Consider the following 49641-nt stretch of genomic DNA (forward strand, 5'->3'; position numbering starts at 1 on the left):
GTAGCGGCGCACGGCATCGGTGATGTCGGTACCGGGAACGGCGTAGATCTTGCCCACTTCGAGGCCGGAGATGCTCTCCAGCAGGTCGTGGTCGAAGCCGGGGAGTTCGTCCACAGTCAAGCCGCCAAGGATGTATTTCGAAGGCACGACGCTATAGGTGATGTCGGGCTGACGCTGCACGTTACTGACCTGTGCCTGAGCGGCAGAGATGCCGGCAAAGGGCAGGGCGGCAAAGAGCCATAGTTTTGCGAGTGATATATTCATTTTCTTCAAGATAGCGTAGTTGGGGGATGGGGTTATTCCTGCGTGAGTTGTTCGGAGGTCTTACCGAAACGGCGTTCGCGTCCTTGGTAGTCGACGATGGCGCGGTAGAAATCCTCGCTGCGGAAGTCGGGCCAGAAGGTGTCGCAGAAGTAGAGCTCAGTGTAAGCCGACTGCCAGAGCAGGTAGTTGCTGAGTCGCTGCTCGCCACCGGTGCGGATGAGCAGGTCGGGGTCGGGCATGAAGGAGGTGGAGAGCTCTTGGCTGATAACGTCCTCGGTGATGTCCTCGGGGCGCAGGTCGCCACCTTTCACGCGGCGGGCGATGCGGCGCATCGTTTCCGTTTGCTCCCAGCGGGAGGAATAGCTGAGGGCGAGCACCATGGTCATGCCTGAGTTGCTGGCCGTGCGCTGCTCGAGTCCCACGAGTGCGCGGAGCACTTCCTGGGGCAGGCGTGTGATGTCACCGATCACGCGCAGACGAACGTTGTTCTTCATAAAGAGTTCGTCCTCGAGGCTCGTGAGCAAGAGGCCCATGAGCGCGGCCACCTCGTCGGAGGGGCGGTTCCAGTTTTCGGTGGAAAAGGTGTAGAGCGTCAGGAAACGCACACCGAGGTTGGAGGCGGTCGTTGTGATTTCGCGCACGGCTTCCACGCCTTCTTGGTGGCCCATGCTGCGTTGCTGTCCGCGTGCCTTTGCCCAGCGTCCGTTGCCGTCCATGATGATGGCTACGTGGGCGGGGATGCGTTCCGTATTGATTTGCTCTTTCAGTGTCATTCTGATGTTGGGGTTTTACGGCCGCAGGCTCAGTCCTTATTGCAGGTGGGACATTTGGGCGAGAGGTCGTAGGTGAGGGTGACGAGGGTTAGGTTGTAGTGGTCTTTGTTGCGAAATTCGCCCGACTTGATGCCGCGCGGATTGGCCAGACCTTCCAACTTATCGTTGGGGGTGAAATGAAATGTCCAGTCGAGCCCGAGATTCACGCGGGGTGCTATTTTCCATTTCACGCCGAACCCTATGGGTATATTAACCGTGGCCACTTTGCCAGCGTCGGAATAGGTCATTCCCAATCCGCCTTGCAAGTAGGGCACGATGCGCTTGAAGCCCTGATAACCCTCCAGCCAGCCGTAGGGCAGGAAATGGAGTTCGAAGAGGGCGTTGAGATCGTAGAGGTTTCCCTTGGCCTCGTAGTGGAGGCGTGCCGTGCCCGCGCTGGCGGGATTGGCGGGGTAGAAATCCAGGATTTTATCGGTAGTGCCGCTCACCTTCATGTAGCCGCCACTCACTTTCACGGCCATGCGCGGATTCAGTGGGAAGCGGGCCAACAGCGCAGCTGCTGGCGTGGGCCTACCGTAGAGCTTGGAATTGACATCGTTCAGTCCGAAACCGAAGCCGCCGCCAACGCCTAGTTCGAGGCGATAGAAAGCGTCGTCGTCATCGCCCGAAGCGGCATGGAGCGCTGGGACTGCTCCGAGGAGGAACAGCAGCATGGCCAGGCTGCGAACAAGGGACAGAGGGCCTTGTGCATAGGGGCGAGGGAGAGCGGTGGTGACTGTCATCGTATGGGGACGAACGTTGTTAATTATATATATGCCTATGAGCCGCGGCGACTTATTTGAAGAGCGTGTCTTCGTTTTTCCAACCCAGGCGGTTGATGCGGCCGCGCCACACTTCGCCGCTGCCAGCACATATTATATATATGAAGTTCTTAGCGTCCACCGTGGCGGTCACGCTCGTTGCCCCACTGATGGCAGGGGCTTTGAGTTCTTTCTGCAACCAGGTGTAGCCGTTGTCGCGACTCAGATAGAGGCCGCCAAAACTGCCGTCGCTCTTCTCGCCACTGAGCAGCAGTGCGCCATCGTAGCGGGCGAGGGTGTAGTTCTGAAGCGTGGGGAGATGGCCGCGGCGAGTGGCATCGAGCGGGAAGTTGATCCACCCAAAGGTGTCCGTTCCCGAGAGGTCGAGGTCGCGCTGCCACAACACGGGCTCATTGCCACGCAGTCCCAGCACAACGGCTTTTTCGTAGTTCTTACTCACGGTGGAGGCAAACACGATGCCGGCGTTCTCGTCCAGAGGCAGCGGAGCCGAGGAGTCGAGGGCATCGGCGGTCCAGGTCTTTCCGCCATCGGTGCTGCTCACTAAGCTTGCGCCCGAGAGGGCCAAGAGGTGTTTCGTGCCACTGCCCACCAACTGCGTGAAGGAGTTGGGCACGCCGGTTGCGTTCGCCGAGGTCCAGTTGATACCGTCCTCGCTCGTCATGAGCTGGTTGCTGGCCAAGGCAAAGAAACGGTTACCGTGGCGCACCACGGAATGAACATCGAGCGTTACGGGTGTGATGGCGTGGCGCGTCCACTGCTGTGGACTTTCCACGCTGGCAGTGAGCACAACGGGCGCAGTGCCTTCAAGACCGAAGGCATAGAGCGTGGACTCTACGGTGAGGGCGTGGAGCCGGCTCACAGAGCTGAGGGCAGAGAGGCCGCTGGCCGTGCGCTGCCATGTGACGGAGTCGCTCCACTCTTTGTGAATGCGAATGTCCATCTGGTATTTTCTTGTCGAAACGCGGTCGGTGGCATACACGGTGATGATGCGTGGCGTGGAGAAATCGATGGAGTCCTTCTTCGTCACCACAGTGTCTTTCCCCGTAATCTTCGATTGTATCGACACTGTCCCACTGGCTTTAAGTTCCGAAATCAGAATCTTGGTAGGGTCAGTGCCCACGGGCAGCGAGTCCACGTTGAAGATACGCTGGTTCACCTGGTCGATGGTCAAAGGATAGAGCGAACCAGTCACCTTGATGGTATAAATCGAGTCGCGCCCACTGCGGGAGAGCGTATGCATCTTGCGATTGAGCGTTCCGAGCGTCACGGACTTAATCAGACACGCGCCCGACGTCAGGTCCTCCACTTCGCTTTTCGTATTACAACCGACATTGCCCAACAACATCAGTAGTGCGCTAAAAATCAGCGCTATGCGGGATTTCTTCATATTTCTTACAAGTATTCCTTGGCCTGCGCTCTCATGCATATCTCGCGCGCGTTTGCCACAGGCGTATTTTTATACAACGTGCAAAAATAGCCTTAAATTTCGCAACTACGAAACAGAACCCTCATTTTTAATCTTTTTTGAGAGCAGAGCCTCTCAAGAGGACCGCTCAAGAGAACCTCCGACCAGTCCGACCAGTCCGACCAGTCCGAGCCCCAAAAAACCTCAAGAGTTCTCCGACCTGTCAGACCCGTCCGACCCGTCCGAGCCCCAATGAAAGCCCCCTCAGCTCCCCTCTCCTCGCTGCTGTCGCGCTTGCAGGCGGGCCCGCGTCATTTGTTCGCGGATACCGCCATTGCGCAGGAACTCCTCCTGCTGATGCGCTATAAGGCGGCGGAGCATGTAAGTAGTTTGATGAATCAGTGTGACAGCAAGATTCGCCATTTCTTCGTCCGACATACGCGGCAGGAGATGCTGATAATCCACAAAAAGCCGCTCACTACTGGCATAATGCTTCATCGCCTCATAGCGCGGATGGCCAGCATCCCAAAGCTCCTTGTTGCGCACACGCAAATAGTCCTCATAGTCGATGAGCAACTCCTCCAAACTGGCCTTCGCCACATTTGTCAGTTTGATTTCCGTCTCAGCAGAAGTTGTAGCCGCCTCACTCCCCTCCGCAATATTCTGCTTCCCCGACCGTGCCGCCTGCACCATTTGGTCGATAGTGCGATCAGATGTCTGAAGAAAATGTTTTGTAAAGAAAAAAGTAATATCATAAATCACAGTTGCCACCCTATAAACACGCAACCGCCGATACCCACCCTTCTGCCGAAGAAATGTCTGTGTCATAGTACTAAAATCTTAATTATTTATCAAAAAATCATTATTAAAAATCCTCCGACTGGTCCGACCAGCCAGAGCAGCCAGATTCCTCCGACCTGTCCGACTTGTCCGAGACCTCAAAAACCTCAAGAAGCCCTCCGACCAGTCCGACCAGTCCGACCTGTCCGACTCGTCCGAGCCCTCTCAAGAATTCTCAGCATTCTCTGCTGCAAAGATAAAGATTTCTCCCAAACAATAAAAATACGGTATTTTTAATTGACAAATTTTCCACCTTTCGCGTCCCCTTATTCCCCCAGCTGACACAATAAGGCCGTCGGCTAACACAATAAGGAAGCCAGCCGACACAATAAGGCAGCGGACGAGAAAGGCCCTATCCATCGGACACAGAAAAGCTATACACCACAAGGAAACGCCCACAATAAGCAACTCCCTAAGAATGCGCCCCATAATAATAAATCGTGACAGAGAGTGACACATGCACAAAAAAGTTTTTAACATTTAGAATATCGTTTACACACCGCATAAAAAGCGAGAAAATAGTTGCTTAAAAATTTGCATTTCCGAGAGCCTTTCTATACCTTTGCCGAAGCAAAACAAACCTCCCACAGAGGACCGAACACTAACCCCAAAATCCACCCCTCCGGACGCGCGATGCGCCCTCACAACCATCTCTAAAACCATCCAAGAATCATGACCTCCGAAGTTATCATCACCCGACCCGTTTGGGAAGAATATCGCCGCATCAAACCGCGATTGCGCAACCAAGCCTTGGCCGCACTCATCGACTACCTCATGACGGGGGAGAAACCAGCCTTCTCGCGCAACATCAACACGCCATTCAATCAGCTATTGGTGACCTACAAAGAAAGCACAGAAATCTTGCATTCATCTCGCACTCATCTTGCACTCATCTCGCACTCATCGCAAGAAAAAGAAAAACAGAAGAAAGCATCTTCCCCCTGCACCCCTATCTTGAAAGAAGAAGAAAAAGAAGAAGAAAGGCTAATTCTTCCTACGTCAGAATTAGCTGCGCGAGACACGGCCGAAACAGCCATCGAAGTTGTCAAAGAACCAATCAGACCAGTCGGACCAGTCGGACCAGTCCGAGACCCAAACAAGAGGCAGCCGAGCACTCCCCGCCTTGGAAAAGCCGGAGGAAGCTTCCATCCTCCCACCCTCGACGAAGTTTGCCGCCACGTGGCAGCGAAGGGCTACAGCTTCGACCCCGTCGCCTTTTTCAGCCACTACGAATCGAACGGCTGGCTCGTGGGACGCACAAAAATGAAAAATTGGCATTCGGCCTGTATCACCTGGGAACGCAACCAAAAAACTTATGGAAACTACCGACAATCTACCTCTGCAACGCGCCGCGACGCCGACCTCCAAGCTGGCCGCGAAACTGCCCTCGACGCCATCCGCCAAATTGCCAACAGTCCTTACTGAACTCCAACGGCGCTACCCCTCTCTCGCGACATTCAGCCAAGCCATGAACCCCGATGTGCAACGCTTCTACGGTCGCCTCCCGCTCTCGGATTGCATCCAACGCAGCGCACCCACGCTCCGCCAGCTCGACCAACTCTACGGGCCTAACTCGGGCCGCGTGTGGATAGTGCCCCAGCTCACGCGCATCGCCGAATTCTGCGGACAAACAGCGCGGTGGAGCACGCTCCAGATGCAAGAACTCACGGCCATCATCCTCCAGCAATTCGGTCAACTCACAGTGTGCGAGCTCAGCTGGTTTTTCCAGCACTTCAAAGGTGGCCGCTACGAACGCTTCTATGGCACGCCCGACCCCATGGTGCTCACGCGCAGCCTCCGCTCGTTCCTCTCCGAGCGCAACATGACCTGGCAGCGCATCGAACAAGACCGCGCCAACGAAGCGCGCCGCCATCCCGAGGGCCTCGTGGGCATCGCTGCCCTCAAGAGCTACCTCGCCCGCTGCCGACAAGCTGGAAAAGTTTCTAAACTAACATAAAAAGCCTCGGACCAGTCCGACCAGTCCGACCAGTCCGAGACCCACTCCCTCTCAGAGGACCTCCGACCCGTCCGACCAGTCCGACCAGTCTGAGCCCACCAAAAAAAGAAAACAACCATGCAAGACAATCTCTCAAAACTCTCCGCCATCGGTATGCTGATGGCAGGTGTCGGCCTCACCATCGCGGGCTTCATCGTCCCGCCACTGGGTGAAATCTCCGACAGCGTACTGTGGTTTACAGCCCAGACGCTCATCTACGCCGGTAGTATCTTCGGCGTGAAGGTCTACATCGACCACCAACTCAAAACTCGTCACTAACCCTAAAAACCAACAACAACCATGAGAACAATCAACAACATCTTCGTGCACTGCACCGCCACGCAACCTTCCGCCACCATCGAGGCGCTCCGCAACGGCTTCCGCGCTCGCGGTTGGCACGCCCCCGGCTATCACTATGTGATCGAGGCCGACGGCACGCTGCGCCGCCTCTGGGCGGAAGAGCACGTGGCCAACGGCGTGCGGGGCTACAACCAACACGCCATCCATGTGGCCTACATCGGCGGCATCGACCCCGAAGGTCGCCCGAAGGACACGCGCACCTGCGCCCAACGCACCACGCTCGAAGCTCTCCTCCGCCTCCTCCACTGGCACTACCCCACCGCCCGCATCCGCGGCCACCGCGAGGTGAACCCCAACAAGGCCTGCCCCAGCTATGATGTTCAGAGCGAAAGGCAGAGGCTGGAGGAGGATTAGATAAAGCGAAAGCCTCTCAAGAGGATCTCGGACTTGTCAGACCAGTCGGACCAGTCCGACTAGTCCGAGACCCAATCCCCCTCAAGAGGACCTCCGACCCGTCCGACCAGTCCGACCAGTCTGAGCCCACCAATCCCTGAAATTTTCTTTCCTTTTCCCTTGCACAATTCACTCTAAATTCCTATCTTTGTAATGTCTTAAAAGAGAAGCTTCAGCAAGACACTAACCAAATCATTATCACTAACCTGCACCACAAAACCCACGTTGAGTGGACGGTGCCTAAAACCATCAAAACCATGTTAAAGTACAAAGTAATCCCAAGAAAGAATCCTATTGACAAAAGTGTGAAGTACTACGCTCAAGAAGTTCAGCAAACTCAGATGAGTTTCGCAGCTCTCTGCGACAAGATTTCACACTCCAGTACCGCCACTGCTGCCGATGCTTCGGCCGTCATCAAAGAGGCCTGTGTCCACGCCCTCGAAGCCTTGCTCGACGGTAAGAGTGTGAGTCTCGGCGATTTGGGTAGTCTCCACACCACCATCAAGTCGAAAGGTGCTGCCACTGCCAAGGATTTTGAGCCCAAACTCCTGCGCAACATCATGATTCGCTGGGTGCGCCCCACGCGATTCCGCGCTGCCTTCGACCTCGAAAAAGGCAAGGTGAGAGTGCAGAAGGTGTAAGTAAAAAAAGAGAGAGAAGCCCCCTCCATCTCCCCCATGAGGGGGAGTGCTCGGCTACCACTTGTGTGTTTGATGATCCGTCTGATTTTCAACGGTCATCCAGCTCTGAGCACTCCCCCTTTATGGGGGAGATGGAGGGGGCTTTAGGGACTTTTCTTTATTTCTTCAGCTTTCTTTTTCTTCAGGCACTTCGTTACCTTCCTCTTCTTTCTTCTTCTTTCTACTTGGAATCTGACCGTAGATAGCAAGACCTATGACAAGAAGAATGACGGGCTTCAGACCAATCTGAGTGCCCAGAGGCAGAGAGGGCTTATCGGAAATCTCAAACTTACATTCCTTAGCAATCTCTTTGGCTTCTTCCACCGTGAGGTCAACATATTTCTCCTCTTTGTCGTCAACAAGAGCATAAGTGTACTCACCATAGTTCCATACTGGACACCAGAAAAGGCTGAAACTCTGATAGTGAACACCGAGATTGAAATGTTCGTCAGCGTCGTTGGCAAAACTGTCGGGCAACTCGTGGAGCTTCTTGAGAGCATCGCCATTACCATAGATAATGACACCACGGGCAGAAGCCGTCGTTGAACAAACAAATGCCACTACGAGCATCGCAAGCATTACGAAAAATCTTTTCATCGTTTTAATTGTTTTAATGAATTGTTTAGAGATATGCAAATGTAAGTGAATTTCCCTTTTTCAACCAAGAAAAGAATAAAGAAATTCCAAAATTTAACAATAGAGCCGCTCCAATTATATACAAAAAGACAATCCTTTCCCTCCCGCTGGAGAGGCCATAAAGGAGCGAATCAAAGCGGATCTACATCAAAATAGAGCTGCACTCCCTTTAGTTCGGGACGCGCTAAAAGGACATCGCGAGCAGAAAGGAGGGTGCGGCGGATGCTGGCCGCGGAGAACGCGGGGCGCACCTTGAGCATCATCTTCCGAATATAGAGCGCCTGGATGCGCGCCACGGCGGGGCGGTCCGGACCGAGGAGGTCGGACTGGAAATAAGGGCGGATGCTCTGCGCAAACTTTTGTGCGGCGTCTTCGCAAATGCGCTCATCGCGGTGGCGCACAAAAATGTTGATGATGCGGCAGAAAGGCGGATAGAGGAACTCGCGCCGCTCAACGAGCTGACTGGCGTACATGGCGCGGTAGTCGTTCGTCACAATTTGCTGCACTACGGGCAACTGCGGTTGGCGGGTCTGAAACACCACGAGGCCGCGACGACCTTTGCGCCCTGCGCGACCCGCCACCTGGCTGAGCATCTGAAACGAGCGCTCAAAGGCGCGGAAGTCGGGCACATTGAGACTCTGGTCGGCATTGAGGATGCCTACCACGTGGACTCGCTCGAAATCGAGACCTTTCGTGACCATCTGCGTACCGATGAGGATGTCCGTTTCGCCCCGCCCAAAGGTCTCGAGGATGCGCTCATAACTGGAACGACTGCGCGTGGTGTCGAGGTCCATGCGCGCCGTGCGAGCTTCGGGGAAAAAGGCGCGCACGGCGGCTTCTATCTTCTCCGTGCCATAACCTAAGTCGCGCAATTCGGTGCTACCACAGTTGGGACACTGCTGGGGCAGCGGATAGGGCGTTCCGCAGTAGTGGCAAACGAGGCGGCCCTGCTGCTGATGGTAGGTGAGCGGTACGTCGCAATGCTCACAATGGGGTGTCCAGCCGCAGGTGTGGCATTCCAAAACGGGACTATAGCCGCGGCGGTTCTGAAAGAGGATGACCTGTTCGTGATGAGCCAGCGCCTCGCGAATCTCTTCGGTCAGGCGCGGCGAGAACGGACTTTTCATGAGTTTTTTACGGCGTAATTCTTTGACATCTTCCACCACGATTTCGGGCAGTTGCCGATCGCCATAGCGCGTGGTGAGTTCCACGAGGCGATACTTCCCAGAAAGCGCATTGTGGTAGGTCTCCACGGCTGGCGTGGCCGTTCCGAGAAGCACGCGCGCACCAGTGGAACGCGCCAGCACAAGGGCGGCATCGCGAGCGTTATAACGCGGTGCAGGATCTTGCTGTTTGTAGCTCGTTTCGTGTTCTTCATCAACGATGATTAACCCCAAGTTGCGGAAGGGCAGGAACAAACTGGAACGCACGCCGAGGATGAGCGAAAAAGGCCGCTCCGAGAGTTGCCGCTGCCAGAGTTCCACGCGCTCGGCATCGGGAAATTTAGAATGATACACACCGAGTTTGTCGCCAAAAACCCGACTCAAACGCGTCATAATCTGCGTGGTCAAGGCGATTTCGGGCAGGAGATACAGAACCTGCTCTCCCCGCCGTAGGGCGTCTTCTATGAGGCGGATGTAGATTTCCGTTTTGCCGCTGGAGGTAACGCCTTGAAGCAGGACGGGAGTAGAGGCGGATTGCGTGATTTCCTCATAGGCCTGCTGCTGCGCTGGGTTGAGTTCTTTTGTCAAAAGTTCGGGCAGTGCCTTCTGCGTTTTGAGTCGGCCCACTTCATAGTCGTAGACCTCCAAAATGCCTTTGCCAACGAGGGCAGAAAGGGCAAATTCGGAAGCGCCAGGGAGGCGCAGGAGATCGCGCCGCGCCACTTCCTCGAGCAAGCCCATATTGGAAAGAGCAAAAGCCGTGGAAGCCTTGGAAAGCTCGAGATATTTGAGGAGAAGTTCGCTCTGTTTGGGCGTGCGCTTGAGGTTTTCAAAAACTTCATTGAGGCAATTCTCATCCTGAAAGTCGGCGGCAAGGCGCACGTGTTTCTCCGTTTTGGGCCGATACTGCCGCGCCATTTTTTCTTCTATCACGACGGCGTCACGCTCCAGCAAACGGCGCACAAGCGGTAGGACATTGTCAATATTTAGTTCACGCTGCAAACTCGCCAAACTATCTCCTTTTTCAGCCGAAAGAGCGTCAAGAACACGACTCTCGCGCTCCGTGAGAACATCGAAATCGGAGAAATCAGGATTCTTCCGCACCGCGCTCTCGCTCTCGAGTTTAAGGCCCGAAGGCAGGGCTGCTTTCATCACCTCGCCCAGCGTGCACATATAATACTGCGCCATCCACTCCCAAAACTGCAACTGCGCAGGCAGCAGCAGAGGATGGTCGTCCACCACTTCGGCCACATCCTTCAAAGCGGACGCGTCGACGGTGGCAGGCAGCGTGGCGTGGAGGCGGAAAACGATGCCGGTGTAGTACTTGCGGCGACCGAGCGGCACCACAACGCGAGTGCCCACCACAACCCGCCTGGCCAGCTCCTGCGGCAGGCGGTAAGTGTAGGGCTGGCTCACGGCCAGGGGCAATATGATATCGGCAAACTGGTTCATCTTCCGTGCAAAGGTAATAATTAAATGTGCTAAGTAGGAAATGTGCTCCTGCAGCAATAAAAATACAGGGCGTATTTTGACAAAATCCGAGAAAATACTTATCTTCGCCCAATAATAGTGAAATATAACAAATAAATAAGGTAAAAAAGATATGTTCGACGTAAAACAATGCCTCGCAGAATGTGAGGAAAAAATGGAAATGAGCGTGATGCACCTCGAAGAGACGCTGGCTCAAATCCGCGCCGGAAAGGCCAATGTTCACATCTTAGACGGCATACGCGTAAACTCCTACGGTAGCCAAGTGCCGCTCAACAACGTATCGGCCATCTCCACTCCCGACTCGCGAACCATCGCCATCAAGCCTTGGGACAAGAGCATGTTCCATGTTATCGAGAAAGCCATTATCGACTCCGAGGTGGGCATTATGCCGGAGAACAACGGTGAGGTGATCCGCCTGGCCATCCCCGCGCTGACCGAGGAACGCCGCCGCGCGCTGACGAAGCAGTGCAACAAAGAGGCCGAAGAATCTAAGATGGCCATCCGCAACATTCGCCGAGACGGTATCGACAAGCTCAAAAAGGCCGAAAAAGAGGGCTTGAGCGAAGACCTCCGCAAGGACGCTGAGAACGACCTGCAAAAGATTCACGACAAGATGGTGAAGCAGATCGAGCAGCTCCTCGAAGTCAAGAACAAAGAAATCATGACTGTCTAAGCAAGCTCTCTTGGTGGGCTCAGACGGGTCCGACCAGTCCGACCAGTCTGAGAACCAATCCCCTCTCAAAGGACCTCCGACCAGTCAGACCAGTCCGACCAGTCCGAGCCTCCCCAAACTATGCCAAACCCTACCACACATACTCACGGGCAGGTAGTACGCAGCACTGGAAGCTGGTACACCGTGCGCACCGACGACGGGCGCGAAGTGGAATGCAAAGTCAAGGGCAACTTCCGCCTGCGAGGCATCCGCTCCACTAACCCCGTGGCCGTAGGCGATGGCGTTAGCATCATCGAGGACGGAAGCGGAACGGCGTTCATCTGCGAAATAGACGAACGCCGAAACTATATCGTTCGCAAAGCCTCCAACCTCTCCAAGCAGAGCCACATCCTGGCGGCCAATCTCGACATGGCGCTCCTCGTCGTGACCATTGCGCGCCCCGAAACATCCACCACCTTTATCGACCGCTTTCTGGCCAGTGCAGAGGCCTACCGCGTTCCCGTTGCCATCTGCTTCAACAAAATCGACGACCTCACCAGCGAAGAGCGCGAAATGCTCGACTACCTCACGCTCATCTATCGCGACATAGGCTACGATGTGCTCCATGTGTCGGCCATCACCCATGAGGGACTCGACGCCCTGCCCCCGCTGCTCAACAACCGCCTAACGCTCCTGGCCGGCAACTCCGGCGTGGGGAAATCTACCCTCCTCAACGCGCTCATTCCCGAGGCTCACGCGCGCACCGCCTCTATCAGCGATGCCCACGGAACGGGCATGCACACCACCACCTTCTCCGAGCGATACAACCTGCCCCAGGGAGGCGCACTCATCGACATCCCCGGCATCAAAGGCTTTGGCACGTTCGAGTTTGAAAGGGAGGAAGTGTCCCATTTCTTCCGCGACCTCTTCAGCCTCTCCGCCGAATGCCGCTTCGGCAACTGCACCCACACCAACGAACCCGGCTGCGCGGTGCTCCAAGCCCTCGAAGACCACCGCCTCGCCCCTTCGCGCTATCAGAGCTACCTCTCGATGCTCGACGATAAAGATGAATCGAAGTATCGCGAGGCGTATTAAAAAAAACACACGAACACTTCCCTCTCGTTCTCTCCTAAAAACATTCCGACGCACCGGACTCACCAGAACAGTCCGACTTGTCCAAAAAACAATAGCATTATGTCACCACTCCTCCTCATCGGCACCATCGTCCTCGTGGCCCTCTTGCTCTTCGCCATCGAGGCTTTCGTCACGCCTGGCTTTGGCGTGCCTGGCATCACGGCCTCTGCCCTCATCCTCGTGGCCGATGCCATCACTTTCTACCATTATGGCGCATTCATCGCCACCTGTGCTCTCTTCGCCTCCGTAGCCTTCGTGCTCTTCTTATTCTGGCTCGTGAGTCGCTCGCCCATCATCAAGCGTGCCGAACTCCACACCAACATCGACTCTACCAATGCCACCGCGGCACAGCTCTCCGTGCGCCCTGGCGACGAAGGGCGCGCTCTCACTCGCCTCGCCCTCATCGGCAACGCCGAGATAGACGGCAAAAACGTTGAAGTGAAGAGCGCAGGAGGTTTCATCGATGAAGGCACCCCCATCCGCGTCATCAGCGTGCAGGACGCCCTCATCCTCGTAAGCCCGAAGTAGCACTTCTGCATCAGACTCCTATATAAATATGCGTGCCTCCATTCCTTATATAGAACAGAAATTCAAAGAATACAACCAACTCATCTTCGGCAACCACCTCCCCGACATCCCCATCCGCCTCTCCCGCGCAACGACTTTCGTGGGGAAGTACCAACACCGCACGCGCCGCACACCGCTGGGGCGCATTGAGCCTTACGACTTCTACTTGCGTTTTAGCGTGCTTTTCGACCTCACGCCCGAAGAACTCGACGATGTGATTATCCACGAAATGATTCACTACCACATCGCCTACCACCGACTCCACGACACAGCGCCTCACGGACTCATCTTCTGCAAGATGATGAACGACATCAACCAAACCTTTGGTCGCAACATCAGTATCTCACACAAACTCTCTCCCGAAAAAGTTTCCGCTGTGAAGCAGTTGCGCCAAACGGTACATGTCATCGCAGCTCTCCGCCTCGCAACAGGCGGCGCGGGCGTCAAAGTGCTCCCTCGCAGCCGCCCACGCATCGAGGCCTACTGCAAGCGAATGCTCACACACCCCGAAGTGGAAGCCATCAGCCTTTATATCTCCGACGATCCGTTTTTTAACAAATACCCCACTTCCTCCACTCTCTCGGCCTACGAGATTGAGAAAAAAGAACTCGAAGCTCACCTCCAAAAAGCTTCTCCCTTGGAACTGCAGTTTTCAGAGGCCTGAGGGCCTTCTTTTGGTGGGCTCAGACTGGTCGGACTGGTCGGACTAGTCCGAGGCCCTCTCGAGGAAGCTGGTCCTCAGACGGGTCAGACTGGTCGGACCAGTCCGAGAACTCCGAGGAAGCTGGAGAGGCTTTTCCTCTTGCTTTTTCCTCCGCTTTCCATTAACTTTGACACCGTTATGATAGAACTCCACGGAATCAGGAAATCCTTCGGCCCACTCGAGGTGCTCAAGGGCATCGACCTCAACATCGAGAAAGGCGAAGTTGTCAGCATTGTAGGACCCAGCGGCGCGGGCAAAACCACGCTACTCCAAATCATCGGCACGCTCTACAAGCCCGATGCCGGCAGCCTCCTTATCAACGGTACCGACGTGCTGGCGCTCAACAGTCGCAAATTGGCCGACTTCCGCAACCGGCACATCGGATTCGTCTTTCAGTTCCACCAACTCCTCCCCGAGTTTACGGCGCTCGAAAACATCATGATTCCGGGAATGATTGCCCGCCGCTCCCATGGCGAACTCCGCCAGCGCGCCCTCGAGCTCCTCCAGTTTATGGGACTTCAGGACCGTGCGGAGCACAAGCCCAACGAGCTGAGCGGTGGCGAGCAGCAGCGCGTGGCCGTGGCGCGGGCGTTGATGAATCAGCCCGACGTGATTCTCGCAGACGAGCCTTCGGGTTCGCTCGACTCCCACAACAAAGCCGAACTGCACCAGCTCTTCTTCGAACTCCGCGACAAGCTGGGCCAAACGTTCGTTATCGTGACACACGACGAGGAACTGGCCCAACTCACCGACCGCACTATCCACATCATCGACGGCAATATCAGCCTGCCGCCCTCCAACCTCCCCGAAAATGAAGCAACCACAATCTGAGCGCCCCACAGTCCCCGCCACTGAGCGCACCTCCACCCTCCAACTGGGCAACTACAACACGCTGCGCATCACGCGCTTCACCGACCACGGCGCCTACCTCGACAGCGGCGAAGTGGGCGAAATTCTCATGCCCAAAGCCTATGTCTTGCCCGAGATGAAGCCCGGCGATGAAGTCCGCGTATTCGTGTATCTCGACCAGGAGGAACGCCTCGTGGGCACCACGGAAACACCACTGGCTCGCGTGGGCGAATTTGCCTATCTGCGCGTGGCGTGGGTCAATGAGTACGGCGCATTCCTCGATTGGGGACTCATGAAGGACCTCTTCGTACCTTTCCGTGAGCAGAAACGCCGCATGGAAAAGGACCGCTCCTACATCGTCTACATCTACATCGATGAAGAAACGAGCCGCATCGTGGCCTCCGCAAAAGTGGATCGCTTCATCCAACCCACCCCCTACGGCCGCTACCACCGCGGTGAGGAGGTCGACATCCTCATCCAGCAGAAAACGCCGCTCGGCTTCAAGGTCATCGTGGACAACGCCTGGCCGGGCCTCATCTACGATAATCAGATCTACGAAGACCACCGCACCGGCGAACGTCTCCGCGCCAGCATCGTCACTTTCCGACCCGACGGAAAACTTGACCTTTCCCTGCAACGAATTGGCAAAGGTCGCTTCCGCGATTTTGCAGAGATTCTGGAGGAACGCATCAAGGAGGCCGGAGGTGAAATTCCCTTCACAGATCGTTCTGATTCAGAAGACATTATGCGCGAATTTGGTGTGTCCAAAAAAACCTTCAAGCGCGCCGTGGGCACTCTCTACCGCTCCCGCCGTATCGAATTGCTACCCGAAAGCATCCGCCTAATCGATAAGTGATATATCTTGCTAAGAAAATTCCATTTTCAGAAAAAACGACCAAAAAAAGCCTGTCCGCAAACAGAAAAATAAGAGATAGAAAAAAAATTCGCTTTTTTTTCTATTTTTTGTTTGTATAAATCAAAAAGGCTTCGTAATTTTGCAATGCAATCAAGGGGAAAAGCTCACTTGCAGAGCAAAGCTCCTTTGTTAAAAATAAAAGAATAGTTTTTTCATCTCTATATAAGTTCTGTGAAGCTGCGGTACGTTGTGAAATGCACCGCAGCTGTTTTTTCCTTTATCTAAAATCTCCGACCAGTCGGACAGCGCGGACCAGTCGAACCAGTCCGATAACTAGCTCTCTGTATCATGCAACCACGCATAGATGCTTTTTCTTAACTCGGCAAAAGAATAATCCTGTGCAACATATTGCTGCACAGGATTTTGTATTATCGGAGATTGGCACAAAGCCCTTCTCCCGAGTCTGCTCTTTTCAGAGCAACGCCGTATATCTGTTTTAAGGCGTCAGGACGCTTAAAGGTTAGTACTATTAGTCAGTAACTACAGTCATTTTACCTTGATAAAGGAGACTGATGTCGTACATAACACCTTTCGTTGTGCCTTCAACTCTGCCTTCTAACTTGATGTAGATGTTATCCGCAGATTTCTTTGTGATAAAAAGAGAGCCTTTTTCGAAAACGGGGTATATCTCTTCTCCCTCCCCATATTTATGGTCTGGCTTGCTCCAGGTATCAATCTTTCTATTTCCTGCCGGATCATCGTACATCACTTCCCAATAACTGTCGGCATCTTTTTTCTTGGATAGATCTATTTTCTTATTGAAATAGAGGTCCTCTTTCACGATAAAACGCACCTCTTCCATTTCATCATCATCAAAGAAGACCTTAATTTTATAGATGCCCTCATCGTTCTTATAGCATACCACTTTTTTAACGGGAGCCTCCCTGTTACCAACAGTAAGAACATTGGCCTTGAGTTGTGGCCCATCGTCCTTGTCATCCTTCGAGCAAGCTGAGAAAGCCATACTCATAATCACTACGCTTGCTAATACGAAGATATACTTCGCACTGCATACTAAGAAATTTCTTTTACTCATTTGTTTGTACATTTTAATTGTTAGAGAATATCTTTTAGAGTTATATACCGGGGTGGGTTATGTTGTTTTATCATAGGAGAACACCGTAGAAATGGTGCTCGAAATTACCCCTAGCAATTTACGTGTTTACAAAGAGCGTTTACATATATATCGCAAATCTAAAATTATATATTTATAAAAACAAATTTTCAGAGTGTTAAATTATATTTTCGCCAAAAATATTAAGTAGTAGAGAGATTCTGTTCTAAAAAGAGTGTACCCTCCCCTTGCTCTTATCTTAGGTATTCTCTCCTCTCAAGAGAGCGAGCGGACTATACTCTTTCACTAACTCTATACGCGTGGCCTTTCCTGTGAATCCTTAACAACCTCAACATTGTTCTTAAGCACTCACTGTTGAGCTTGTTATATTTCTTACCGAACAGTTCCTATAGGATTGTCGTTTCCGTTGTCCTGCTGATACTTTACCATTCGCACAAACTCTCCACCTTGTGCCATCAGCTTGGCAGGCGCACCTTGCTCTATAACCGTTCCGCCCCCAAGCACCACGATGTGGTCGGCACCCAGCACAGTGCGCATACGGTGGGCAATAATGATTACGGTCTTGTTGCGTACCAGCTCGGAGATGCCAGCCTGTATCCTCGTTTCGTTTTCGGCATCGAGGCTGGCGGTGGCTTCGTCAAGGAGAATGATGGGGGCATTCTTCAGTAGGGCCCGGGCAATGGAAATGCGCTGCCGCTCTCCACCAGAGAGCGTTTCGCCGTTCTCACCTATCACAGTGTCGTAGCCCTGTGGCATACGGCTTATGAAGTCGTCACACTGTGCCAACCGTGCCACACGGCGCACTTCCTCATCGGTAGCCTCCCGCTTGCCGATGCGTATGTTGTCAGCAATGGAGGCATTGAAGAGTAGCACGTCCTGAAACACTATGGCGTAGTTCTTGAGCAGAGTTTCTGGATCAATGTCAGCAATATTGCATCCCCCCACGCGTATCTCTCCGCCATCAATATCCCAGAAGCGAGCAGCAAGCTTGGCAGCAGTACTCTTTCCTCCGCCCGACTGCCCCACGAGAGCCGTAACCTCGCCTTGTCGAGCGGTGAACGAAACGTTGTGCAGCACCTGCTTTTCAGTTTCGTAGGCAAAGCTTACGTTGCGGAACTCTATGTCGTAGCCTTTCATATCCGCACTCTTTTTTCCTGTCTGCACGGGCATCGCCTCTATCTCTTTCGTTCGGTTGATGCGCACGTCTAAGTAAGCGAGTATGGCAAGATTACTGCAAGCCTCCTGTATAGGATTGTAGACCATTGCCGAGCCTATGAGAAATGCCAGATAGTCAAACACCGACACTTCGCCACGCTGCAACAACCACGCACCAACAAGTATCACTGTAGGCATACCCAATCGCAGTAGTACGGAGGAGAGATTGACAAATGCGCCTGCCACCAACTCGTGGTTGAGCAATTCCTTTTCGTAGTCATTCAGGCGTTTGTCGAAACTGTGGTTGTATACCGCCTCACCACAGTATGACTTTATCTCCTGCATACATTCCAACCCCTCCTGCACCTGCTCGGTTACACCTCGCTTCACATGATAGAGCTTTACGAAAGCCTTGTCGAGCCTATGTCGTGCCAGCAGCAATGTAATCACTGCCAGCGGCACCACCCAGAAGAGAGCGAGAGCAAGCCGCCAGTCGTAGCAGAACATTCCGACGGAAATAAGAATGATGCTCGCCACGGAAGCAAACAGTTGCGGTACGGCGTGCGAGAAAATCTCTTCCAGCGCGGTGCAGTCTTCCATCACGGAGGATGTGAGGTCGGAGAGGTTGCGCTCGCCGAAGAATGCCAACGGCAGACGGCGCAGCTTTTCAGCGAGTCCTATGCGTCGTTGCGCGCTTTCGGTGTAGATAGTGGTGTAGGTGCTGTCGTATTGCCAGCGCGCCACTACAAACATCACCACAGCCAATACTACCGCCAAGAGCAGATAGAACCATAGGGAGTGTTGCCCCGTATGTGTGCCGATGCGCTCCATAAGGAACAAAAACAAGTAAGACGGCGGAAGCATCAACGCAAGGTTGAGCAATGTTGAGAAGAATATGCCCCGCTGCAAATCCTTTGCCCCTTTTTCCGAAAGGGCGAAACGGTCTTGAAAATATCTTGTCATAGTTGTATCGTACTTTTATGATTACAGTTTCCACTCAACGGATTGCTGGTATTCGTTCCACATTCTGTTATACATACTCTTCCGCGCCATAAGTTCCTCGTGCGAACCCTGCTCGGCAATCCTACCGTTGGCCACCACTACGATGCTGTCGGCGTCTTGCACAGTAGTGAGTCGGTGGGCTATCATCAGAACAGTCTTGCCATGTGTGAGGTGTGCGAGTGCCTCGCGAATGAGATGCTCGTTCTCGGGGTCGGCAAAGGCGGTCGCCTCGTCGAGTACCACTATGGGCGCGTCTTTCAGAATGGCGCGCGCAAGCACTATGCGCTGCTGCTCGCCCCCTGACAGGTATGTTCCTTCACTGCCTATGATGGTGTTCAAGCCCTGTGGCAGTCGGTCTATAATCTCACGGCTCTGCGAAAGGTCTATGGCACGGTTCACCTCGTCGAGTGTAGCTTCAGGCGTGCCGTAGCGCACATTCTCCAAGATGGAGGTCTTGAACAACCGCGTGTTCTGGAACACGAACGACACACTGTGCATCAGCTCCGCCTTGTCCATCTGTCGCACGTCCGTTCCGCCAATGCTCACGCTGCCCTCGCGCACGTCCCAGAAGCGGGGAATGAGCCTTGCTATGGTAGTCTTGCCGCTGCCCGATGGTCCAACAAGTGCCACTGTCTTTCCCTCGCAGATAGTGAGGTCGATATGGCTCACGGCATCTTTCTCCGCCCCGTCGTATCTGAACGACACGTTGTGCAGACAGATGTCTGAAGACTTGGCTCTCTGTGGCGTTTCGCTGTCGGGAAGCGGTGTGGCGTCGGTGAGCTTTTCCAATCGGTCTACAGCCTCGTTCGCAAGGAAAAGGTTCTGGCTGAGGTGCATCGCTTTCATTACATTGACCGAGATAACAGGCGCAATCAGCACATAGAGTGTCATATCCGAGATAACGACAGCCGTCTGTCCGCCGTGTCCTATGAGGAGTATGCCCGTAGGCACAAGAAAGAAAGCAAAGGCGTTGATGGCTACAATATAGGCAGACATTGGTGTGCGCCACAGCAGGGTGTACTTTATCACAAGGTCGCGGTAGTTAATGATGCTGTCGTAGAACCGCTTGAACGAGAACACCGTTTGCTGGAACACCTTCACCACAGGTATGCCACGCACATATTCTACTGCCTCCGCACTCATCTTTTCCAATGCATCGAGATACATTCGCTGAAAGTGGTTGTTCTTAGGATTCATCATATAGCCCATAATGCCGAAAGCACACACGAGTGGTACCATTGAGGCAAGTCCCATCTGCCAATCCACCATGAACAGGAGTATAATAACACCGAGCGGAGCCACCACGCTTCCTGCCACATCAGGCAGTATGTGTGCCACAAATGTGTGCGTCTGTCCCGAATCCTCATCAATGATTTTGCGCATACGCCCTGTGTTCTGTGTGTCGAAAAAGCCCAAGGGAGCGCGCATAAGCCGTTCCATCGCCCAGCGTCGCATATTAATTTCTATGCGGAAAGCAGCAAGATGCGAGAGCATCAGAGCGAAAAAGTAGAGCAGAATATTTGCCACTGATACCACAAACGCTGCAAGAGCATAGTCCCACAAAGACGTGTCGGCAAGGTCACCCTCTGCTGTGAGCAGGATGCGCACCACAAGCCACAAAAGAATGAAGGGAACGAGAGACAGCAGTCCGTTCACTGCCGAAAGCCCGACGGAGCAGGGCAGCAACCACTTGCGCCTTCCCATATAAGCCCCTAAACGTTTAAGTGTCTTTATCATCTTATTGTTATTTAATGTATTTAAACTCATCTGCCCATACTTTCATAAGCTCTCTCCATCCAGCCATACTGTAAGCAGCATATTGCTCAAGTGCGCACTCAATCTCCTGTTCGTCAAACTCATCGTGTTCCACCAGCTCTGAGAAAATGCTCATCCATGTGGAACTAGCAATGTGGAGAAAGAAAGGCGAAATGTTAATATCCAAGTGCGGATAACGCTCTTTCATCAGCTGAAGGTATTCCGTGCCAATCTTTGTCTGATGCTCTATAATCTTTTCCTTGTATCCTGCCAACGAACTGCCCTCCGCATTGAAGAGCAGCAGTCGAAGTTCGGGACGGAAATTTATAACAAATGTCTTCATTGCCAGAATGTATTCGTCCTGAAACCTCCTCGCACTGAACACCTCAAGGCTCAAGTGCCATTCCGAGTTGTGCGATTGGATATAACGGTCTAATGCGGTAATGAGCGGTCGCAACACCTCGCAGAAAAGTTCGTCCTTACTGCCGAAATAGTTGTAAACATTGCCTACAGCCACCCCAGCCTTGCGCGCCACCGTGCGAATGGAAGTGCATTTTACACCGTGTGCTATAAACTCCTCGCGTGCCGTTACGAGTATACGCTGCTTTATATCATCTTTCAGTGTCTGCATATAGAATAGAATTTATCAATAACGAACATCGTTTCTTTTTGTTCATAAAAAAAGCGCACCGTTTTTCTCTTGAACGGTGCGCTTGGCTTAACAGGATTCTATATATCCCTGTGGTATGTCGTGTTTATTTCTTATCATAAGAATGAAATTTATTTAGTGCAAAAATAGAAAAGGTAAAAAAATGAGACAATACCCAAAAATAGGTATTTTATAATGAACTCTGATGATGATAATCCCACTCTTCCTGCGAAAGTGATTTCCGATTAGCAGCTTGCATAATAGAATCTAAAATGGCTGCAATATAACGCTAAACGCCTCCGTACCGTGCGTGGATGTCGGATGTTGATATCGAGAGGAAAGAGTGGAAAGAATGGAAAGGCTGTAAAGTCAACCGACAAGAGCAAAATTAGATAATTCTTTTGTAGAGCTCATCTTTTTTGTGTCACTCCCCTTGCCGAAATCCGTATATATATTTATGGAACTCTCCCTAAAACGAATATCCAAAACCTAAATAGGGAAGGATGAGGATGCCATCCACGGAGTGGTCGCCACCTAAGCCGAAGGTGGGAGAAATACCCACGCGCATGGAGAAACCACGGAAGGGCTGCAAGCGATAGCCTATCGTGCCGAAGAAATAATAGGCCAAGAATGTTTCATGAGTATTACCAGGGACAACATAACCTGGACCATTATACCCCAGATAACCGTCTTCGGGATATTCAACTTTTCCAAAGATGAGCGCCACGGTCATACCGCCGCCCAACTCAAATTTACTTTTTTTCTTGCCGAAGAGGTAGTTGAACTCAGGAGAGAGCGAAAGCAGGTGGAACGACTCCTTTTCGCCAAACCAATCATTGGAGGCTGAATAAGCCCAGCCCAATCCGCCGCCAAAACCCCAACCGCGGTTGCCTTTGAGGCGCGTATCGAAATGGGCACTCAACCAACCGAAGGGGCCAAGTATCGTACCCGTCACGTTCTTCACGGGTTCCAATTCCAAAGTGGGTTGCAGGACTTTCAGGTCCGTTGCCGCGACCTCCGCGCGGGAGGTGTCGGGGGCTACAATTGCCGCGTCTTTCGCTTGGAGAGACAAGGCCGCGCAAGCCATAAAGCTTGCCAGAATCCATGTTTTCATAACAGAACTTATTATTGATGTAAAAATATTCTTCTTTCGTTCCTTCCTCCGCGCTGCAAAACGCTGAACAGCTGCGGGGTAGGTCTTCGTCAGCACTTCGGCGGGACTGTTTCGCTCGCTAAGGTCCTACGGGGATAGATCATTCCTCCCCCACCACGCCTCGATACATCTGCATCATCTGCTCGGCAAGGCGGGTTGGCGCAAAAGTCTCGAGCGCCCACTGCCTACTGTTGCGGCCTCGCTGTTGGCGCGCCTCGTCGTCGGCAAGGAGTGTGCGGATGGCGTGAGCAATGCTCTCTGGGTCGTTCGGGTTTACCAGCAGCGAATGAGGGCCTCCAGCTTCGGGCAGGCACGACACGTTGGAGGTCACCACTGGCGTACCGCTGAGTTGCGCCTCCACCACGGGCAGTCCGAAGCCTTCGCTGAAGGAGGGGTATACAAAGGCCGTGGCGCACTCATAGAGGTAGCGCAGCAGGCGATTGTCATAAATATCGGTGAAAAGGAAGAACTGAGGGCTCAGCTTATAGCGGCACACATAGGAATGGACCTCTTCGAGGTATTCTCGTCCGTTGCCCACGACCACCAGTGGCAGTTGCTCGCCAGCAGGAATGGCTTCGAGAGCGCGAACGATGCCCATGAGGTTTTTCCTGCGGTTCACCGAACCCACATAGAGGAGGTAGTCCGTAGGCAGCTGCGGGAGGTACTGTTTCAGTTTCCGATGCGCCAGTTCTTTATTGAGTTCCGCATAGAAGAGTTGTTGCGCAGGCTGATAAATGACCTCCACTTTCTCTTCCTTCACGTTGTAGAATTTGCATACATCGCGTTTCGTAGCTTCCGAAATGGCCACGATGCGTTGTGCCTCCCGACAAGCGTGGCGCGCCTTGAAGTCGTAGATGGCACGGTCCCAGCGGTGGTACATCGCAGGAAAGGTGCGCCAAGCCACGTCGTGCATCGTCACCACTGCCGGAATTCGAGCAGCCCCCAAACCCATTGGTAGCTCATGACTAAGGCCGTGGTAAAGATCAGCCTGGTCTTTCTTCAGCTCTTTGGCCAAACCATAGCCGCGCCAAAGCGAACCGCGCACAAGTCCCTCGGGCATGCGCGTGCTACAATGTTCTTTGTGGCGATAAGGCTTCACCACGTTGGCATCCGAAATCTTAGGGGTGTAGAGCAGGTATGTGTTATCCGGAAAACGAGTCGTGAGCATATCTATCAGTGTCCTACTGTAGTTGCCCAGGCCTGTAAAGTTGTTAAAAAGGCGTTTAGCGTCGTAGCCAATGTGCATAGCTGTGATTGTATAAAAGAAAGCGAAAAGCCAACGGCCTCAAAGGGGCGAGGAAAGGCGCGCAGAACCCACAAAATGTAAAGGCGAGCTACCTTTCTTCGGTGCAAAATTAAGTCGGATTATGATTTCTCCCAAATTATTTTGGTTCTTTTCTCGCTCTTCTTTATTTTTGCCAGAAAGGGAAAAGCATAGCGGCGAAGCTCAACCTGCGTGTGCACGACAGCGTACCCACCGATCTTCGCCCGTGGCTGCCGCCCGTCTTCGCTCTTTATCGGGACTTGGCGCACCTTTTTCCATCTTCAACACTGCCCAATGAAACTACTCATCAATCCGAAATACGAACGGGTACGTCCCTTCCTCGAACACATCGACACCTACTTTGCCGAGGGCAGAAGCCTGCGCGAGAGTCGCAACTCCCTGCGCGTGTGTCAGTGGGAGGATTTGGAGCTCAACGTGAAGCGGTTTCGCCAGCCCTGTTTTTTTCAGCGCGTGGCCTACACCTTCCTGCGCAGCCCCAAAGGCTTACGCGCCTATGAGAATCCGTTTCGTATGCACGCGGCCGGGGTAGATAGTCCCGAACCGGTGGCCTATCTCGAACGAAGAAAAGGAGGATTGATCGCGGAGAGTTTTTTCGTTAGTGTGCAGTGTCCTTACACGCGTCGTTTCTATGAATTTGCCACCGCGCCGCTCACTCCTGAGGTGCTGTTGGTGGCTCGCAGTTTTGCCCGCCTCACGGCGCGCCTTCACGAGGCGGGAATTCTTCATCTCGACTATTCGCCGGGCAACATTCTTTTTGAGGTTATCGATGGCGAGCCGCATTTCTCTCTTGTCGATACCAATCGTATGCGTTTCGGCCGCGTTTCTATTGCCGAGGGCTGCCGCAACTTCGCGCGACTCTGGGGACAGCCCCCTTTCTTCGAGGCGATGGCCGATGCCTATGCTGAAGCGCGCCACGCCTGCCCTGCAGAATGCCGCCAGCTCATGCTTTCTGCCCGCCGAAAGTTCTGGAAGCGCTACATACGCCGCCATGGTGCGCCCTTCGAGATGGAGCTTGACTAAGATTTATCGGACTGGTCAGACTGGTCGGACCAGTCTGACCAGTCGGATTTCCCCTAAACAATCTCTTTCGGCTTTTTTCCAGTAAAGATTTCATCCACTTTCGCCGCAATGATATTGGGCGAAATTTTCTGCATGCAGCGGTAGTCACCGAAGCGGCAAGGCTTATTGCCGAAGATGGAGCAGGGGCGGCACGACAGCTCCTGCTGCACGATGTTTGCGCCCATTTGTCCCCAGCCCATAAAGCCCGCGTCGGGGTGCGTCTGCCCCCAAATCGACACTACGGGGCAGCCCACGAGTGAGGCCAGGTGCATATTGGCCGAATCCATCGAGATCATCGCATCGAGGCGGCCCATGAGTTGCAACTCCTGCCCCAGACCGCGCAGCGTGTCGGAGACGAAGACGATGCGGGGGAAGCGGTCGTCCCATTCCTTGCGGATGGTGTCCATCTCGCGCGGCGTGCCAAAGACAAACAAGCGCGTGCTGGGGCGTTGCTCCAAGATGAGCGCCAACGCCTCAGCGAGTTTTCCGGTAGGGTAAATCTTCCCGCGATGCGCCGCAAAGGGAGCCACGCCGAGGAGGTATTCGGTCTTTCCCCGCGGCCCTAAAAGCTCATCGATGAGGGGCGAAGCAGGCAGCGCAAGCCGCTGGAAGTTGAGCGTCACGTCCAGGCCAAGGGCAGCCAGCACCTTGTTGTAACGCTCGAAGGAGGAGAGTAACCGCTTGTGGGAGGTATGCGCCACGAGACGGCGTTTCTCCGCCCGCCCCTTGTCGATATGCGCCACGCGGAGGCCGTGGAATTGCAAGATGCGGCGAATCACGATGGTTCGCAACACGTTATGAAAATCCGCCACAGCATCCACGCCGTGACGCTTCAGCTGCCGCGCCAGTCGCCACAGTCCGCGCAGCCCCACATAGTCCTGTCGCAAATCCACGGGGAAGAAGTCCACATTCGGAGGTAGGTGCTCGAAGAGCGGGCCCACAAAGGGGCGCGACACCACGGTGATGCGGAGGTCGGGGTACTGCCGTGCCAGACAGTCGACAACTGGGACGGTCATGGCGATGTCGCCCAAGGCGGAGAATCGGAGTATGGCAAGATGGCGCACGGCGGTCTTATTTTTTATAAAGTACAGGGTTGGTCTCGGGATCGTTGTAGAGCTTCATCTGCTTGTAGAGCTTCATCACCTTACGACCAGCAGCGAGGTCGTCGAGCAAGGCATCGAGCGCGCCGCAGAGGTCGCCCTTCTGTTCGAGCAACACGTTCAGTCGCTGTTCGGAACGCGCCTTGTGGTCGGCCGAAGCATCGGGGCGTTCGGCTTGTTCGCGCATGTGCCAGATTTTGAGGCTCAGGATGCTCAAGCGGTCCACCGCCCATGCCGGCGTTTCGGTGTTGATGGTAGCCGTGGGCAGTGGCTTCACCTCATGGAAGAGAGAGAGGAAATAACTGTCGATGAGTTCCACGAGGTCGGTGCGCTCCTGGTTGCTCTTATCAATGCGATGTTTGAGCGTCATCCCCTCCTGCGGGTCGATTTCCGGGTCGCGGATGAGGTCCTCCATGTGCCATTGAGCGGCATCAATCCAGCATTTGCGATAGAGGTCGTACTCGATGGTTTGGGGCGTAAAGGGGTTGGGCACTGCCGCATCGATACTATCAGTTTTGTGATAATCGCGCACAACCTGTTCAAAGATAGGCCATGCTTTTTCGGTGAAAGTCATATAAATGCTTTGTTAGTATTTGCGCAAAGATACTGTTTTTCTTGGAAAATTAGGATTGTACGGCAGAAAGGTGTGGCCAAAAGCGCGCGAAAGTGCCCAAAAGCGCGCATTTTTCCTTATTGTGTCAGCTGGCGCAATAAGGAAGCCAGCTGACAGCCTTATTGTATCGGCCGAGGCAATAAGGAAAAAGAAGGTCGGACGAGTCGGACTGGTCGGACCAGTCCGAGACCCAAAAAAAGTCAAGAGATTCTCCGACCAGTCCGACAGGTCCGACCAGTCCGAGAACCAGCCCCCGCAAGAGGACCTCCGACCAGTCTGACCAGTCCGACCAGTCTGAGCCCACCAAGAAAGGAATCAGCCATTTTCCCCAATTTCTTCCTATCTTTGCATACAAAGACCACAAACCATGTCGGAACTGAAAACTTTACGGCTCTTGCCGGAGCTGCGCGGGACGGTTGTGCTGCCAGCCTCGAAGAGCCTCTCCAACCGCCTGCTCACTATCAATGCGTGCTTGCCGCAGCCCGTCAGTCTGCACAACCTCAGCGAGGCCGACGACACCATTGTGATGCGCCGCGGACTCATGGGCTTTCGCTCCACCATCGACATCCACGGAGCGGGTACAGCCATGCGTTTCCTGACGGCCCTTTTCGCCACACGCCCCGGCGAGCGCGTGCTCACGGGGTCGGAGCGGATGCTGCAACGCCCCATCGGCGTGCTCGTTGATGCGCTGCGACAGTTGGGGGCGGAGATGGAGTATGTTGGGGAAGAAGGCTTCCCGCCCTTGCGCATCAAAGGCGGCGAACTCGCTGGTGGCTCTCTGACGGTGGAGGCCAATATCTCATCGCAATACATCTCGGCACTTCTCATGATTGCGCCCGTGATGCGCGAAGGGCTCACCCTCACGCTCGCTGGTCACATCGCTTCGCGCCCCTACATAGACATGACGCTGGCCCTGATGCGCGATTTCGGCGCCATTGCCCACTGGACGACGGAGAACGAAATCTTTGTAGCATCTGGCGGCTATCAGCGCACGGCGGACTACACCGTGGAGGCCGACTGGAGTGCGGCGTCCTATTGGTACGAATTCCTCGCGCTCTCTCCCGACAGCGAAGCGCGCATCGTGCTGCCACAATTGCAGCGCGAGAGCTTACAGGGCGATTGCCGCACGCGTGAGTTCTTCGAACCCTTAGGTGTGCACACGGCATTTACGCCCGAGGGCGTGGTGCTTACCAAGGGGGAGGCCACGACAGGCCGCCTCGAACTGAACCTCAGCGCACAGCCCGACTTGGCGCAAACGCTGGTGGTGACGTGCGCCATGCTGGGGCGGCCCTTCTGCTTCAGCGGCTTGGAAAGTTTGCGCATCAAGGAAACCGACCGCCTCGCGGCACTGCAACAGGAGTTGCGCAAACTGGGTTGCGAGGTAGTGGTGGAAGGCGACGCCGTGCTGCGTTGCGATGCGCCACAACCAGCGGCTGTTGCTTCAGCCCCCATTGCCACCTACGACGACCACCGCATGGCTTTGGCCTTTGCGCCGTGTGCCTATCGCTGCACAGGACTGACCATCGAGCACCCCGAAGTGGTGGCCAAATCTTATCCTTCCTTTTGGGACGACCTCAAAAATTTTGAACAACAATGAAATTTCTCATAGCATTTGCCATCGCTACGCTCCTCATGGTATTCATCCAAATCATCAACGCGCTGCGCCGAAAGCCGCGCACCACGGAGGAGAAAGTATCGGAATTCGGAACAACTGCCACGCCTGCCCCTGCTGCCGATGTGCAGCAGCCGTCTGAACGCGAGGAACAGCCGCGCCCCATCTGCGGACTGGGCGGAATGTGCAACCTGGATTGCCGGGTGGAGGACTTGAAAGAAGAGCCTGACTACTACGAGGATGAAGAACTCGACGACTACCGCGGTAAGGCTTCCGATGCCTACACAGCGGCCGAAGTGGAACAGTTTGAAGAAGTGCTCACCACGATGCGCCCCGAAGAGGTTCACGGTTGGCTGCGCTCGCTGCAACTGCGCGGTGTGGCACTGCCCGATGCCTTAAAAGACGAGGCCTATATGATTGTGAGCGAACAAGCCGAAAACCTATGATTCTCTCCTACACGTTTTTTCAGCACGCCCTCTTAGGCGGATTTCTGGCGGCAATGCTCTGCGCCGTGATAGGAACGTATGTCGTCACGCGCCGCTTGGTGATTGCTGGAGGCGGCATGGCCCACGCGGGCTTGGGCGGAGTGGGCCTCGGAGCGTGGTTGGGCATCAGTCCCTTGGTGGGGGCGGCGGCCTTCACCCTCTTCTCGGGTTTCTCCATCGACTTCCTGAGCCGTCGCAACATCCGCGAGGACAGCGCCATTGCCATGCTCTGGACTTTCGGTATGGCGGTGGGCATTCTCTTTGCCTATCTCACGCCGGGCTTTATGAATGATCTCTCGGCCTACCTCTTCGGCGACATCCTCTCTATCTCGCGCCTCGACCTCTACATCATCGGCGGACTTACACTCGTGACCTACGCTTTCTACCTGCTTCTCTCGCCGGCTATCATCACTGTGGCCTACGACCGCCAGTTTGCCGTGACGCAGGGACTACCCGTGCGCCTCATCGAGCGGGTGATGATTGCGCTCATCGCCCTGACCATCGTGGTTTGCCTGCGCATGGTGGGCATCGTCTTAGTCATCTCGCTGCTTTCCATTCCCCAGCAGTCGGCCGCGCTTTTCACGCATCGCTTCCGCAGTATGGTGTGGCTCTCGGCCTTGTTTGGCTTCGTCGGAATCGTGGGCGGACTGGTGGTGAGCTACTATCTCAACGTGCCCAGCGGGGCTTCGATCATCCTCATCTCGGTGGTACTCTACTTCTTCTGCCGCATGATTCGGACAATAATACGCTAATTTTTTAGTTTATACAAGATAGACATTCTCATCCTCGTATATTGAAACGACTACTCCTATATATATGTGTGATTTTCTGCCTCGTGGCGTGCACTACGAAGCAGAACACGGCAGGCTCGCGCTTCTGGCAGGGCTTCACAGCAAAGTATAATACTTACTTCAACGGCCACGAGGCCTACAAAGAAGGGGTGGATGCGCAAATCTCGGGCAACGTGGACAACTACACGGAGATGCTACCGTTTTTCACCGTTGGCAACGAGGCCACGCGCAACATTGGCAAAAGCCAGTTTGACCGCGCCATCACCAAAGCTGAAAAAACCATTCAGCTCCATAGCATCAAGGTGAAACCGGAGGTGAACCCGACGAAGAGCCGCAATGAAAAAACAAAGCAGTTCCTCCGGCGCAAGGAGTTTAACCCTTTCCTCAAACACGCGTGGCTCCTGATGGGGCAGGCGCAGTTTCAGAAGGGCGACTTCTTAGGCGCGGCCTCCACCTTTTCCTATATCACGCGTCTCTATGCCGCCGAACCGCCCGTGGTGCAAGAGGCGCGCACGTGGATGGCGCGGTCGTATGCCGAACTGGGCTGGTTCTACGATGCGGAAGATGCTCTCGACAAGGTGCGCCGCGACTCTATCCCCACGCGCCTCGGCGGTGAACTGGCAGCAACTCGCGCCAACCTGCTGCTGCGCCAAGAGCGTTTTGCGGACGCACTGCCCTATCTCAAAACAGCCGTAAGAAAAACACGCAACCGCAAGCTCCGCGCAAGGCTCTACTTCTTGCTCGGACAGATGGAACAACAACTCGGACACCGCGCCGAAGCCTATCGCGCGCTCGGAAAGTGTGCGCGACTCTCACCTCCCTACCAACTCGAATTCAACGCCCGCATCCTCCAAACGGAAGTGTTCCCGGAGGCTGGCGGAGCACGCAAGATGACGGCACAACTGCGGGGTATGGCGCGATCGGATAAGAACAAGGAATATCTGGACCAAGTTTACTATGCCTTGGGTAATGTTTACCTCACGCAGAACGATACCGCCTCGGCCATTGCGGCTTATGAGCAAGGACGCACCAAAGCCACGCGCAGCGGGGCGGAGAAAGGCGTGCTGCTTCTCCGCTTGGGACAGCTCTACTGGGAACGTGGGCGCTACGACAAGGCGCAGACGTGCTACAACGAGGCACTGGGCATGATCGACAACCGACGGAAGGACTACGCCGAGGTGACGCGCCGCTCGCGGGTGCTGGATAAGCTCGTGCCCTATACATCGGCCATTCAGTTGCAGGATTCTCTCCAGGCTTTGTCGCTGATGAGTGAGAAAGATCGTAATGCGGCCATCGACCGCGTCATAGAAGCGCTCCGACAGCAGGAGAAAGCGGCCGAACGTGCCCGTCGCGACAGTGCGGCCGATGCGCGCGCCGAAGAAAACGGCAAGGGCAACGACAATCGAGGTATTCCCAACACGCCGCGCCGCCCACAAACGGCACAGCAAACGCAGGCGTGGTACTTCTACAACCCGATGCTGGTGCAACAGGGTAAGGAGGATTTCCGAAAACATTGGGGCAACCGCAAGAACGAGGACAACTGGCGCCGCGCGAATAAGACGGTGGTGCAACTCAATACGAGCGATGGTGTGGACTATGCAGCTCTCGACAGCATCGAGGCGGCAAAGGACAGCATCAAAGCAGCTGAGAGCGAACGCAAGGACAGCGTCGTTGCGCCGACCGATGATCCGCATCAGCGCGACTATTATATGAAACAGATTCCTTTTACTAAGGAACAGAAAGAGGCTTCGAATCTCCTCCTGATGGACGCGCTCTACAACGCAGGTCTCATCGAAAAAGACGACCTCGAGGACTTCCCGCTGGCGGCGCGCACGCTGCAGCGCATCGTGAGGCAGTACCCCACGTTTGAGAAGCTCGAGGATGTCTACTACCAGCTCTTCTTGCTCTACTCCCGCTGGGGACGCCCGAACGAGGCCAATACCTATCGCAACTATCTGGCTGCAAACTATCCGGAAAGCCCGACAACGCGTCGCATTCTCGACCCTGATTATCTGCGCCTGGGACGTGACGGCAAGGCCATCGAAGATTCGCTCTACACAGAAACTTATATGGCCTACCGCAACCGTCAGACGGCGGAGGTGGAAAGGAATTTCGCGCTATCGACGGAGAAATTCAGTGACGGCATCAATCGTCCGAAATTCATTCTGGTTCACGCGCTTTCACGCATCGGAAGGGCCGACAATCGCGAAGTGGCGAAAGAGCTGCGCGAACTCGTGACGCGCTACCCGCAAAGTGATGTCAGCGAAATGGCGGGAATGATTGTCAACGGCCTCGAAGCGGGTCGCCAACCGGGTAGTGGGACGTATAATTTGGGCAGTCTGTGGGAGCGCCGCACGGCACAAACCGACTCGCTGGGCTTGGGTGCGAAAGCGAAGCAGAAGCTCTCGGCCGAACGCAATACGCCTTTCGTGGTGCTCATTGCTTACGCGAAAGATTCCATCAAAGACAATGAGTTGCTCTACGACCTTGCCCACTTCAACTTCACAGGTTTCTACGTGCGCAACTTTGACATCAACAAGGTGGAGGAGTTTGGCGAAGTGGGCGCGGCTCCGGCAACGGCGGGCGGCAGCACAGCGGCCACAAAACCTGCTGAAGCGAAGACGGACAAGACCGCACCTACCCAAGCGGCCACGAAGAAAGGCAGCCTGGTAGAGTTCCGCATCAGTGGGTTCAACAGCTATGACGAGGCCCACCAATATGCGCAGGACATTTACCGCGATAAGCAATTGCGCCCACAACTAAGGCGCGCAAAGATGTTCTTGATTTCACAGAAAAATCTCGAGCTCATCCCCGCACTTTATAGCTTCTCCGATTATCAGCAGTTCTTCACCAAGCACTACGCGCCTATGAAGCTCAACCCAGAGCTTCCGCTCGACTTGGAGAACGCGCCCGTTGTGCAGAAGTACGAAGACGTGCGGCCAACCATCTACCCCCTTGCAACGAAGCCTACACGGGCCGACAGCCTCGACAAAGCCAAGGCGGACAGCATTGCTACAGCAAACAAAGCTGCACAGGACTTGCTGAACAAGCAGAAGAACAAGCAGCTCGACAAGGACGAATACTACCTGCCAGAACAGCCCTCACAGCCGCGCCGACAGACCGACACGGAGGGAACGGAAGTGCCTATCGAGCCGAAGAAACAAAAGGAAACGGAAAAGAAACAAGAGACGGAAGTACCCATAGAACCTACTCAGCCGGCGAAGAAAGACTCTGTGCCCGAGAAGAAGCAGGAGACGCCAGCGAAGAAGCAGGAGACGCCAGCCAAGCAGCAGGAGACGCCGAAGAAAAAGGTGAATCCGCTCGTGCCGAAGAAGCAGGAGAAAAAAGAGGACTTCCCCGACGATTCTTACCCAATGACCGACGAGGAACGAAAAGAAGCTGAGAAACAGCAGAAAAAGCAACCCGTCCGACAAACAGAAAAGACTACCCAAAAAACACCTGAACGCAAAAAGAAGGATACTCCCATCGAGGACTCAGAAGGTGGTTGGTATCCTGTGGAATGATAAGCAAAGCTGCGGGAAGGATCAACAAATTCTTGGGAATAATAAGCAAAGCCGCAGGAATTATAAACGAATCCTTAAGAAGGATAAGCAAATTCTTGAAAGTGATAAGCAAAAAGGGAGAGGGCCTCAACTGCCTTCTCCCTTTCTTTATTGCTCCGTCGGGGCGGATAATGCTGGTGCTCCTCCTCTCCCTTTGGTTCTCAAACAGGTGCAAGAAATCCAATTTGCCCGAGAGGCTTGTAAGAAAAAAGGTTCTCGGAATAGTCCAAAATGTCTGACTATTTCGAGAACCCCATAAGAGGCAGCTAAGCCCTCTCCCGCATGGGAGAGAAGGGAAGCCTCTTAAAGATCTTCTATACCATAAATCCGATACATTACCTCATAATCTTTTAACTGTTCAAGAAGCGGCTCGGCCAGTTCCTTGAGTCTGTCGAGATCCGCCTCGGGGGTGCTGGTCGCCACATTGGCGAAAACGCACTGCATCGTGTCTTCGCGCGTGGCTATAATATCGATGCGGCTCTCTTCGGCATTGTCCCACCATCCTCCGATAGTCCACGCCTCATCCGCCTCCTTGAGTTTCTGCGCGAAGTACTTACGCATACTTTGGTGCTTCAGCACGCCGTAGTCGTTGAGCACCAGCTGCTGGAGCGCTTCATAGTCATGTTGATAGATGAAGCGGTCGTTGTGATAGATATAACGGAACCAGAAGCGGAGGAAGTTATCGTTGATGGAATAGCGCACGTTCTTGCTGCCCTGTTTGGAGAAGAGCGGCGTTTGTCGAGTAATGAGGTGGAAATCTCCCTCCATTCGGGTGAGATAGCCGCCTATTTCTTTGTCGAGCGTGGCCTCTATGGCGGAGCGCGCCGTAATATCGTTGGCGATGCAAGCCAAGATGGAGAAATAGAAAGTGTACTCCTTTCCCACGCCGTCGATGAGCATTTCTTTCCCCTCCGTAATGTAGGGCGAACCCAAACGGAGGTAGTATTTCAGAATGTCCTCACAACTGAACGCTCCAGCACGGATAAGTCCGTGGACATAAAGGGGAACGCCCCCTGTGAAGGTGTAAACGGCCAGCAGGTCCTCCGGCGTGATGTCGGGCTTTACCGCCGTGATGAGTTGGCGAATCATGGCCGTGGAATAAGGCTTGATGTAGAGCCAGAGATCGGCCCTATCCATCAGCGGAGCGTGCTTATCGTGGAACACCTTATCGACCAGTGCCGAGTCAGAACCAACAAGCAACAAACAGAGATGGCTGCGGTCGCGGTTACGATCCCAGATGGTTTGCACTTCCCCATAGACTTTCGGATTGATAGCATGGAACTCCTGAAATTCGTCTATGATAATGTTGAAATAAAGCTCTTGGGATTTTACGATAATAAATTTGAAGAGGCTTCGGAAGTCAATAAATTCCTCGTCGATACGGAGATTGAGCACTTTGCGCATTTCATCTAAGAAATCACGGCAGAGAAGCGGCTCGGCCTTGCGTGAAACGGGGAAGTAGAGGGTGGGATTACCCCCTCGCGTAGCTTCCAGGACGAGTTGCGTCTTCCCAATGCCGGGGCGGCCAGTGATGACGGCCATTTTGGCACTACTCTTGGTGTCGGCTTCTATCTTGCGAATGGCTTCAAGCTCCTTGTCTCTTTCGTAAAACGTCATGTTCGATAATCTTTATCAGTGCAGAATCGCGTAGGTTTAACGCAGATTTCAGAACTAAAGGTTTGTTAATGGCAAAAGTAAAGAATAAAAACGGTTTACACAATTATTTCCCACGCCATTTCTTATCTTTTCTTAACAAAGTGTATCATACGGAATAAGTCCGTCTGGCAAAATGCTGCCAGAAACGGACTTATTCTTCAGTGTCATTATTCGTGATTTCAAAGGGAATATCGTCGGGGTTGAAGAGATTAGGACCTTCACCATTCTCTGCCTCAGCTGCTTCGCCCTCTGCCTCGGAGGTCTCAGCGGGAGGCTCGGGGAAACGCGTGGGTTCGAGTTCCTCAACGCTTTCTATGGTGCAGGTGGTGACGCGCTTACCTTTGGCCTTGAATCCCTTAACAGCAACAAATTCTTCCGCATCAATTTCTAAGGGATCGCGGAAGGCATCGGGCCCGCCGAGCGTCACGCGGATACGTGGATAGGGAACATCGGTCAGGATTTCCAACTTCGTGTTGGGATTGTCGCCGGTAAAACTCCAATGGCGACCACCGCTGGGCGACTCGAACAGGAAGCGTTTCACATAGAGATACCCATTCTGGTCGGCATCGTAGAGAACAGCGGTCCACGCCTTTGAGTCGACAAATTTTTCGACCCTCATAATGTCGCCCTCGTAGTGGTTATTGGGGTCGAAGTTGGTGGTGTAGAACTCGCCATTGCGGAGAATCACGAGGATTTGCTCTCCTGTGTGGAACTCGCCCAGATACTGTCCGCGCTCGTCGAAGTTGAGGCGGTTGACATCGTGGTCGAACCACACCTTACGTCCGCCCAAGGTGGAAACGCCATGCGCCTTGAGCGTGATGCGATGGACATCGAGGCGCGTGAGCAGATTGCCGCGACTGCCACGCCCTTTCACCATGAGTTCGGAGAAGTCCTGTTCGATAAACTGGCGGCGCAATTTCGGATTGGGCTTGAGCGTCACCTTGATTTGTTCGGCCTCGCCGTTGGGATTGGCCGTGAAATAGGAGATGCGACTACCGGGTTTGCCCTGCGTCACATCGTATTCGCGGTCGTGCATGATACTGGTCACGTTGAAACGCTTCATATAGAACGCGGAAGCCTTTCCGTCGCGATAGACCACGTTGTAAATCGTGCGCTTGTCGTTCTTCTTGAACACCGCAATATGGATGATTTCCGCCTTTCGCTTCTCGGCTTTGGAACGTTCCGTCTCGCCGATGAAAACTTTATCGGCCACGCGCGTCACCTTATAAGTTCCGTCGCGATAGAAGATAATGACGTCGTCCAGGTCGGAGCAGTTCTCCACAAACTCGTCTTTCTTCAAACTCGTCCCCATAAAGCCTTCGGCACGATTGACATAGAGCTTCTGGTTGGCCTCAGCCACCTTGGTGGCCACAATCGTATCGAAGGAACGAATCTCCGTCAGACGCGGATGTTCGGCAGCATATTTGTCGTAGATGATCTTAAACCAGTTGGCCGTCACCTCCGTCATGTTCTTCAGGTCGCGTTCTATGCGCTCTATCTCGGCCTTGACGCGGGCTATCAACTCCTCGGCTTTCTCCTTGTTGAAGCGCAGGATGCGCGCCATCTTGATTTCGAGCAGGCGCAGATAGTCCTCGCGCGTGATTTCGCGGTAGAAGCTGGCCTTGTAAGGCTCGAAACGCTTGCTCAGATGGGCCGTGACGGCGTCGAGGTCCTTGGCATTTTCGAAGTCCTTGTCCTTATACATTCGTTCCTCAATGAAAATCTTCTCCAGACTGGCGAAGTGGAGACTTTCGAGGAGTTCGTTGCGGCGTATCTCGAGTTCGCGACGCAGCAGCTCCTTGGTAGAATCGACGTTGTGGCGCAAAACATCGCTCACGGTAAGGAACTCCGGTTTGTTGTCGCGGATGACGACACAGTTGGGGGAGATGCTCACCTCGCAATCCGTGAAAGCGTAGAGCGCATCAATGGTTTTGTCCGAAGAAGTGCCCGGCGTGAGGTGTACGAGTATCTCGACCTTTGCCGCCGTATTGTCGTCCACTTTTCGAATTTTTATTTTTCCCTTTTCGTTGGCGCGAAGGATGGAGTCGATAACGCTGCCCGTGGTCGTGCCAAAGGGAATCTCACTGATAACGAGGGTTTTGTTGTCGAGCTTCGAGATGGTGGCGCGCACCTTCACCGAACCGCCACGCAGGCCGTCCTTGTAGTTGCTCACATCAATGCTACCGCCCGTCAGGAAGTCGGGGAAGAGCTGGAAGTCCTCACCGTGGAGGTATTTGATAGCCGCCTGGCAAATCTCGCCAAAGTTGTGGGGCAGGATCTTAGCACTCAGTCCGACGGCGATGCCCTCTGCGCCTTGCGCCAAGAGCAGGGGATACTTCACAGGTAGTGCCACAGGCTCTTTCGCACGCCCGTCGTAGGAGAGTTTCCACTCCGTAGTTTTCGGATTGAAAAGGATGTCGAGGGCAAGCTTCGAGAGGCGCGCCTCGATGTATCGCGGAGCCGCAGCCGAGTCGCCCGTAAGGATATTTCCCCAGTTTCCCTGCGTGTCGATGAGCAGTTCTTTCTGACCGAGCTGTACGAGTGCTCCCCCGATGGACTGATCCCCGTGGGGATGGAAGTGCATCGTGTCGCCCACAAGTCCCGCCACCTTGTTGTAGCGTCCGTCGTCGGCACGCTTCATCGCATGAAGGATGCGCCGCTGAACGGGCTTCAAACCATCGGCAAGGTGGGGCACAGCGCGCTCCAGAATCACGTAAGAAGCATAGTCAAGAAACCAGGTCTGGTACATCCCCGTAAGCTGGTGCTTTCTTGCTTCGTCCTGCAAGCTCGTTGGCTGATAGGAGGAGTGCTCCTCCGGCTGTAAGTCTTTATCTTTTGTTTCGTCGGACATGAACGTAAAATCAATCTATTTTCACGACCTATTGCGCAGTTTTCACTCACAATAAGCCAATTATTATGCAAAAATACAAAATTTTCGCCCTTACTCTCGTTCATTTCCCGAAAAAAACCTATCTTCGCGCCGCAATGTCGTTAGGAAGGCTTGGGTTGTACCGTAGTTTCCATATCTGTTCCCCCTCCCTCTCCTGCCGCACATTCCGCGCCTGTGGCGAAATTGGTAGACGCGCCAGACTTAGGATCTGGTGGTTTATGCCGTGTAGGTTCGAGTCCTATCAGGCGCACCACAACCCTCCCCCGACTGCTTCCCAGAAGCCGTCGGGGATTTTTTATGCCCATACCTCGCCCGCTTCCCCTCAATCATTCCACAGAAGAAAAACAGAAATCCCCGCATCTCTCCTAAACAAGTGGCAGCCGAACACTCCCCCTCCATGGGGGAGATGGAGGGGGCTTTTTCTTTGTTCCTATCACACGAAAAATACAATAAGGGCGTCAGCTGACAGCCTTATTGTGTCAGCTGACGCAATAAGGAAGCCAGCCGACACAATAAGGATATTTTCAGCACTGCAAAACCTATTGATTTTCAGCGAAGAGAGAGAGATTTCCGCACAACTCAAGAGTGAAAAAAGAAGAGGTTATAACCTTCAATAAAGTGAAGATAAAGCCGTAAAACATACCATAACTTTCACTTTATTGAAGGTTATGAACAATCAGAAGAATACCTATATTTTTGTCCCTCAACACAAGCTCATTTGCTTGTTTAACTCCTGCTTAGAGAGATGCTCCACGCGCTATCCTTTCAAAGCAAAGCGGTCTTCCCTCATTGCGCAACATTCCCTCCCCTCGCTGCCTCACGGCAGCTGCTGGGAAAAGAAAAAAACTCGGACGAGAGGTCCGAGTTTGTGAGTGGGGAAGAATGTGGCGCACCTTTATGATTTGGCGCGCTCGAAGTATTTCTGACATTCCGCTTCATTGACTCCGCGAGCGGCGGCATAGGCACGGATGAGCGTGGTGTTGAAGGCGTCATCGGCTTGGAGGGCAGCCAGACTTTTGCAACCTTTTTGGATGCTGACTTTGCGCCCACATTTCATGTTGCCGGTGTCAAGTATCGAGAAACGGTAGCGGCCGTCGATGCGATCGAAAAGGATGTTGTCCGCACTGCACGCTATGGGGAGGAAACCTTCCTCATGCAGGCGCGCAGCGTAGTGGGCAAAACTTTCGAGCAGTTCGGCTCTCTCCGATTGGGGCATACCGAAGGCTTCGTGAAGAGAATGCTGATAGTTGGAAAAAATTCCGACAAAATACATATTCTGGTCCATCAGATTACGACGATAAGCCACATAGGCCACGGGCTCTTGGGTAGCGAAACCGCGCTCTCTGAGCTGTGCGGCGCAATAGTAGGAATGTTTGCCCTTTGATGCCTTGTAGATACGCACTGCCAAGCGATTGCGCCAGGAGGTTCGGCCGTAGTGTTTCACACAAAGCGTGAGTCCGTCAACATCCAGCAGGCGGATGCTGTTATTTGAATTGGAGAGCATGCTACCATTATTTTCAAAATGGTCAGCAATATTTACTAAATAATCGCGTAAGCGTTCGTATTTTGGGTTAATTATGAGGGTCACAAGTAGAACTTTTTTCTTTGTTGTCAAGATAATTAGGCGCTCAAAGATACTAAAAACTTTCTACGCTACAACCTTTTCAAGCACATCCTTCCTTCATTGAACAGAAGATTACACCATTTTGCTTGGTTGAAAAGCGTTGTTTTCGTATTTTCGCGCTATAAAACAGAAAAAGATTCCCTTATGTTGGACATTATTTCTCACACACTCTCACAGTTTAGCATTGAGCAAACTGCTGGTGCATTCATCGTGTTAATGGCTATCATCGATGTGTTGGGTTCTACGCCCATATTTCTCAATTTGCAGTCCAAAGGACGCCCCATCAATGCTCTGAAGGCTGCGGGTATTAGTTTGGTATTGCTCGTGGCTTTCTTCTATGCTGGTGATGCCGTGCTGCAACTCTTCCATGTCGACATCCAGTCGTTTGCCGTGGCGGGTGCGCTCATCATCTTCATCATGGCCTTGGAAATGCTCCTCGATGTTGAGATATTCAAATATGGCGGGCCCACGAAGGAGGCCACCCTTATTCCGGTAGTATTCCCCCTTATTGCCGGCCCTGGCGCATTCACTACGCTGATTTCGCTGAAGGCTGAATTTGCACAAATCAATATCTTGGCGGCCCTCACCCTCAACATGGGCTTGGTTTACATCATCATCGCGGGCGCGAGCTGGGTGGAAGAACACGTTAGCAAGACATTCATCTACATCCTGCGTAAGTTCTTCGGCGTGATTCTACTGGCCATCTCCGTGCGCCTCTTCACTTCCAACGTGTTACCGCTGATCGAGAGTTTAAGCAAATAAGGCTGTGCGCCAACGCCACTAAGGCGCAAAACGAACCGCGAGGGACGAGGTTAGACATCTGTGCTACCTCGGCCCTCGCTTTTATACGAAAGGCTGGTTTCCCAATTTGAGAAACCAGCCTTATTCTTGAATGTTCCTTTCGGACAATTGGCTGCTTAAATATATTAAACCTACAAGGTCAAATCAATGTATTATTCCGAGACAGGACGGACAGAAAGTCCGTTACCTTTTCTGAAATGTTCATACTTTGTATACACGCCCCAATTATCAAAGAACAAGCTGTTCGTTTTCTCCGAATCACGCGAAATGGCAGAATGATAACAACCGTAATTAACACTGCCATTCAGATAGCCGTCATGATGACGCCAACCCAAAGCAGGGAAATAGATCGTAGTAGTTGAACCGTCTCCCGTTTTGAAATGCCAACCCTGGTCGTAATTTCCCACCACGTTAAGCTCATCCTTATCACTTATGACATTATTCCCTGTAGTGGTAAAACCAGAAAAGGCATTGCTGGCAGGCATCTTGAAGCCAGCGGGACAGGGGTCGTAGACGGTCTTCACCACGACATTGTCATGGAAGCCGGTCTCAGTGTTATCCATCGACCAAAGGTTTACCTTCCAGAAATTATCATACCAAACGTAGTCATAGAACGTTTCGGGGTGTTGAATGCCGTTTTGAATGCTCATATTCTGCCCACCATTGGACTCAAATGTACCGTCAATGATAGCTTTCTTTCCTGGAAAAGCATCCTTACGTCCAAACTGATAGAAGGTAGAAGACATTTGTTTTGTTTCGCCAGGGGTCTGCGTGATGTCGATATAAGCAAACTGTTTCTCACCATCGTTGGCAACAGTCTGTTCCACCTTTACGCGAGCCATGCGAGGCTGGTCGGAGGGAGATGCATCCCATCTCATATAGGCAAAACCAAGCGGAAGTTTGGTGAAATTATAGGTAACGCCCGCTTTATTAACTACAGGAATCGTGTTGAGGGCATCATTCTGGGCGAACCATAAGTGCCACGACCATACGACTACTCCACCTTTCGTGACAGCAATGACGGCGTTACCGTTCTTAATCTTGTCCTGCGGCACATGGAACTGTACAAACTTTTTGTCGGCAGAAAGAGAAAGACTACTTGCTTCTACAATGCCGCTTTGGTCTGTCCAAACAATCTTTGCTCCATCGGGCACATTCGCACCTCCATTGCTCTGCGTAATCCAAGGATCAGTGATATTCTTACCTGCATGATCCGTGAAGTTTTTCAAGACATCAGAGCCCGACATAGTGGTTTTGTAGGAATGTTCATTAGTAGCACCGCCCGTGATAGCGTTACCGTAAACCAACGGAATACTGTAGTAGCCCGGGGCAGAGATGAGATAAGAGTTGGCAGTATTCTCAACAGTGGCCGCACCCGTGGCGTTGGAGAGGTTGTAGTAGTTGCCGGCAGCGCCCTTTGGTGTAGCGCTTTGCAACACTTTGTTGTATTTATTGAGGCGGTTATCGATGGCCGTAGTGATAGTTGCAACGCCGCTCTCAGCCGATGTACCTCCGTCGCCCTCCTCTTTGCTTAACTGGATGAGCCAGGCAGGTTTGGTGGTTCCGAGAGATGTCCAGGTGTTACCGCCGTCGGTGCTTTCCTCATACCCTACTACCTTCCATTTCACAGGCTGCTGAATGTAAGTATCAGGATCTGCTCGATAGCTCTGCACCGTATAGCTGGCAGCCTCTGTGGCTGTGTAGTCCACCACGGGGGGATTGGTCACGGTGAGCCAGTATATCCACGTGGATTTCTTCTGAGATAAAGCGTAAGTCTTCGTTGTGCCGGGCTTCCATGTGCCGGAGAGGTTCACGTTGATAGGCGTAGAACCGTCGGAGAAATAAATCTTTACGCTCACGCCTGCAAGCGATTGCGGAATCATATAGAAAGTGAAATTATCACCATTATTGCCCATGATGATTTGGTTAACGGCTTGCGAAGTACTCACATTGAGCGTACCGTCGCCACCAAGGGTGAACGTGGCGGGAGTACTCAGGTTGCTCCACGCCGCTCCGGTGCCGTCGGCTTGCGAAGAGAGCGTATAGCGTCCCTTGCTCTGCGCGTTGACGATCTCCACTTTCGTTATCGTCTTGTTCCATGAAAGATTCTGACCCACTTTGAAGCGCACAGCCGTCAGTGCGTGATGGAAATCGAGGTTCGTTGTCGGAGCCACGTATCGAGTGGCATACTTCACTTCGCCGGAGCACGCCGTCATGAGGTCTTTCTGGTTGACCACTTTTGGCTCTACTTCGAAATCAACATAAGGTGTAGATGTATAGCTCTCGGGAGACAGCTGAAATTTATTGTAGCTGGAAGTCACTAAAGGATAAACAGCATAAAACTTTCCATAGGGCTGTTCCCACGACCACAGAATCTCATTAACGAGCGTACCGTCGGGATTTGTGTCCTTGTTGTAGAACCATGGCGTGGTGCTGAGGGTAGAAGTCGTTCCGCGGTAGCCTATGGAGGAGAAATGATCTGCAGCAGAGAATGTTTCAACAACATTCGCACGAGGAGCGATGCGGGAACGGTGTGTCGTTCCGGCTTCTGTGTTCGTCTCTGCCTTGCGTGGCATACTTTCTATGCCGGCCGTAGTGGTTTCTATAAGGCAGGTGTTGCCATCGCCACCCTGCACATCCAATTTCTGTGAAGTAAGTTCTTCAGGAGTGAGGTTCAAGGGCGCGATCTGCTCTGCAAAAGCTGCACGGCTCAACGGACTGCCGGGCAGAGCACGACTGGCAGCTGGTCGGTGCGTGCCGTTCTGCGCATTAGAGACAATATAAGAAACCGCTGCGCCACGGTCGCCTTGATTGGTTGTATCATCGAGATCGTTATCAGAACAAGCACCGAGAGTCATCCCCATAATACAGAGAAAAGCAAACGCTGCCTGATGCACCGAATGCTTATGATATTGCTTGATATTCATATTGCTTGATTTTACTGTCGTATTACTCTTCTTTTTTCATTCCCACAAATTATTCTCAGAGAACTTCCGCGTTCCGGTAAGATCTGTGTCTTCATCATCTTCTTCGAGAGGTTTGATGGTAACATTCCCCCCGTTGCCACCACCTGGCTGCACAGCAGGACTAGAAGCCAAGAACGTAGTTTCGTCACAAAAAGCCACGACTGTACTTACAGGTTTGACATACATTTTCTTTATATATTCGCATTTTTTCATCGTTCCTCTTCGTTATGTTTTCTAATACTATTTTGTGAAATTAAATACAAAAAAACACGGGTAAAAGACAGACTTATTATGACAACAAGTCTGATACACAATCTCTATTCTGTGTTTCTTCTCTCTATTATTTCTGATTCAATTCACAAGTTTCTAGGATAGTTTTAATCAATTCCAACCACAAAGGTTTCATATTTATCCTGGAAAAACAAAATCCGTTTAACTTTTTTTCTTAAAAAAACGGACAAAAAGGAGAACTTTCTGGAAATATCACTCTATTCCGCTCGCCTTTTTCTTTGCTGTGCGGATCTGCTGGCGGGCTGTTTCGATGATGGTATCGATGCTGCGGGCGTAGTCGGAGGAGGAAATGTCAACTTTCATGTCGGGATCGATGCCCATCTCGGTCATGCGCTTCTCACTGTCGTACATGGGGCTGGCGGAGAAGCGGAGGGTCCAGCCGTTGGGGAGTTCGCTGGTGAACGGCAGGCCTGCGCCGCCACCCGTGCGGTCGCCAATGACGGTGACGCGCGGCAAACCTTTGAGGAACATTACGAAACTGTTGGCGGCACTAAAGGTGCGGCGATTCGTGAGGATGCAAACGGGCTTTTGCCAGCGCAAGCCCTTGAACGGCTTAATGCGGATGGCCTCCATGGGGGAGAAATCGTCGTGGCGCGGGCCTCGCTTGTGCTGCATATAGGCGCACGTGGTGGGTTCGTTGATGAAGAGCGAGGCCAGTTGCTCCGCACTGGTGAGCAGGCCGCCGCCGTTGCTCCGCACATCCACAATTAGGCCGTCGCACATGGCCAGGGCGCGCATCATTTCTTGCAGGTTGCCACTACCCAGAGGCGAGGCGAAGGAGGCGCAACGGATGTAGCCTACATTGTCCGAAAGCACGCGGTAGCGCAGTCCGCTACCCACGCGGAAATCTTCGCTGCGCCCGAGATAGCGACGCACGAGCGAGTCAGAGAAGTTCATAGGGAAATCGTCAAACCAAGCACCGTAGCGCGCCACATCGTGGGCGGCACTGAGATTCACATGGCCGTCGCGAAGCTCTGCCGTCATTCGGCGCAGAACCTCGAAAAGCTGTTCGCTCCGCATATTGTCCGTAACGCCCTGACGGTAGCGTTCGCGCACAGCCGCCCAGTCCAAACCGTATTCCTTATTCTTATAATCGAAAAAACAATAGTGTTCGTCAATAAGTTTCCAGCACGTCTCGAAGTTGCCCGTGGGCGTATTGTCCGCCATGTCCTCTGTGATGCAGGACGAAAGTAAGCCAGCGAGGAGCGAAAGAAAAAAGAGGTAAAGTGTTCTCATCGTAAGAGTTTATTTCAGTAGTCGCAATCGGCGCGTGTAGCCAACGACAAATTGGTTCTGCCAGTGGTGAGTTTTGATATGGTTGAAACGACTCTGCCGCACATCTGCGCCATAACCCAGCGTGAGGCGCGAGCGGCCCAGCGGGAGGGAGAGCGTGGTGAGAAAATAGAGTGAGGGCGCATTGCCCACATGAGAAACCACGCAATTATGGTCGCGGTGGCCAAGACCGAACAACTCATAGTAGGACTGCCCATAGGCAGGCGAGAAAGCCAGTCCGGCGAGAGGCACTGCCACTTCTGCGCGCGCCTGCCATTGCTGCCGCCCCACGCGGAAGTCATATTCCGCCAGCCCTGCTGCTGCCACATCCATGAAGAGCCTACCCTGCGCCGGATTGTTCCCATTTCGCGTGTTGTAGGTGACGCCCGTTCCGGCCTCGACCAGCGGACCGAAAGCCAGGCGAAAGGGGCGTTGAACAGACCTTTTATTCCACATCCACCCCACTCCCATTCGCAGGTTGGCATCCCATTCGCGGCCGTCGCCCGACAGCCCGGTGAGATGAGCGGCATCGGCTCTGTAGTGCGCCACCACCGTCACGCGGCCGCGCCCCCAGCGAGCATTGCGCTCCGTGCGGTGGCTAACGGAAAATCCCGCCCCGACATAGTCCTGCGGACTCAAATAAGTGTCGAGCACATGGGTGCGCCCAACGCCGAAGAGCCAGCTGTGGTCAACGGCTCGCAGCGTATCGGCCCGCTGTGCCGACAAAGGCAGGGCGGAAAGTAAGAAAATGAGGGATATGAGGTGTTTCATAATAGGTTGTAGGCAAAAGAAAATGAATAGGATAATGCGCGCCGTGATTTTCCTTATTGTGTCAGCTGGCATCCTTATTGTGTCAGCTGATAGCCTTATTGTGTCAGCTGACAGCCTTATTGTATCTCGGACTGGTCGGACGAGTCGGACCAGTCTGAGAAGAATCTGACCCGTCGGACCAGTCTGACTAGTCCGACTAGTCTGAAAAAAGTCTGACCAGTCCGAGAAAAAATCGCTCTCAATTAGTTCTCCTCTTCCTCCTTCTCCATCTCGTTGACACTCTTCACGATCTTCTCGCGGAGGTCCGACTTTTTCAAGCCGTTATAAATGAGATAGGCCAAGAAGAGAGCGGCGAGGCCGAAAAGGACATAACCCAGTTCGTGGCTATAACGCATGGCCAATTTCACTACCTGCTCTTTGGTTTGAACACCTGGGATGCGCGAAATGAAATAGCCAATGATGGCTAAGACAGTGTTCCATGCGCCGGCGCCCAACGTGGTGTAGAGGAGGAAAGGACCAAGCTTCATGCCCGACAGACCTGCCGGAATGGAGATGAGCTGGCGAACAGCGGGCACCAGACGGCCGAAGAAAGTGGCCGTAGCCCCGTGGTCGCGGAAATACTCCTCTGCGCGAGCCACGCTCTCCTCGGTGACGAGGCAGAAATGCCCCCAACGGGAGCGGGCAAACTTATAGATGACAGGGCGGCCCAACCAGCGCGCCAGGAAATAGTTGACAAGTGCACCGACATCAGCTCCCAGCGTGGCGAAGACAACAACCAGGACGATGTTCATACTCGGGTCGCTCATCGAGAGCCACGCCGCAGGCGGCACCACCACCTCGGAGGGGAAGGGGATAAACGAACTCTCGATGGCCATAAAGGCAGCCACCACCCAATAGTTGAGGTTCTCCAGAACCCAGGCAATCAATGTTGCGGAATCCATACTTTTCTGTCTTTTCTTTTTATTTGTGGCACAAAGTTAATGGAAAAGGAAGAGACGGCAAAACAGGGGCTTAGCGCTTCTTGGGCTTGAGGCAAACGAGGGGTATGAGCATTTCTTCCATAGAAATACCGCCATGTTGGAAAGTATTGCGATAGTATTGTGCGTAATAGTTGTAGTTGTTGGGATAAGCAAAGAAGCGCGAACCTTGTGCGTAGATATAAGCGGTGGAGAGGTTGGGCGAGGGCAGGCCGAAGCGGCGAGGGTCTTTCATCTCAAACACTTCGCGGGCGTTGTAGCCTAAGTTCTTGCCCAACTTGTAGCGCAGGTTGGTGTTGACGTTTCTGTCGCCCACCACCTTGATGGGCGCATCCACGCGGATAGAGCCGTGGTCGGTGGTGATAAGGATTTCGTAGTCCATCTCCGCCAGCTTGGTGAAGAGCTGCTTGATGGCCGTGTGTCTGAACCAGCTGAGCGTGATGGAGCGGTAGGCAGCTTCGTTGGAAGCCAGCTCGCGCACCATTCGGCTTTCTGTGCGGGCGTGGGAGAGGATGTCGATGAAGTTGATAACAAGGACGTTGAGCGGCGTTTCTGTGAGCTGCTTGATTTGGCCAAGGAAATGGTCGGCACCCTGCGAGTCGTTGAGCTTGTGGTAGGTGAACTTCTCTTTTCTGCGGTAGCGCTCGAGCTGGTGGCCAATGAGGAGTTCTTCGTTGAGGTTCTTTCCTTCGTCCTCGTCCTCTTCCACCCAGAGTTCGGGGTACATCTCGCGAATTTGCAAGGGCATGAGGCCGGAGAAGATAGCGTTGCGGGCATACTGCGTGGCTGTGGGGAGGATACTAAAGTAGAGGTCTTCGTCGATGTCGAAGTCGTCGGTGAGTTCGCGGCTCAGCTCGCGCCATTGGTCGTAGCGGAAATTGTCGAGCACAAGGAGAAATACTTTCTTTCCTTCACGTAGGCGCGGAAAGACGCAACGCTTGAACACATCGGGACTCATCAGCGGACGATCGTCTGGAGTATTGACCCAGTGCTCATAGTTCTTGCGGATAAATTTGGCAAAGGTGAGGTTGGCTTCCTCCTTTTGCATGGCCAGCATCTCGTCCATACTGCCGCCCGTCTCGGAGAGCTCTATCTCCCAATAAACGAGCTTGCGGTAGAGGTCCTTCCATTCCTCGGGCGTGGAGGTGTCGCTGATTTGCGCGGAGATTTTCTGAAACTCCTGGCGGTAGCTGCTCTGCGTCACCTCGGCCACAATCTCGCGCTGGTGGATGTTCTTCTTCAGCGTGAGAAGAATCTGCATCGGATTGACGGGTTTGAGCAGATAGTCGGCAATCTTAGCGCCGATGGCCTGGTCCATAATGTCCTCGGCCTCATTCTTCGTCACCATCACCACGGGCACATTGGGTTGCATGTCTTTGATGCCAGCCAGCGTTTCGAGACCTGAAAGGCCGGGCATATTCTCGTCGAGAAAAATGAGATCATAAGCGTTGTCGCGGCAGAGGTCGATAGCGTCCTGTCCGTTGGAGCAGCTGGTCACTTCATAACCTTTGCGCTGCAAAAAAAGGATGTGAACATTGAGCATATCAATCTCATCGTCCACCCAAAGTAGTCTTCCTTGTGTCATATATTTCGTAGTGTGCTATTAATTGGGATTTTTAGCAATGTGCATAAGCGCAACAGTGCCGCAAGAGGAGGTGTGCGCGAACCCATTCATCAGATTGAACAAACGAATGAAGTTCACAATCCTTATCTTGCTTGTGTGCAAAAATACGAAAAAGGAGAATTAAGCTATTGTTACAGACGCCTTTTTTGCCACCTCTACCACTCAGAAGAAGAATATCACAAGAAAAAAAACATCAGAAATCATAAAAAAGTTTACTTCTTGTTGTATGTCCAAAGATTAGTAGTACATTTGTCGCAACTTCCTAAATACGGAATAAACGAATAATAACTTAAATATACAAAAGACAATGAAAAAGATTCTTTTCGTAGCTGCTGCAGCAGTTATGACTTTCGCTTCTTGCGGCAACAAAACAAATGGTAACGGTAACGGTACTGATAGCATTGCCGACAGCACTGCTGACAGCACAGTTTATGCTGGTGTTCTTCCTGGTGCAGATGGTTCTGACTCTGTAACTATCACACTGAAGTCTGACAGCACTTTCACTCGCACTCACTCTGGCAGCCAAACTGAAACTGGTAAGTACAGCGTTGATGCTAAGAACATCCTGACAACTGTTGCAGGTGCTGACAGCGATTTCTACGCTATGACTCCAGACAGCCTCACTATGCTCGGCGCTGACAAACAGCCTGCTGCTAGCGGTCTGCCTTATGTTCTGAAAAAGGTGGCTAAGTAAGAAAACTACGCACTATTAGCGTAACAATAAAGCAAATACGCTCCTCTCTCTCCCTCTGTCCTCCGACAAGGGAAAGAGAGGATTTTTTGTGGGAATAAAAGTAGGAAAAGACTTTTTATCCTGTAAAATATCCTTTATAATTGTTTTAGTATAAAAATAAATACCATAAATTTGCACATAATACATAACTAAAAACAAATGAATTATGAGTAAAAAACTTTTAACCCTAACCCTCGCTATCTTGAGCATAAGCTTCGCCTTTGCCCAGAAAGTAACAGTTCCAGAACCTGAATTCTCCGATCAAACGTATCTCCTTACCTCAAATACCGAATACGTAAAACTACCGAGAGAAACAGGCGTAGTAAAAACAAAAGCCGGAGCTTCAGTATATCTGACAGGTATCGGAAAGATCAAAACACGCATCTCTCTACCAGGCACAACATCAAGCGTAGCTGCAAAACAAGGCGAAGATGTACGCCTGATTATAAAAGCTGCCAACAATGCAACAGATCCTAACTCTTTCATAAGCATCTTCAAATTTGAAGTAAAGGGAAAAGAAAGAAGAGCACAAATCGCCGAAGCTGGAACATTCTCAGGCAGCAAGTCAAATTCCTTAGGCCAAATAGAGTTCCAAGCCAAGAAATATGGCACAAGCTCATACCTCATAGTCTTAGAAGGCCTCCAGCCAGGGGAATATGGAATTTCCTTAGGAGATCCAGACAAATTGAATGAGAAGAACAGCATGAAGATTACCACCTTCAGCGTTAAATAAGAAAAAAACATAAAAGCCCTTCTTTTACTGTTCAAAAAGAAGCACAAATCAAACATCAGGTGAGCCTCCCAAACGGACTCACCTGATATTTTTATAATCCGCCCTAACTGCTCCTTTTCTTCGCTTGGTTGCCCCCAAAATACAACCGAGCCTTCTGCCTCAAACACAAAAAAGAGACTCCCATCAGATGATTGCTCTGATAGGAGTCTCTTATTTTAAAAAAGGCGGCGACCTACTCTCCCGTCTTGTGGACAGTACCATCGGCGCAACCGGGCTTAACTTCTCTGTTCGGAATGGTAAGAGGTGGAACCCCGGTGCTATAACCACCTAAATAAGTCTGACATCATTGCAAAATCATAACAA

Annotated in this window: 44 protein-coding genes, 1 tRNA gene and 1 rRNA gene (1 of these 46 cut by a window edge); 21 read left to right on the forward strand and 25 right to left on the reverse strand. The window is 52.9% G+C overall.

From position 1 onward, the window contains the following. The 5 genes from FHS60_RS05950 to FHS60_RS05970 form a co-directional block, all read right to left on the reverse strand. Positions 1-264: the 5' portion of a BamA/OMP85 family outer membrane protein gene (locus FHS60_RS05950; protein ID WP_183696364.1), read on the reverse strand. The gene continues 2376 nt to the left of window position 1, outside the view; only the first 264 of its 2640 coding nucleotides appear in the window; it begins with the start codon at positions 262-264; its stop codon lies off the left edge, out of view. Positions 265-296: 32 nt separating this feature from the next. Next, positions 297-1037 (reverse strand): isoprenyl transferase, encoded by a 741-nt coding sequence (locus tag FHS60_RS05955; RefSeq protein ID WP_183696367.1) that lies wholly within the window; start codon positions 1035-1037, stop codon positions 297-299. Between the two features lie 29 nt (positions 1038-1066). Then, entirely contained in the window at positions 1067-1819 is a 753-nt protein-coding gene (porG, locus tag FHS60_RS05960; protein ID WP_183696370.1) for a type IX secretion system protein PorG, read from the reverse strand. A 52-nt stretch (positions 1820-1871) separates the two neighbouring features. After that, positions 1872-3245, reverse strand: a complete 1374-nt coding sequence (locus FHS60_RS05965) for a DUF6242 domain-containing protein (protein WP_183696373.1) — start codon at positions 3243-3245, stop codon at positions 1872-1874. 282 nt (positions 3246-3527) lie between these two features. Beyond that, entirely contained in the window at positions 3528-4091 is a 564-nt protein-coding gene (locus FHS60_RS05970; protein ID WP_183696377.1) for a four helix bundle suffix domain-containing protein, read from the reverse strand. 684 nt (positions 4092-4775) lie between these two features. On the opposite strand from FHS60_RS05970, the gene FHS60_RS05975 reads away from it, so the two are divergent. The 5 genes from FHS60_RS05975 (at position 4776) to FHS60_RS05995 (ending at position 7493) form a co-directional block, all read left to right on the forward strand. After that, on the forward strand, positions 4776-5528 hold the full coding sequence (locus tag FHS60_RS05975; protein WP_183696380.1) for a hypothetical protein: 753 nt from the start codon (positions 4776-4778) through the stop codon (positions 5526-5528). After that, positions 5509-6060, forward strand: coding sequence for a DUF6633 family protein (locus FHS60_RS05980; RefSeq protein ID WP_183696383.1), 552 nt, complete (start codon positions 5509-5511; stop codon positions 6058-6060). The genes FHS60_RS05975 and FHS60_RS05980 overlap by 20 nt, the downstream gene beginning before the upstream one ends. A 117-nt stretch (positions 6061-6177) precedes the next feature. Beyond that, the gene (locus tag FHS60_RS05985) at positions 6178-6378 is read left to right on the forward strand and encodes a hypothetical protein (protein ID WP_183696386.1); all 201 of its coding nucleotides are present in this window, start codon (positions 6178-6180) and stop codon (positions 6376-6378) included. Positions 6379-6399: 21 nt separating this feature from the next. Continuing rightward, positions 6400-6813, forward strand: a complete 414-nt coding sequence (locus FHS60_RS05990; RefSeq protein WP_183696389.1) for an N-acetylmuramoyl-L-alanine amidase — start codon at positions 6400-6402, stop codon at positions 6811-6813. A 296-nt stretch (positions 6814-7109) separates the two neighbouring features. Continuing rightward, complete coding sequence (locus FHS60_RS05995) at positions 7110-7493, forward strand: HU family DNA-binding protein (protein ID WP_183696394.1); 384 nt, start codon at positions 7110-7112, stop codon at positions 7491-7493. A gap of 165 nt (positions 7494-7658) precedes the next feature. Here FHS60_RS05995 and FHS60_RS06000 read toward each other — a convergent pair whose 3' ends face one another. Both FHS60_RS06000 and priA read right to left on the reverse strand, forming a co-directional pair. After that, on the reverse strand, positions 7659-8129 hold the full coding sequence (locus FHS60_RS06000; RefSeq protein WP_183696398.1) for a hypothetical protein: 471 nt from the start codon (positions 8127-8129) through the stop codon (positions 7659-7661). Positions 8130-8299: 170 nt separating this feature from the next. Continuing rightward, positions 8300-10783 (reverse strand): replication restart helicase PriA, encoded by a 2484-nt coding sequence (priA, locus tag FHS60_RS06005; RefSeq protein WP_183696402.1) that lies wholly within the window; start codon positions 10781-10783, stop codon positions 8300-8302. 151 nt (positions 10784-10934) lie between these two features. Between priA and frr the strand changes: the two genes are divergently transcribed. The 6 genes from frr (at position 10935) to FHS60_RS06035 (ending at position 15583) form a co-directional block, all read left to right on the forward strand. Next, entirely contained in the window at positions 10935-11495 is a 561-nt protein-coding gene (frr, locus tag FHS60_RS06010; RefSeq protein ID WP_183696405.1) for a ribosome recycling factor, read from the forward strand. A 120-nt stretch (positions 11496-11615) separates the two neighbouring features. Beyond that, entirely contained in the window at positions 11616-12569 is a 954-nt protein-coding gene (gene rsgA, locus FHS60_RS06015) for a ribosome small subunit-dependent GTPase A (RefSeq protein WP_183696408.1), read from the forward strand. Positions 12570-12668: 99 nt separating this feature from the next. After that, complete coding sequence (locus FHS60_RS06020) at positions 12669-13136, forward strand: NfeD family protein (protein WP_183696411.1); 468 nt, start codon at positions 12669-12671, stop codon at positions 13134-13136. Between the two features lie 28 nt (positions 13137-13164). After that, positions 13165-13839 carry a SprT-like domain-containing protein gene (locus tag FHS60_RS06025; RefSeq protein WP_183696414.1) on the forward strand — a complete coding sequence of 225 codons (675 nt, stop codon included), beginning with the start codon at positions 13165-13167 and terminating at the stop codon, positions 13837-13839. Between the two features lie 177 nt (positions 13840-14016). Further along, on the forward strand, positions 14017-14709 hold the full coding sequence (locus tag FHS60_RS06030; RefSeq protein ID WP_183696417.1) for an ABC transporter ATP-binding protein: 693 nt from the start codon (positions 14017-14019) through the stop codon (positions 14707-14709). Continuing rightward, positions 14690-15583, forward strand: coding sequence for a CvfB family protein (locus FHS60_RS06035; protein ID WP_183696421.1), 894 nt, complete (start codon positions 14690-14692; stop codon positions 15581-15583). The genes FHS60_RS06030 and FHS60_RS06035 overlap by 20 nt, the downstream gene beginning before the upstream one ends. 529 nt (positions 15584-16112) lie before the next feature. Here FHS60_RS06035 and FHS60_RS06040 read toward each other — a convergent pair. The 6 genes from FHS60_RS06040 to FHS60_RS06065 form a co-directional block, all read right to left on the reverse strand. Beyond that, positions 16113-16679 (reverse strand): hypothetical protein, encoded by a 567-nt coding sequence (locus tag FHS60_RS06040; RefSeq protein ID WP_244957447.1) that lies wholly within the window; start codon positions 16677-16679, stop codon positions 16113-16115. A gap of 411 nt (positions 16680-17090) precedes the next feature. After that, positions 17091-18836, reverse strand: coding sequence for an ABC transporter ATP-binding protein (locus FHS60_RS06045; protein ID WP_183696427.1), 1746 nt, complete (start codon positions 18834-18836; stop codon positions 17091-17093). A 21-nt stretch (positions 18837-18857) separates the two neighbouring features. Beyond that, positions 18858-20612, reverse strand: a complete 1755-nt coding sequence (locus FHS60_RS06050; protein ID WP_183696430.1) for an ABC transporter ATP-binding protein — start codon at positions 20610-20612, stop codon at positions 18858-18860. Positions 20613-20619: 7 nt separating this feature from the next. Then, positions 20620-21261, reverse strand: a complete 642-nt coding sequence (locus FHS60_RS06055) for a TetR/AcrR family transcriptional regulator (protein ID WP_183696433.1) — start codon at positions 21259-21261, stop codon at positions 20620-20622. Positions 21262-21748: 487 nt separating this feature from the next. Further along, a complete protein-coding gene (locus FHS60_RS06060; RefSeq protein WP_183696435.1) occupies positions 21749-22393 on the reverse strand; it encodes a hypothetical protein in 645 nt (214 codons plus the stop codon). 139 nt (positions 22394-22532) lie between these two features. After that, positions 22533-23678 carry a glycosyltransferase family 4 protein gene (locus FHS60_RS06065; RefSeq protein WP_183696438.1) on the reverse strand — a complete coding sequence of 382 codons (1146 nt, stop codon included), beginning with the start codon at positions 23676-23678 and terminating at the stop codon, positions 22533-22535. Between the two features lie 312 nt (positions 23679-23990). Between FHS60_RS06065 and FHS60_RS06070 the strand changes: the two genes are divergently transcribed. Beyond that, positions 23991-24737 (forward strand): lipopolysaccharide kinase InaA family protein, encoded by a 747-nt coding sequence (locus tag FHS60_RS06070; RefSeq protein WP_183696441.1) that lies wholly within the window; start codon positions 23991-23993, stop codon positions 24735-24737. Between the two features lie 53 nt (positions 24738-24790). Here the strand turns inward: FHS60_RS06070 and FHS60_RS06075 are convergent, their stop codons facing one another. Together FHS60_RS06075 and FHS60_RS06080 are read right to left on the reverse strand one after the other, a co-directional pair. After that, positions 24791-25840, reverse strand: coding sequence for a glycosyltransferase family 9 protein (locus FHS60_RS06075; RefSeq protein ID WP_183696444.1), 1050 nt, complete (start codon positions 25838-25840; stop codon positions 24791-24793). 7 nt (positions 25841-25847) lie between these two features. Beyond that, a complete protein-coding gene (locus tag FHS60_RS06080) occupies positions 25848-26450 on the reverse strand; it encodes a DUF4254 domain-containing protein (protein ID WP_183696449.1) in 603 nt (200 codons plus the stop codon). Positions 26451-26856: 406 nt separating this feature from the next. On the opposite strand from FHS60_RS06080, the gene FHS60_RS06085 reads away from it, so the two are divergent. The 5 genes from FHS60_RS06085 to FHS60_RS06105 all read left to right on the forward strand — a co-directional run bounded on the left by FHS60_RS06085 (position 26857) and on the right by FHS60_RS06105 (position 33179). After that, complete coding sequence (locus FHS60_RS06085) at positions 26857-28086, forward strand: 3-phosphoshikimate 1-carboxyvinyltransferase (RefSeq protein WP_420837965.1); 1230 nt, start codon at positions 26857-26859, stop codon at positions 28084-28086. After that, the gene (locus FHS60_RS06090; protein WP_183696452.1) at positions 28083-28547 is read left to right on the forward strand and encodes a hypothetical protein; all 465 of its coding nucleotides are present in this window, start codon (positions 28083-28085) and stop codon (positions 28545-28547) included. Before FHS60_RS06085 ends, FHS60_RS06090 begins: the two co-directional genes overlap by 4 nt. Then, complete coding sequence (locus FHS60_RS06095; protein ID WP_183696523.1) at positions 28544-29338, forward strand: metal ABC transporter permease; 795 nt, start codon at positions 28544-28546, stop codon at positions 29336-29338. Before FHS60_RS06090 ends, FHS60_RS06095 begins: the two co-directional genes overlap by 4 nt. Positions 29339-29406: 68 nt before the next feature. Next, complete coding sequence (porW, locus tag FHS60_RS06100; protein ID WP_183696455.1) at positions 29407-32901, forward strand: type IX secretion system periplasmic lipoprotein PorW/SprE; 3495 nt, start codon at positions 29407-29409, stop codon at positions 32899-32901. Beyond that, positions 32898-33179 (forward strand): hypothetical protein, encoded by a 282-nt coding sequence (locus FHS60_RS06105; protein ID WP_183696458.1) that lies wholly within the window; start codon positions 32898-32900, stop codon positions 33177-33179. Before porW ends, FHS60_RS06105 begins: the two co-directional genes overlap by 4 nt. Positions 33180-33243: 64 nt before the next feature. On the opposite strand, the gene FHS60_RS06110 is transcribed toward FHS60_RS06105, so the two are convergent. Together FHS60_RS06110 and FHS60_RS06115 are read right to left on the reverse strand one after the other, a co-directional pair. Beyond that, the gene (locus tag FHS60_RS06110; protein ID WP_183696461.1) at positions 33244-34557 is read right to left on the reverse strand and encodes an ATP-binding protein; all 1314 of its coding nucleotides are present in this window, start codon (positions 34555-34557) and stop codon (positions 33244-33246) included. A gap of 190 nt (positions 34558-34747) precedes the next feature. Further along, positions 34748-37447 carry a DNA gyrase/topoisomerase IV subunit A gene (locus FHS60_RS06115; protein WP_183696464.1) on the reverse strand — a complete coding sequence of 900 codons (2700 nt, stop codon included), beginning with the start codon at positions 37445-37447 and terminating at the stop codon, positions 34748-34750. Between the two features lie 207 nt (positions 37448-37654). Here FHS60_RS06115 and FHS60_RS06120 point away from each other — a divergent pair. Continuing rightward, positions 37655-37739: transfer RNA gene (locus FHS60_RS06120), tRNA-Leu, on the forward strand. A 642-nt stretch (positions 37740-38381) separates the two neighbouring features. Here FHS60_RS06120 and FHS60_RS06125 read toward each other — a convergent pair. After that, positions 38382-39074 carry a hypothetical protein gene (locus FHS60_RS06125; protein ID WP_183696467.1) on the reverse strand — a complete coding sequence of 231 codons (693 nt, stop codon included), beginning with the start codon at positions 39072-39074 and terminating at the stop codon, positions 38382-38384. Positions 39075-39254: 180 nt separating this feature from the next. On the opposite strand from FHS60_RS06125, the gene FHS60_RS06130 reads away from it, so the two are divergent. Beyond that, positions 39255-39872: a MarC family protein gene (locus FHS60_RS06130; protein ID WP_183696471.1), complete on the forward strand. Its 618-nt coding sequence runs from the start codon at positions 39255-39257 to the stop codon at positions 39870-39872. Between the two features lie 191 nt (positions 39873-40063). On the opposite strand, the gene FHS60_RS06135 is transcribed toward FHS60_RS06130, so the two are convergent. The 6 genes from FHS60_RS06135 to porX all read right to left on the reverse strand — a co-directional run bounded on the left by FHS60_RS06135 (position 40064) and on the right by porX (position 47773). Further along, entirely contained in the window at positions 40064-42838 is a 2775-nt protein-coding gene (locus tag FHS60_RS06135; protein WP_183696474.1) for a fimbrillin family protein, read from the reverse strand. 36 nt (positions 42839-42874) lie between these two features. Continuing rightward, positions 42875-43090 (reverse strand): hypothetical protein, encoded by a 216-nt coding sequence (locus FHS60_RS06140; RefSeq protein WP_183696477.1) that lies wholly within the window; start codon positions 43088-43090, stop codon positions 42875-42877. A gap of 270 nt (positions 43091-43360) precedes the next feature. Further along, the gene (locus tag FHS60_RS06145) at positions 43361-44404 is read right to left on the reverse strand and encodes a S41 family peptidase (protein WP_183696479.1); all 1044 of its coding nucleotides are present in this window, start codon (positions 44402-44404) and stop codon (positions 43361-43363) included. Between the two features lie 9 nt (positions 44405-44413). Continuing rightward, the gene (locus FHS60_RS06150; protein ID WP_183696482.1) at positions 44414-45211 is read right to left on the reverse strand and encodes a DUF3316 domain-containing protein; all 798 of its coding nucleotides are present in this window, start codon (positions 45209-45211) and stop codon (positions 44414-44416) included. 242 nt (positions 45212-45453) lie between these two features. After that, positions 45454-46152, reverse strand: a complete 699-nt coding sequence (locus FHS60_RS06155) for a DedA family protein (RefSeq protein WP_183696485.1) — start codon at positions 46150-46152, stop codon at positions 45454-45456. A 70-nt stretch (positions 46153-46222) separates the two neighbouring features. Continuing rightward, a complete protein-coding gene (gene porX / locus FHS60_RS06160) occupies positions 46223-47773 on the reverse strand; it encodes a T9SS response regulator signal transducer PorX (protein WP_183696488.1) in 1551 nt (516 codons plus the stop codon). A gap of 346 nt (positions 47774-48119) precedes the next feature. Between porX and FHS60_RS06165 the strand changes: the two genes are divergently transcribed. Next, complete coding sequence (locus tag FHS60_RS06165) at positions 48120-48506, forward strand: copper resistance protein NlpE N-terminal domain-containing protein (RefSeq protein WP_183696491.1); 387 nt, start codon at positions 48120-48122, stop codon at positions 48504-48506. Positions 48507-48711: 205 nt separating this feature from the next. Continuing rightward, a complete protein-coding gene (locus tag FHS60_RS06170) occupies positions 48712-49278 on the forward strand; it encodes a hypothetical protein (protein WP_183696494.1) in 567 nt (188 codons plus the stop codon). Between the two features lie 219 nt (positions 49279-49497). On the opposite strand, the gene rrf is transcribed toward FHS60_RS06170, so the two are convergent. Then, a 5S ribosomal RNA gene (gene rrf / locus FHS60_RS06175) occupies positions 49498-49609 on the reverse strand. Positions 49610-49641 lie beyond the last annotated feature (32 nt).

It is taken from the genome of Alloprevotella rava, from assembly GCF_014195585.1.
In the GTDB taxonomy this organism is placed as follows: Bacteria; Bacteroidota; Bacteroidia; order Bacteroidales; family Bacteroidaceae; genus Alloprevotella; species Alloprevotella rava.

Bases quoted from the DNA above. Each gene is read 5' to 3' on its own strand.
- FHS60_RS05955 (WP_183696367.1), bottom strand. From the start codon at position 1,037: ATGACACTGAAAGAGCAAATCAATACGGAACGCATCCCCGCCCACGTA.
- porG (WP_183696370.1), bottom strand. From the start codon at position 1,819: ATGACAGTCACCACCGCTCTCCCTCGCCCCTATGCACAAGGCCCTCTG.
- FHS60_RS05965 (WP_183696373.1), bottom strand. From the start codon at position 3,245: ATGAAGAAATCCCGCATAGCGCTGATTTTTAGCGCACTACTGATGTTG.
- FHS60_RS05970 (WP_183696377.1), bottom strand. From the start codon at position 4,091: ATGACACAGACATTTCTTCGGCAGAAGGGTGGGTATCGGCGGTTGCGT.
- FHS60_RS05975 (WP_183696380.1), top strand. From the start codon at position 4,776: ATGACCTCCGAAGTTATCATCACCCGACCCGTTTGGGAAGAATATCGC.
- FHS60_RS05985 (WP_183696386.1), top strand. From the start codon at position 6,178: ATGCAAGACAATCTCTCAAAACTCTCCGCCATCGGTATGCTGATGGCA.
- FHS60_RS05990 (WP_183696389.1), top strand. From the start codon at position 6,400: ATGAGAACAATCAACAACATCTTCGTGCACTGCACCGCCACGCAACCT.
- FHS60_RS05995 (WP_183696394.1), top strand. From the start codon at position 7,110: ATGTTAAAGTACAAAGTAATCCCAAGAAAGAATCCTATTGACAAAAGT.
- FHS60_RS06000 (WP_183696398.1), bottom strand. From the start codon at position 8,129: ATGAAAAGATTTTTCGTAATGCTTGCGATGCTCGTAGTGGCATTTGTT.
- priA (WP_183696402.1), bottom strand. From the start codon at position 10,783: ATGAACCAGTTTGCCGATATCATATTGCCCCTGGCCGTGAGCCAGCCC.
- frr (WP_183696405.1), top strand. From the start codon at position 10,935: ATGTTCGACGTAAAACAATGCCTCGCAGAATGTGAGGAAAAAATGGAA.
- rsgA (WP_183696408.1), top strand. From the start codon at position 11,616: ATGCCAAACCCTACCACACATACTCACGGGCAGGTAGTACGCAGCACT.
- FHS60_RS06020 (WP_183696411.1), top strand. From the start codon at position 12,669: ATGTCACCACTCCTCCTCATCGGCACCATCGTCCTCGTGGCCCTCTTG.
- FHS60_RS06025 (WP_183696414.1), top strand. From the start codon at position 13,165: ATGCGTGCCTCCATTCCTTATATAGAACAGAAATTCAAAGAATACAAC.
- FHS60_RS06030 (WP_183696417.1), top strand. From the start codon at position 14,017: ATGATAGAACTCCACGGAATCAGGAAATCCTTCGGCCCACTCGAGGTG.
- FHS60_RS06035 (WP_183696421.1), top strand. From the start codon at position 14,690: ATGAAGCAACCACAATCTGAGCGCCCCACAGTCCCCGCCACTGAGCGC.
- FHS60_RS06040 (WP_244957447.1), bottom strand. From the start codon at position 16,679: ATGAGTAAAAGAAATTTCTTAGTATGCAGTGCGAAGTATATCTTCGTA.
- FHS60_RS06045 (WP_183696427.1), bottom strand. From the start codon at position 18,836: ATGACAAGATATTTTCAAGACCGTTTCGCCCTTTCGGAAAAAGGGGCA.
- FHS60_RS06050 (WP_183696430.1), bottom strand. From the start codon at position 20,612: ATGATAAAGACACTTAAACGTTTAGGGGCTTATATGGGAAGGCGCAAG.
- FHS60_RS06055 (WP_183696433.1), bottom strand. From the start codon at position 21,261: ATGCAGACACTGAAAGATGATATAAAGCAGCGTATACTCGTAACGGCA.
- FHS60_RS06060 (WP_183696435.1), bottom strand. From the start codon at position 22,393: ATGAAAACATGGATTCTGGCAAGCTTTATGGCTTGCGCGGCCTTGTCT.
- FHS60_RS06065 (WP_183696438.1), bottom strand. From the start codon at position 23,678: ATGCACATTGGCTACGACGCTAAACGCCTTTTTAACAACTTTACAGGC.
- FHS60_RS06070 (WP_183696441.1), top strand. From the start codon at position 23,991: ATGAAACTACTCATCAATCCGAAATACGAACGGGTACGTCCCTTCCTC.
- FHS60_RS06080 (WP_183696449.1), bottom strand. From the start codon at position 26,450: ATGACTTTCACCGAAAAAGCATGGCCTATCTTTGAACAGGTTGTGCGC.
- FHS60_RS06085 (WP_420837965.1), top strand. From the start codon at position 26,857: ATGTCGGAACTGAAAACTTTACGGCTCTTGCCGGAGCTGCGCGGGACG.
- FHS60_RS06090 (WP_183696452.1), top strand. From the start codon at position 28,083: ATGAAATTTCTCATAGCATTTGCCATCGCTACGCTCCTCATGGTATTC.
- FHS60_RS06095 (WP_183696523.1), top strand. From the start codon at position 28,544: ATGATTCTCTCCTACACGTTTTTTCAGCACGCCCTCTTAGGCGGATTT.
- FHS60_RS06105 (WP_183696458.1), top strand. From the start codon at position 32,898: ATGATAAGCAAAGCTGCGGGAAGGATCAACAAATTCTTGGGAATAATA.
- FHS60_RS06110 (WP_183696461.1), bottom strand. From the start codon at position 34,557: ATGACGTTTTACGAAAGAGACAAGGAGCTTGAAGCCATTCGCAAGATA.
- FHS60_RS06115 (WP_183696464.1), bottom strand. From the start codon at position 37,447: ATGTCCGACGAAACAAAAGATAAAGACTTACAGCCGGAGGAGCACTCC.
- FHS60_RS06130 (WP_183696471.1), top strand. From the start codon at position 39,255: ATGTTGGACATTATTTCTCACACACTCTCACAGTTTAGCATTGAGCAA.
- FHS60_RS06135 (WP_183696474.1), bottom strand. From the start codon at position 42,838: ATGAATATCAAGCAATATCATAAGCATTCGGTGCATCAGGCAGCGTTT.
- FHS60_RS06140 (WP_183696477.1), bottom strand. From the start codon at position 43,090: ATGAAAAAATGCGAATATATAAAGAAAATGTATGTCAAACCTGTAAGT.
- FHS60_RS06145 (WP_183696479.1), bottom strand. From the start codon at position 44,404: ATGAGAACACTTTACCTCTTTTTTCTTTCGCTCCTCGCTGGCTTACTT.
- FHS60_RS06150 (WP_183696482.1), bottom strand. From the start codon at position 45,211: ATGAAACACCTCATATCCCTCATTTTCTTACTTTCCGCCCTGCCTTTG.
- FHS60_RS06155 (WP_183696485.1), bottom strand. From the start codon at position 46,152: ATGGATTCCGCAACATTGATTGCCTGGGTTCTGGAGAACCTCAACTAT.
- porX (WP_183696488.1), bottom strand. From the start codon at position 47,773: ATGACACAAGGAAGACTACTTTGGGTGGACGATGAGATTGATATGCTC.
- FHS60_RS06165 (WP_183696491.1), top strand. From the start codon at position 48,120: ATGAAAAAGATTCTTTTCGTAGCTGCTGCAGCAGTTATGACTTTCGCT.
- FHS60_RS06170 (WP_183696494.1), top strand. From the start codon at position 48,712: ATGAGTAAAAAACTTTTAACCCTAACCCTCGCTATCTTGAGCATAAGC.